A 55022-nucleotide genomic window follows, 5' to 3' on the forward strand; every position below is an offset into this window, starting at 1 on the left:
ACCATCGAGCCGCGCAAGGGCTTCGACCTGCTGGTGCGGGCGACCGAGCGGCTCAGTGGGACGCATTTCGGGATCGATCAAGACCGCTTGGGCGATCGACAGCGTGTCTCATCGATCACAGAGCGGGTGCGCCTGCTGGGTCACCTCCGACGTGCGGGACTAGCATTTCCGGGTCATGGTCGGAAAGAACTGTTTGCCGACCACCACCACTGACGTTGGAGGCCGCGGCGCATGACCAGCGCAGGCGCACCCGAGCGGTCGGGCACCACCCGAGGGGGTGGGACGCTCTACCGCGGTGATCTGGGCATGTGGTCCTGGGTCGCCCACCGGATCACCGGTGTCCTCACGTTCTTCTTCCTCTTCACCCACGTGCTCGACACCGCGCTCGTGCGCGTGTCGCCGAACGCGTACGACTCGGTGATCGAGACCTACAAGAACCCGGTCGTCAACCTCTTCGAGGTCGGCCTCGTCGGCGCGGTGCTCTACCACGCGCTCAACGGCATCCGGGTCATGCTGGTCGACTTCTGGGAGAAGGGCGCCAAGTACCAGCGGGTCATGCTCTGGACCGTGCTGGCCGTCTGGGTCGTCGTGATGATCCCCGGCTTCTACTTCATGATGGAGCGCACGATCTCCGACCTGGTTGGGGGTCACTGACCATGTCTCTCGCACTCGACAAGCCCCGCCAGCCGCGCCGCCCCGCGGCCCGCCGCAGCAACGGCGAGCTCTACAGCTGGCTGTTCATGCGCCTTTCCGGCCTGCTGCTCGTGGTCCTGGTCCTGGGCCACCTGTTCATCATGAACATCCTCGACGGCGGCGTGCACAAGATCAACTTTGGCTTCGTGGCCGGCCGCTGGGCGTCCCCGTTCTGGCAGTTCTGGGACCTCGCGATGCTCTGGCTCGCGCAGATCCACGGCGGCAACGGCGTGCGGACGGTCATCAACGACTACGCCCGCAAGGACTCCACCCGGTTCTGGTTGAAGATGCTGCTCTACGTCTCGATGGTGCTGATCGTCTCGCTCGGCACGTTCGTGATCTTCACCTTCGACCCGAACATCTCGAACTGACCCGCGCGGGGAGCCCACCACAATGCAGTTCCACAAGTACGACGTAATCATCATCGGTGCTGGTGGTGCCGGAATGCGCGCGGCGATCGAGTCCGGCCAGCGCGCCCGCACCGCGGTGCTCACCAAGCTCTACCCCACGCGTTCGCACACCGGCGCGGCACAGGGCGGCATGTGCGCCGCCCTCGCCAACGTCGAGGAGGACAACTGGGAGTGGCACACCTTCGACACGATCAAGGGCGGCGACTACCTGGTCGACCAGGACGCCGCCGAGATCATGGCGAAGGAGGCCATCGACGCCGTTCTCGACCTGGAGAAGATGGGCCTGCCGTTCAACCGGACGCCCGAGGGCAAGATCGACCAGCGCCGGTTCGGCGGCCACACGCGAAACCACGGTGAAGCCGCCGTGCGCCGCGCCTGTTACGCCGCGGACCGCACCGGTCACATGATCCTGCAGACGCTGTACCAGAACTGCGTCAAGCACGGCATCGAGTTCTTCAACGAGTTCTACGTCCTCGACATCTGCCTGACCGAGACGGAGAACGGCCCGGTCTGCACCGGCGCCGTCGCCTACGAGCTCGCGACCGGCGAGATCCACGTCTTCCAGGCCAAGTCCGTCGTGTTCGCGACCGGTGGTTTCGGCAAGGTCTTCAAGACCACGTCGAACGCCCACACGCTGACCGGCGACGGCATGGGCATCGTCTTCCGCAAGGGCCTGCCCCTGGAGGACATGGAGTTCTACCAGTTCCACCCGACCGGCCTCGCCGGTCTCGGCATCCTGCTGACCGAGGGTGCCCGCGGCGAGGGCGCGATCCTGCGCAACGCCTCGGGTGAGCGGTTCATGGAGCGCTACGCCCCGACCATCAAGGACCTGGCGCCACGCGACATCGTGGCCCGTTCGATGGCCCTGGAGGTGCTGGAAGGCCGTGGCGCCGGCCCGAACAAGGACTACGTGCTGCTCGACTGCACGCACCTCGGCGCCGAGGTCCTCGAGACCAAGCTGCCGGACATCACCGAGTTCGCCCGCACGTACCTCGCGGTCGACCCGGTCGTCGAGCCCGTCCCGGTGTACCCGACCGCGCACTACGCGATGGGCGGCATCCCGACGAACATCCACGGCGAAGTGCTGCGGGACAACGACAACGTCGTTCCGGGCCTGTACGCCGCGGGTGAGTGCGCCTGCGTGTCCGTGCACGGCGCGAACCGCCTGGGCACCAACTCGCTGCTGGACATCAACGTGTTCGGCCGCCGCGCCGGCATCGCGGCCGCGGAGTACGCGCTGTCGCGTGACTCGCACGTCGAGCTGCCGGAGAACCCGGCCGCCGCCGTCGAGGCCCAGGTCGCGCTGGTGCTCTCGGAGCACGGCCAGGAGCGCGTCGCGGACATCCGCACCGAGCTGCAGGCCACGATGGACGCCAACGCGTCCGTCTACCGCACCGAGGACACGCTGAAGCAGGCGCTGCACGACGTCCAGGCCCTGAAGGAGCGCTACGCGCACATCCAGGTGCAGGACAAGGGCAAGCGCTTCAACACGGACCTGCTGGAGGCCGTCGAGCTCGGCTTCCTGCTGGAGCTGGCCGAGGTCCTCGTGCACGGTGCGCTCGCGCGCAAGGAATCCCGCGGCGGTCACGCCCGCGAGGACTACCCGAACCGCGACGACACGAACTTCATGCGCCACAGCATGTTCTACAAGCAGGGCGACGGTCTGACCGCGGACATCCGCATGGACTACAAGCCCGTCACCTTTACCCGGTACAAGCCGATGGAGCGCAAGTACTGATGACCGCCACCGCTGAAACCTCTGCTGGCTCGCGCGGCTCCCAGCCGCCGGTTCCGGACGGCGCCGTCACAGTCACCGTCAAGATCCGCCGGTTCAACCCGGAGTTCGACGACGAGCCGCGCTGGGACTCGTTCGACATTCCCGCGCTGCCGTCGGACCGCGTGCTGAACCTGCTCCACTACGTCAAGTGGTACGTGGACGGCACGCTGACCTTCCGCCGTTCCTGCGCCCACGGCATCTGCGGCTCCGACGCGATGCGCATCAACGGCGTCAACCGCCTGGCGTGCAAGGTCCTGCTGAAGGACCTGCTGCAGAAGGGCGACAAGCACACCACGATCACCATCGAGCCCATCAAGGGCCTGCCGGTGAACAAGGACCTGCTCGTCGACATGGAGCCCTTCTTCGAGGCGTTCCGCGCGGTCAAGCCGTACCTCGTGACGTACGGCAACGAGCCGACGCGCGAGCGGATCCAGTCGGCCGCCGACCGCGAGCGGTTCGACGACACCACGAAGTGCATCCTGTGCGCCTGCTGCACCACGTCGTGCCCGGTGTACTGGTCCGAGGGCTCGTACTTCGGCCCCGCCGCGATCGTGAACGCGCACCGGTTCATCTTCGACTCGCGCGACGAGGGCGCTGAGGAGCGGCTCGACATCCTCAACGACATCGACGGCGTGTGGCGGTGCCGGACCACGTTCAACTGCACCGACGCGTGCCCGCGTGGCATCCAGGTCACGAAGGCGATCCAGGAAGTGAAGCGCGCGCTGCTGTTCAAGCGCGTCTGATCGTTTGCGTCGAGGCGCCGCGTTCCCGTTGGGAGCGCGGCGCTTTCGCGTTCTAGGCCGCCCGTTTCACGGTGTGGATCACGGGTGCGGTCTCCATCCGCTCGATGCCGTCGATCGTGGCGACTCGCTCAGTCAGGTACTCGTAGAGCGCGTCGATGTCGCGGCAGACGACCTTGGCGAGCACGTTCGCCGGGCCGGTCGTGATCGCCGCCAGCGCCACTTCCGGTTGCTGGGCAAGGGCTTCCGCAACTTTGACGAGTCGTTTTGGCTGCACTGACATCCACAGGACCGCCATGGCCGTGAAGCCGAGTGCGTGCGAGTCCACGTCGACGTCGAAGTAGAGGACTCCGGCCGCGCGCAGACCGTTGACGCGGCGGCGCACCGTCGGCTCGGACCACCCGGTGGCCTTGGCCAGGTCGGCGAACGTGGCGCGGCCGTCCTGGTGCAGCGCGGTGGTGAGCCGTTCGTCCACTTCGGGCTCGGGGTGCTCGAAGGCCGGGGTGAGCTCGGCTGTTTGTGCCGCGGTGAGCACGTCCGCGCGGCCCGCCCAGCCGACCGGGCCACCGACGAACGAGCGCAGCAGGCAGTGCGCGGACACCGACACGACCTTCGGGGTCTTCGGAAGCTGTTGCAGCAGCAGGGCTTCCGGTGCGTTGGCCGCCCGGATGACGCAGGAGATCTCGGTGCCGCCCGAGGTGAGCTGCACCCACGACGTGTCCGGCCGCTTCGCCAGTGCTCGGGCCACCTGCAACGCAGCGTCCGGGGTGCAGCCCAGTCGCAGGAACCACTCGACCTGGCCGGCCTTGCGGGCGTCGATCATGCCGACGACTCGCAGCGCGCCGGTCTCCTTGAGCTTGCGGTAGCGCCTGGCGACGGTCTGCGGTGACGTGCCGAGAACTGCCGCGACGTGGTTGAACTGGACGCGGCCGTCGATGTGCAGGGCGTGGAGGACGGCTCGATCGAGATCGTCGAGGCTCATGCTTGGCATTATCAGTCAGCCTGGCTCGCTTTTGCGGATGTTCTGGTCATGAACACCTAGCTTCGCGGACATGACACAGACCTACCGCTGGCGCTGGCTCGCGTTGTCCGCGCTGCTGCTAGCCGAGGCGATGAACCTGTTCGACAGCACCGTGATGCCGATCGCGGCACCCGCGGTCCGTGCCTCGCTCTCAATGAGCGACACCGCGTTGCAGTGGCTCACCAACGGCTACACGCTGCCGTTCGGGCTGTTGCTGATCGCGGGTGCCCGGCTCGGGGATGTGTTGGGGCGGCGGCGGGTGTTCGTGATCGGCATGGTCGTCTTCGTGCTGTGCTCAGTATTGTGCGCGTGGGCGCCGCACGTGGCGGTGCTGCTTACTGCGCGTGCGGTGCAAGGAGCTTCCGCCGCGTTGATCATCCCGCAGACGTTCGGGCTGATCCGCGCGATGTTCGCCGGGGACGAGATGGCCAAGGCGCTCGGCACGATCGGGCCGGTGATGGCGCTGTCCGCGTTGTGCGGTCCGGTTGTGGGCGGACTGCTGACCGAGGCGTTCGGCTGGCAGTCGGTGTTCCTGGTCAACGTGCCGCTCGGCCTGGCCGTGCTGGCGGTCGCCCCGTTGATCCGCGAGGACAGAGCTGCGGGCCGACCACAGTTGGGCGGGCTGTTGCGCGGCAAGGTGTTTCCCGCGTCGCTCGCCGGTTCGCTGCTGTTCTTCGCGGTGATGAACGGGCTGGTGTTCGTACTGGTGCTGTTCCTGCAGCTGCGGGAGGGCAGGACGCCGGCAGGTGCCGCGCTCACGCTGTTGCCGTGGTCGGCGGGGCTCGCGATCGGATCGTGGGTCACCGGGTCCGTGCTCGTGCCTCGGTTCGGGCCTCGCGTGATGCGGGCGGGCCTCGTGCTCGTGCTGGTCGGGCTGGCGGGAATCGCCGTGTCGTTCACGGCGGCGCCGTTGCTCGTGACCGGAATCGGTCTCGGCATGTTCACCGTGCCGTTCTTCGGCAACGCGTTGACGGTGGCGGCGCCGGACGAGACCGGGTGGGCGTCCGGGCTGCTGAACGCGGTGCAGCAGCTCGGCGCGACCGTCGGCGTTGCGTTGCTGAGCGCGGTGTTCTTCCGGTTCGGCACGTCGGCCGCGGTGGTGACCTCGATGGCGTTGATCATCGCTGTGCTGGCGTTGACGGTCGTGATGGTCCCGGAACGCGAACGAGCCTCCAGCGCGAACGCTGGAGGCTCGTAGTCACGTGGGTCAGACGCCCTGTGGCGCCTGCGCGGCCTGGCGGCGTGCCCTGGCCGCCTTGGCCCGCTTGTTGCGGATGTAGAGGAACACCGCGGCGAGCAGGCCGATGCCCGCGATGGCCGTGATCGGGAGGCCGACGGTGCCGAACGCGGTGGGCGTCGGGCGGCCCGCGTCGCCGGGGTCGGCGGCGGCCACGTCCGAGTTGGTGTCGTTGCCCTGGGTCGGGACGACGTTCGCCTTGGGCTGCGGTGCGCCGTCGACGAGCTTGCCGACGCCGCCGGGGCCCATGCCGAAGCCGTAGTCGAGCAGCTTGGCGGCCTGGTTCGTGATGTGCGTGGGCTGTTGCTGGCCGCGCAGCAGCACGACGACGAGACGGCGGCCGTTGCGTTCGGCGGCGCCCACGTAGGTGTGCTGCGCGTCGTCGGTGAAGCCCGTCTTGCCGCCGATGGCGCCTTCGTAGTTCGCCATCAGGCGGTTGTCGTTGGTCAGCATGATCGTGCCGCCGTTGCGGCCCGGGAACTGCGCCTGCGGGAGCTTGACGGCCTGGGCGAACTCGTCGTACTTCATGGCGCCGCGGAAGATCAGAGCGACGTCGTAGGCCGACGTGCTGGTGCCGGGGGCGTCGAGGCCGGACGGGGTCTGGGCGCGGGTGTCGAGGGCGCCGAGCTCCTTCGCCATGGCGTTCATCTTGCGCAGGGCGTTCGGGACGCCGCCGAGCTGGCGGGCCAGCGTGTGCGCCACGTCGTTGCCCGACGTCAGCAGCAGGCCCTGCAGCAGCTGGCGAACCGTGTACTGGCCGCCGTCCTTGAGGCCGACGCAGGTGCACTCCTGCTGCGTGTCCTCGGCGGACGCGGTGACGACGACGTCGCCGCGCAGCTCCTTGGCGACGACCATCGCGAGCAGCACCTTGATGACGCTCGCGGGGCGCTGACGGCCGTGCGGGTCGTACGCGGCGATGACGGCGCCGCTGTCCATGTCCGCGAGCATCCACGACGCGGCCGTGATGCCGCTCGGGGGCTGGGCCTGGTTCGGCGGCAGGATCAGGCCGCACTCGCCCAGCCGGTCGCCACCGATCGGCTTCTCCGGCACGTCGAGCGCGGGCGGGGCCTTCACGCCGGGCGCAGGCTGCTCGGACGTGTCCACCGGGGGCGGCGGGGTCTCGCGGTTGGCGCACTGAGCCGAGCCGGCGGCCTGCTGTGCGGTGCCGGTCGGTGCGGCGAACGCGGCTGTGGCCGTTGCTAGGACCAGGGCGACGATGAGCCGTTTGGTGAAGGGCACGCCCCCCAGGCTATCCACCCCCGTTTAGCGGCTTGCACGCACCACGTCCGATACTGGTGAACGTGAAGCTCTCGCGCCCGATGTCACTCTTCCTGGTGGCATTCGGGATCTGGTCGTGGGTGATCTGGCCCACGTTCCTGAAGAACATCTGGAAAGACCCGCGTTCGTTCAGCGACGGACCTACCGCTTTCTTCACGGTGCACCTGGTGCTCGTGATCGCCTCGCTCGTGTTCGGCACCGTCATCGGAGTGCTGGGCGTGCGCGGGTTCCTGGCCACTCGACGTCGATAGGAAAACGCTGTGGAGTTCGTACGCCTGCTGCTGGTGTTCCTGCACCTGCTGGGCATGGGCATGCTCGTCGCGATGATCATGTTGCAGGCCAGGGCCGGCAAGGACGCGCCGGTCAACAAGGGCTGGCTGCACGGCGCGGCTCTGCAGCTGCTGACGGGTGTCGCGCTGGTCGGCATCGACCCGCTGGTCGACTCGGTCTCCTACAACCACATCAAGATCGGCGTGAAGCTGCTGGTCGTCGTGGCCATCGCCGCCGTCGTGGCGATCAACGTCAGCAAACCCAAGGCGCCGTCCTGGCTGCTGCCGACCGCCGCGTCGCTCGTTGTGCTCAACGTGGGCATCGCGGTCTTCTGGACCTGATCGAGGGATATCGGGTGCACGCGTGGGTGACGTCCGCCCACTGCGCGTGCGGTGCTCCGTTCGTGGGCGAACCATCGGTACATGTCCCGTATCGCCTACATCGGTGTGCTCGTAGCAGCCGCGGTGCTGACGGTCGTCGCTCTGCAAGGTGCGGGTCCGGAGGCCGAGGCCTCCGGTGACCACCGCGTCTGTGTGAAGGCGTGGTGCCCGAAAGACCGTCCAGGTCGCGGCGCGCCGGTTCCGAGAGGTGACGACACCTCGACGACCACGACCACGTCCACCACCACGACGACTCCGTGCACCACGACCAGCACCACCACGAGCACGACCGGCACGACCACGTCCACGACGACGTCTTCCTCGACGACGACCTCGTCCACCACGACGACCACGCCGCCGACCTCGACGTCGACGACCACCACAACTCCGGTGACGACGACTCCGCCGGTCACCACGACGACCAAGCCGCCGGTCACGACCCCACCGGTCACGACGCCGCCCCGCCACGAGGACAACCGCCTCGCGAACACGGGCTCCAGCATCGGCTGGCTGCTGCTCATGGGCGTCCTGCTCGGCGTAGCGGGCGTACTCCTGCTCCTGCTCGACCGCAGGAGGCCGGCGGCCCGCCGCTGACTGTCGGTGGTGTTCGTCACACTGGCTTCGTGCTCATCGAACACCTGCGCGAACGCAGCGAACTAGGCGTCATCACCGCCTCCACGTTGAAAACGCTGGGGGTCGCGAACCCCTGGCGCCGCTGCGAGCCGGGCGGGCCGTGGCAGCGCATGCACCCAGGCGTGGTGCTGCTGCACAACGGCCCGCCCACGCGCGACCAACAGGTCACCGCCGCTCTGCTGCGCGCAGGCCCAGGCGCCGTCCTGACCGGCGCCGAAGCCTGCCGCAGGCACGGCCTGCCCGCCTCCGGCACCGAGATCCACGTCCTGGTGCCAGGCCGCACCGCGGGCTCCGGCGCACTGATCACCGAACGAGCCTCGCCGATGCCTTCTTCTTCGGAGGTGGGCGGCTTCCCAGCCGTGTCCGCGTCCCGAGCCGTGGTCGACGCGTGCCGCCGGTTGCGTTCCACCGACGCCGTCACGGCTTTGGTGGCCGCGGCGATCCAGCGGGGCCGCTGCACGCCGGAGAGCCTCGCCGCGGAGGCCCGCACCAACCGCTACGGCACGAAGCTGGTCCGCACGGTCCTGAAGGAACTGGGCCGCGCCGAGTCGGTGGCCGAGCGGGATGCGCGCCGCCTCTCCCGGCGGATCCGGCTGACCACGCCGCACTGGAACGTCACGATCGCCGATGCCGACGGCCTGATCATCGCCAGGCCGGACGCTTGGTTCGACGACGTGGGCCTCGCCTGGGAGATCGACTCGAAGGCGTTCCACTACGGGGTGCGCGACTACGAAAGAACCCTCGCGCGGAACAGCAGGTACGCCGCTGCGGGAGTTCTTGTCGTTCAGACGCTGCCGACCCGGTTGCGGGACAAGCCGGACGCGGTGGCGCGGGAGCTGAAGAGGGCGCACGCGGCAGCCGCTGCCCGGCCGAGACCGCCGGTGAAAATCGTGGAACCGACCTGATGAGCGGACATCTAGCGCTTCTTCCACCGAAGGCCGAGCAGCGCCCCGACCAGGGCCCCGGCCCCCAGCATCAACGACGGCGAAGGTCCACTCCGCACCGACACCACCGGAGAGATCACCGCAGGTGGCGGCGCCGGAACCACTTCAGGCTCCCGGTTCTCCCGAGCAGTAGCGGTCCACGCCGTGATGAACAGCAAGAACTGCGCCACCAGGTTCGCGAACACCAGAACACCGATCACCGACCCGAAAGCCGCGGAAGTGGGCGAGCGGGTCACGAACGACAGGAAGATCGTCGCGGCCTGCTTCAACACCTCGAACCCGATGGCCGCGGCGAAAGCCCCGCGCAACGCACTGCGCCAGCCCACCGGTTTGCGCGGCAACCGGGCGAGCACCCAGAGGAACACCATCCAGTTCGCCAGCAGCGACAGGATGATCGCGACGATCTTCACGAGGACGAGCGCCCAGCCGGCCTTCTCGAGGCCCAGCCAGTCCAGGACGTTCTCGGCGAACCCGGTGCCGACGACGGTGATGCCGATCGACAGCACGATCGCGAGCCCCAGACCGATCAGCGCGAGCAGATCCCGCCACAACGTCCCGAGGAACGGCAGGTTCTCCTTGTTGTGCCCCCACTGCGCCGTCAGGGCGTCGCGGAGGTTGCCCATCCACCCCAGGCCGGAGTAGGCGGCACCGAGCAGGCCGATGATGCCGACCGTGCCCTTGGAGTCCAGCGCGGTGTCCACGGCCTGGTTGATCTGCTCGACCAGGTTCTTGTCCGGGATGGCCTCGGCGATCGCGGAACGCAGCTGGTCCAGCAGGTCCGGCTGCGACTGCAGCACGAAGCCGGCCACCGCGAAGCCGATCATCAGGATCGGCACCAGCGACAGCACGCTGAAGTACGTCACGGCAGCCGCGTAGTGGGTGCCGTAGCGCTCCGTGAAGCGCTCGTAGGCCAGCATGATGTGGTCCAGCCACGCGTACTTCCGCCGCCACTTGTCCACGACAGGAACGCTAGTGCAAGTGCACTACTCGGGCAGAACGAACCCGATCTTGTCGTACGTACGGCGCAACGTGCCGGCCGCGACCTCGCGGGCCCGCTCGGCACCACGGGCCAGGATCTTGTCCAGCGAGGCCACGTCGTCGAGGTACATGCGGACGCGTTCCTGCACCGGCGTGACCCACTCGGTGAAGACCTCGCCGAGGTCCTTCTTCAGGTCGCCGTAGCCCTTGCCGTCGTAGTCCGCCACCAGCGACTCGACGGAACGGCCGGTCAGGGCGGAGTAGATCGTCAGCAGGTTCGAGACGCCCGGCTTGTTCTCGACGTCGAAGATGATCTCGCGGCCGGTGTCGGTGACGGCCGAGCGGATCTTCTTGGCCGAGCGCTTCGGGTCCTCCAGCAGCTCGACGACGCCGCCGGGGACCGACTTGCTCATCTTCGCCGTCGGGTCCTGCAGGTCGAAGATCTTGGCCGTGTCCTTGACGATGTACGCCTCCGGCAGCCGGAAGGTCTTGCCGTAGCGCGAGTTGAAGCGGGTCGCCAGGTCGCGGGTCAGCTCCAGGTGCTGGCGCTGGTCCTCGCCGACCGGGACGTAGTGCGCCTGGTACAGCAGGATGTCCGCGGCCTGCAGGATCGGGTAGGTGAACAGGCCCACGCCGACCGCGGCCTCTGAGCGCGAGGACTTGTCCTTGAACTGCGTCATCCGCGACGCCTCGCCGAAGCCGGTGAGGCACTGCATCACCCAGCCGAGCTGGGCGTGCTCCGGGACGTGCGACTGCACGAACAGGGTCGCCCGATCCGGGTCGATGCCCAGCGCGAGGAGCTGAGCGGCCGAGACGCGCGTGTTCTGGCGCAGTTCCTTCGGGTTCTGCTCCACGGTGATCGCGTGCAGGTCGACGACGCAGTAGAACGCGTCGTGGGCCTCCTGCAGCGCCACCCACTGCCGCACCGCACCCAGGTAGTTGCCGAGGTGGAACGACCCGGCCGTCGGCTGGATGCCGGACAGGACACGAGGGCGCTTTACGGGCTCTGCGGGCGCGTTCTCCGTGGACACGAACGAAATCTTCTCAGACCAGGCGAATCAGTTCTGCGCGGTGTCCTGCGGAACCAGGTCGATGCGCTGGTTCGCCGCGACGACCGGAGCCGGCTTGCGCCGCTTCACCAGGCCGTACACCAGGCCGCCGACGCCCGCCGTGACCGCGATCAGGCCCACGGGACCAGCTGCACTCGTGCCGGTCATGCTGCTCTCGACCGCAGCGCTCAGTACCAGACTCATGCCGTGCACTTGCCGAGCCTCCCCAAGGCACAGACCCACCCCGGAACGGGTGAACCTTGCTGACTGATTGGCGGCCAAGCTACCGAACACCGGTAGCGTCCATGCGCCAAGTCAGACTATCGGTCACCGGAGATCGGTTCGCACTCGGCCATATGTCGTAGTCCGCTGACAGGCGTTACGCCCTGCTAGTGAAGCCAGGGTCTCAAGCTCACTCACAGTGCGCGCCGACCCGTGTTCGGACCCGGCCATGCGGCTGATGGTCTCCTCCATCAACGTGCCGCCGATGTCGTTCGCGCCGCCGTTGAGGATCTCCGCGGTGCCCTCGTCGCCGAGCTTGACCCACGAGCACTGGATGTTGTCGACGCGCCCGTGCAACGCCAGCCGCGCGAACGCGTGCACGGCGCGGTTGTCGCGGCGGGTGGGGCCCGGGCGAGCGACTCCGGCCAGGTAGATCGGGGCATTGCGGTGCACGAACGGCAGCGCGACGAACTCCGTCAAGCCACCGGTCCGGTCCTGCAGGTTCGCCAGCACACGAAGGTGCGTGAGCCAGTGGCCGGGGTGGTCCACGTGGCCGTACATCATCGTGCTGGACGAACGAATGCCCAGCTCATGGGCCGTGCCGACGACCTCCAGCCAGGTCGCTGTCGGCAGCTTGCCCTTGGTCAGCACCCAGCGGACGTCGTCGTCGAGGATCTCGGCCGCGGTACCGGGAATCGTGTCGAGCCCGGCCTCTTTCAGCTCGCTCAGCCACTCGCGGACGCTCACGCCGGCCTTCGCGGCGGCCGACACGATCTCCATCGGGCTGAACGCGTGCACGTGCATCTCGGGGATGCGCTTCTTGATCGCGCGCACTACGTCGGCGTAGTAGGTCACCGGCAGCTTGGGGTCGATGCCACCCTGCATGCAGACCTCGGTGGCACCGTCGTCCCACGCCTCCTGCGCGCGGTCGGCGACCTCCTCGGTCGAGAGCCGGAACGCGTCCGCGTCCCGTTCACGTTGCGCGAAGGCGCAGAAGCGGCAGCCGACGTAGCAGACGTTCGAGAAGTTGATGTTGCGGTTGACCACGTACGTGACGTCGTCGCCCACCACCTCTCGACGCAGGTCGTCGGCCAGTTTCACCATCTCTTCCAACGCCTGGCCGTCGGCGGTGAGCAGGGCCATCGCGGCGTCGGTGTCGTCGAGCAGCGCGGCCGGGTCGTTCGCGGCGATCTTCAGTCCACGTTGGACGTCTTCGGAAAGTCGTTGGGGCGCAACGGGAACCTTCAGCTCGTCCCAGTCACCGTAGACCTCGTCGAAGTCGCCGCGGCGGTCGCTCGTGCGGCCCTCGGTGTCGATCGAGGTGTTCAGATCAGCGCGACCGTAGGTGTCGAGCCCGCCGTCCGGCTCCTGCCACTCGCGGCCGGCCACCTCGGCGTCCGGGTTCGCGAGCCCGCTTTCCAGCGCCAGCGCGGAAACGTGCGCGGTGAGCCGGGTGTCGATCCACTGCCCCGCCGCCGCGCGGACGTAGCGCGGGTAGACGTTCAGCCTTTCCTGCAACGAGAAACCGGCTTCGCGGGTGATGTCGACGAGCTTGTCGACCTGCGGCCACGGCTTCTCGGGGTTCACGTGGTCGGGCGTGATCGGTGAAACGCCGCCCCAGTCGTCGACGCCCGCACGCAGCATGAGGCCGAACTCCCCACCGACCAGGTTCGGCGGCGCCTGCACGCTCACGGTCGACGGCATCACCAGGCGCGCAACGGCAATCGTCGCGGCGAGCTCGGTCAGGTCGGCGTCGGGCATGCCGCGCATCGCCGTGTCCGGCTTGGCGCGGAAGTTCTGGATGATCACTTCCTGGATGTGCCCGTACTGCTTGGCGATCTGGCGCATCGCGAGCAACGACTCGGCGCGCTCGGTCAGGTTCTCACCGATGCCGATCAGGATCCCGGTGGTGAACGGCACGTTCACGCGTCCGGCGTCGGTCAGCACCCGCAGGCGGACGGCGGGGTCCTTGTCCGGGCTGCCGTAGTGCGGCCCGCCCTTCTCACTCCACAGCCGCTCAGCGGTGGTTTCGAGCATCATGCCCATGCTGGACGCCACGGGACGCAGCCGCTGCAGCTCCTCCCAGCTCAGCACGCCGGGGTTGAGGTGCGGCAGCAGGCCGGTCTCCTCCAGCACCGCGATGGCACTGGCCCGCACGTAGTCCAAAGTGGACTCGAAACCGCGCGCCTCCAGCCACTCCTTCGCCTGGGGCCAGCGGTCCTCCGGCCGGTCGCCGAGCGTGAACAGAGCTTCCTTGCACCCCTGCTCGGCGCCGGCACGGGCGATCGCCAGCACCTCGTCCCGTTCGAGGAACGCGGCGGGCAGCTTGTGCGGCACGGTCGCGAACGTGCAGTAGTGACACCTGTCGCGGCACAGCCTGGTCAGCGGGATGAACACCGACCGGCTGTACGTGACGACCCCGGGACGCCCCTCGGCGAGCAGATGCGCGTCACGCACCTTGCCGGCTGCCGCTAACAGCGCATCGAGGTCCTCCCCGCGCGCATGCAGCAGCACGGCCGCCTCGGTCGCGTCGAGCACAGCACCGTCAGCCGCCCGCCGCAGCGCACGCCTCATGGCCGCCGCGCTCGGACGGGGCTGCGGTGGGGTTAGCGAGATGTCCACTGCCACGTCAACGACCTTAGGCCGCCGAAATTCCTGATCACCGCGATCAGGGTGTGGCAAGGATCTCCTCAGCGCACGCTGACCAGCAGTTCCGTGTTCCGGTCCAGCGGTGTGCCCAGCGGGTTCGTCCGCGCGTGGATGTCGTTGTAGGTGAACTCCCGGCACAGGCTCGCCAGCCCCGTGTCGGACCTGTCGTCGTAGTCCACCTGATACGGCGCGTCGGCTTCCAACAGCGTCGTGAACAGCGACAACGTGCCGTCCCCGTTGTCCGCGACCTCGATGACGCGGGCGTGCTGCGGGTAGTCGACGTGCGCGGCGGTGTTGATCTCCCAGAAGCTGCGGGACGCCGTGTCGTGCCGGTGCGGCGTGATCTCGTTGCGGTGCGTGTGGCCGTTGACCCACGCCAGCACGTTCGGGAACCGGTGCAGCAGATTGACGAGCGCGTCGCCGTTCATGCGCGGGTCGAGCGGCCTGCGGCGGTCCGGCAGCACGTTGCCCATCGTCCTGGACGTGTGGTGGCTGAACAGGACGAACAGCTCGTCGGTGACGTTTTGCCTGGTCGCCCGGCCGAGCCAGTCGTAGTAGAGCGAGCTGTTGCGCTTGAGGATCTTCTCGATCCAGTTGAGCTGGTGCAGGCCGATCGAGCCCTCGGAGAAGCCGGCGAGGTTCGTGGTGTCCATGCTGATGCCGGTCACGCCGGGTGCCATCCGGAACGTGTAGAAGACGTCGGTGCCGTCCGCGTTGGCGTCCGTGTAGCCGTGGCCACCCGTCGGCAAGTGCTTGCGCACGAACTCGCTGGTGTCGAACAGCCTGCGCCGCGCGTCCGGCGTGACGGTGCGGACGACGCCGCTCCCGCTCGCGAGGATGGCGAGTGCCTCGGGGATCGCCTTCGGGTCGTTGAAGGCCTGCGCGACCTTGGCGTTCTGCACCGGGTCGCCGAAGCCGACGATCTTCTTGCGGCCGGTGTACCAGCTGTCGAGCAGCCCGTCCGGCAGCGCGCCGACCACGCTGTCGTCGTGGTTGCCGATCGTGCAGAACCACGGAATGGTCAGGCCGGGGCTGGTGAACTCGCGCACCGCCGCGTCGAGCAACCCGTTGAGCTGCGGGAAGCCTGCCTTCTTGTAGTCGTCCTGGCCGGTGAGATCCGGCTGCCAGAACGTGCTGATGCCCGCGTTCTGCACGCCCTCGTACCGCGCGTCGCCGGTGTTGGGCGCGATGCGGCCGCCGTTGAGGATCGTGAGGAACCAGTCGAGCTCGATGTTCTCGTGGTTGTCGGTGTTGTCGCCGGTCGTCATGAGGAAGTCGAAAGGCCGGTTGGTGAGCGGGCCCCTCTTGACGGCGTTGACGCGTTTGACGAGCGAGGTCGAGCCTTGCGCGGTGAGCGCTTCCTGCGGCCGGTGTGCGCTCGACCCCATGATCGGGTGCAGGTACTCGAACCGGAGCGGGCTCTGGGCGTCGCAGATGTGCATGTCGCTGAACTGCACGAAGCTGGTCAGCGCGTTTCGCCGGGCTTCGCGGCCCGACTTGGCCTGGATCAGGTCGTTGCGCACGACCGTGGGCCACCCCGGACCTGCTGCGAGCCTGCGGTAGCCACTGGTGCCGATCGGCGCGGCAGTGGTGTCGAGCGTGGTGCCGGCCGTGAACGCAAACGCTTGGCTGTCGAGCAGTGGCACGCCTGCCACGCCCACGCCCATGGCTGTCAGGAAGGTGCGCCGGTTGAACCCCGTCATGAGCCGCCCCCGAATCTCATCGATGGTGAATCATGTTCAGATTCGGGGAGCTGGCAGGTGAAATCGAGCCGTCAGGTGGGGGACAAGAGCGATAAAGGCTGGTCGGGCTGGGTCAGTCGGCGTACAGCGCCTACTGACCTTTGACCGTGTAACCGGCGCTCGGGAACTGCGTGCCCAGCACCGGGCACCGAACCTCGCCGCGCAACATGCCGCCGAGGAAGCTCAGCATCCCGCCGTCGTGCGTGTACCAATCGTCGCGGTCGGTCACGACCACCGGCCACTCGTCGGGCTCTCCGACGGTCAGCCAGAGGAGCTCGTCGGCGTTGTCCGTACAGCCCCAGGACAGGAGTCCACCCGGCTCGGGGAACAGCGGGTGCGGGAACAGCTCCGGGAAGTCCTCCCGATGGCTGCGCATCCTCCCGAGCGTGACCTCGTTCTGGTCGCGCAGACTCCAGTCGGCCGCCGGGTGGAACACGTGCAGGAAGCTGTCGATGCAGAGCGTCGGATAGTTGTCTGCGAGCACCCGGTAGTCCGTCGGCAGCGCCGTGCCGAGCCCGGCCTCCACCGCCGCCCAGTCGACCGCTGGTGCTGGCACGGCAACCTCGCCGAGGACGGCGCGCCACTGGTCCAGCATCAGTCTCCGTACACAACGGTCACCGGGGCGTGGTCCGACCAGCGCTCCGCGTACGTGGCCGCCCGCTCCACCACAGCGGACTGAGCCCGCGCTGCCAGCCCGTCCGTCGCCACCTGGTAGTCGATGCGCCAGCCCGAGTCGTTGTCGAAGGCCTTGCCGCGGTAGGACCACCACGAGTACGGGCCGACCGCGTCCGGGTGCAGCGAGCGCATCACGTCGGTGTAGCCGGAGGAGAACACCGAGGACATCCACTCGCGCTCGTAGGGCAGGAAGCCGGACGACTTCTGGTTCGTCTTCCAGGCCTTCAGGTCTTCGGCTCGGTGCGCGATGTTCCAGTCGCCGCACACGAGCACCTCACGGCCCGACACGGCCGCCTTTTCCCGCAGCGACACCAGATACGGCAGGAAGGCCGCCATGAAGCGGTCCTTCTCGTCCTGCTTCTCGGTGCCGACGTCGCCGGAGGGCAGGTACAGGGACGCCACGACGACGTCCGGCAGTTCGATCTCCACGTAGCGGCCCGAGGACTCGAACTCCGCGGTGCCGAAGCCGATGCGCACCGACGTCGGCTCCACGCGCGACATGATCCCGACGCCCGCGCGGCCCTTCAGCGACGACGGGGCGTAGACGCCGTGCCAGCCAAGAGGTGAGTGGACCTCAGCGGGCAGCTCGTCCGGTTCCGCGCGGACTTCCTGCAGACACACCACATCCGCGGCAGAAGAGGCGAGCCACGAGAGGTAGCCCTTCTTGGCGGCGGCGCGCAGACCGTTGACGTTGATCGTGGAGACCGTGAGCACGACCGAACAGCCTACTGGGACGCCAGTCCCCACGGCTTCGGGTACTCCGCGCCGCAGCCCGCGCAGTGCGCCGTCAGGTCCAGGTAGCCGACGATCGTGGCCATCTCGTCGCGGGGCAGCGCGAGCTGGCGCTGGCCGTCGATCTCGGTGTAGAGGCCCCGCCACTCGGGCTCGCAGGAGCACGGGACGAGGTCCTTGCCCCGGCCCCACCGAAACATGTTCCGCAACATGGCCCCAAGTTTGCCATACGCCACCGAAGTCGTTGCCCAATGCAAACCGGCACTTCGGTGCGAACGAACAGTTCGAACACACCTCTTGAGCGTGCGGATCATCATGCGTCAGATTTCGAACGGGCCCAGGAAATCTCCCCAAAGCAGCAAAGCATCAAGGAGAAACAATGAACGCGATCAAGGGTGTTCTCGTCGGTCTCGCCGCCACCGCCGTGCTCTTCGGCGGCGCCGCCCAGGCCATCGCCGCGCCGGCCACCAGCCAGTCGACCGAGGCGTCGGCGACCGTGACCGGCGAGGTCGTCGCGATCGTCAAGGGCAAGTCCATCAAGGTGAAGGTCGACGCCTCCACGACGGTGGACGTGGACTACGACGTCAAGAAGACGCTCATCTCCGGCGAGCTCAAGGTCGGCGGCTCGGTGAACGTCAACGGCAAGAAGGTCGACGGCAAGATCGTCGCGTCGGGCATCATCGTCATCAAGTAAGGCCTGCGGGAAAAGGCCGGCGTCGCCCTCACGCGCCGGCCTTTTCCAATGCCGCGGCCAGATCGCGGCGGCCGGAAATTCCCAGTTTCCGATAGGCACGCGTCAGGTGAAGTTCGACGGCACGGGGCGTGACGAACAGTTCGGCCGCGATTTGCCGGTTCGTCAGGCCGAGCACGGCACGGCGCACGACGTGTTCCTCCTGCGCGGTCAGCACCGAGCCCGACGGCGTGCGGGCCGGACGTCCTCCCGCCGCGCGCAGCTCCCGTGCCGCCACTCCCATCAACGGGATCGCGCCGCACCTCTTCGCCACGTCGTGCCCCTGCCGCAACGCCGCCAGCGCCTCCGGGCCACGGCCGGACGTCCGCAGAGCCACGCCCCAGTCGATCAGCGCCCGCGCGAGCTCCAGGCGTGCCGACGAATCCCGCAGTGTCGACACGGCCTCCTCCAGCAGAGCCACACTCCCTGACACGACACCGGAAACTCGCAAAGCGACCCCGATCGGCACGGCAAGTCCCCAGTCACGCGCCAGTTCCAGCTCCTGCGCCACCAACCTCAAAGCCTGGTCCAGCTCCCCCAACGCCAAGTGCGCCAACGCCGCGTGCGAGCGCCACGGCTGCAAGGCCGGGTTGCGCGCGCCACGGCGTTCCAACCGACGGCCGCAGTCGAGGTGGTCGCGCAACGCCGAAACCGGATCGCCGAGAGCCATGTGCAGACGGCCGCGCTGGTGCAGAAGCGCTTGGTAGTGCGCGTATTCCGGCAGATCGCCGGACAGCTCGCGTTCGCGCACCAAGCGAACCGCCGACGCCGTGGCACCCGTGTCGACCCACGCGCCGACCAGCCCGGCAACGGCGATCACCACGTTGCCGTCCTGGTTGACCCCCAACGCATCCAGCTTCTCCAACGCGGTCATGCCGTGCTGTTCCGCAGCAGGCAACGCCCCGAGCCGCCGTGCCACATGACACCGCAGCCCCTGCACCAAAGCCGCGCACACGGCCAGATCCCGCTCGGCCGTCACCCGCAACGCCTCGTCGCACTGCCGGTCGGCCAGCTCGTACTCGTCGATGCCGATCAACGCCACGATCAGGTGCGCGAACGAGAACTGGTCGATCAGGTCTCGACCGATGTGCAACGGCAACGACGCCTGCACCCGCCGCCGCGTCTCCCCAGGAGAAACACCGATCGTCGCACCCCGGTACGCCAGCAACGTGTGGAGAAACCGCTCGTTGCGCGCCGAAGTCATCCGCGAGCCACTCAGCCGCGCGATCCGCGTCTCGACCTCGCTGGAGAAGTACGACTCCTCCAGCCCCAAGGACAACGCGTACAAGTCCAGCCGCTGAGCCAGATCCGCGTCGACACCGGACACCCTGGCGATCACCGACTCGACCTTCGCGACGGCGTCCCGGTACATCCGCCGCCCGGCCAGGTCGTAGGCGAGCAGCAGCGCCATCCGCCCCTCCGCCAGCACGTCCATCGACGCCGACGCCGCCTTGTTCAGCGACGCCAGGGCAGCGCCTGGATCGACCAGCGACTGCGCCTCGCTCAGCTCGACCAGCACCTCACCGCGCAGGTCGTCGGGCAGCGGTTCGCGCAAAAGCCTGCGCAGACAGGCGATCGCTCTGTCCGAAGTGGACCGGCGGGCGGCGATCCGCAACACGTCACGCACCCAGTCCTCACCGATCGGCGCGGCCTCCAGCAGATGCGCCGCCACGTCGTCGACCGGCGCCTGGTCGTCGTGCCGGAACCGCGCCGCACGAGCGTGGATCAGAGCCTTGTCGAGCGCGGTCGTGCTCGCAGCCAACGTCGTCAGCACCATCGGCACACCCGCGAAACCCAAGCCGCTCAACGCTCGCGAGGCGGCCACGGCCTCCTCGGCACCGAGACCGGCCGCCGCACCCGCCAGCGCCAGATCCGCCTCACCGAGCACCGCGAACGCCCGTGCCAGCGCCACCACCTGCGGCCCGGCGGAAGCAAGCCGGGCGACCAGCTCACCGGACCGTTCGCCGAGGTCGCGTGGGCGCAGACCGAGGAGATACGGGTTGCCGCAGGTCGCCACCCGCCACTCGGCGACGACCTCGTCCGTGACACCGCTCGGAAAAACCGCCCGCAGGAACCGGCCGCACGCCGCATGGTCGAGACCGGCCAGCCGGACCCGGACAGCGTCGCCGACCACCTCGCGCAGCAACGGCGTCGCGTCCACAGCGAGCCCGCGCGTCACCACCACCGCGACGGGCAGCTCGCCCAACCGTCTTCGCAGGTAGGACAGGAAGTTCAACGACTGCGCGTCGGCCTGCTCGAGATCGTCCACCGCCAGCAGCACCGGCGACCCAGCGGACACGTCGCGCACCAACCGGTGCAGGCGGTGCAGCACGGCCTGATCAGCGTCCCCGTCGAGGATCTCGTCGGCCTCGCTCTCGAAGAGCTGCGCGACCACGCCGAACCGGAAGCGCGACTCCGACACCGAACACTGCGCGCGGAACACCTCGAACCCAAGCGAACGAGCCATCCGCACGGTCTCGGCCAGCACCGAGGTCTTGCCCATGCCCACGCGGCCCTCGACGCACACGACCGAAGGCACGCCCGAGGCCGCCTCCTCAAGCACACGCCTCAGAACTGTGAGCTCGCGCTTGCGGTCAGACGCCGTGCTGGAAGACGACGGGAAACTCGCGACCGCCACCTGGATACGCCCCTTCGCCGCAACGCAGTTCGAACACGTGGCGGCGCGTTCTGGGCCGTCCTGCCTAGTCCGCCCGGAACCATCCTAGGAACGCCCACCCGAGCTGGAAAGGCCTTTCCAGACCGGGAATCACCTGGAATTTCGGAGCGTCCCTCATGTGCAGGTCGAGTCGCTGGTCAGTGCGACGAACTGCGTGCTCACCCAGCGCCGGTCGCTCAGCATCCGGTAGCCGCTCTCGACGCGCGGCTGGGCGTCGGCCACCGCGTCGCGCTGCATCGTCGAGACGATCGGCTGCATGTCACCGGGCCCGGACCGGACGTTGAGGATGTCCGCGGTCACCGTGATCTTGCAGGGCCCCGACGCCTTGTCGCTGCCGATCGGCTTGCCGCCGTTGACCAGGAACATCACCCCGGCGACGCCGAGCACACCAATCACGATCAGACCCCTGACCGGAACACCCAACATCGCCGCCTCCGAGAACCGCACTGCCTGGACCTGCAGATATAGCGGCTCAAGAGCCCAAAAAGAGGTGTCGGCGCGGCAACCACCCGCAAGAGGAACCGGTCGGGTGACACACAACGCGAAAGGCCACCCCGGCGTGACCGGGGTGGCCTTCGGACGTACTCGAATCAGGCGAACGTCAGAACGACGCCATCTTCTTCTTGAGGTTCTCGTCGAGCGCACCGAGGAAGTCCTCGGTGGTCAGCCACGCCTGGTCCGGGCCGACGAGCAGGGCGAGGTCCTTGGTCATCTGACCGGCCTCGACCGTCTCGATCACGACCTCCTCCAGCGCCTCGGCGAAGCGGATCACCTCGGGGGTGTTGTCCAGCTTGCCGCGGTGCATGAGGCCACGGGTCCACGCGAAGATCGACGCGATGGGGTTCGTGGAGGTCGGCTTGCCGGCCTGGTGCTGGCGGAAGTGACGCGTCACGGTGCCGTGCGCGGCCTCGGCCTCGACCGTCTTGCCGTCCGGCGTCATCAGGACCGACGTCATCAGGCCGAGCGAGCCGAAGCCCTGCGCGACCGTGTCGGACTGGACGTCACCGTCGTAGTTCTTGCACGCCCAGACGTAGCCGCCCTCCCACTTCATGGCCGCGGCGACCATGTCGTCGATGAGGCGGTGCTCGTAGGTGAGGCCCTTGGCGTCGAACTCCGCCTTGAACTCCTCGTCGAACACGCGCTGGAAGATGTCCTTGAAGGCGCCGTCGTAGGCCTTCAGGATCGTGTTCTTCGTCGACATGTAGACGGGGTAGCCCCGCTGCAGGCCGTAGGAGAACGAGGCGCGGGCGAAGTCCTCGATGGACTTGTTGTAGTTGTACATGCCCATCGCCACACCGCCCTCCGCCGGGAACTCGGTGACGACGTGCTCGATCGGCTCCGAGCCGTCTTCCGGCTGGAACGTGATCGTGAGCTTGCCGGCGCCGGGCACCTTGAAGTTGGTGGCCTTGTACTGGTCACCGTGCGCGTGACGGCCGATGATGATCGGCTTGGTCCAGCCGGGGACGAGGCGCGGGACGTTCGAGATGATGATCGGCTCGCGGAAGACGACACCGCCGAGGATGTTGCGGATCGTGCCGTTCGGCGAGACCCACATCTTCTTCAGGCCGAACTCCTCGACGCGGGCCTCGTCGGGGGTGATGGTCGCGCACTTGACGCCGACGCCGTGCTTCTTGATGGCGTTGGCGGCGTCGATCGTGACCTGGTCGTCCGTGGCGTCCCGGTGCTCGATGCCCAGGTCGTAGTACTCAAGGGTGACGTCCAGGTACGGGTGGATCAGCTTGTCCTTGATGAACTGCCAGATGATCCGGGTCATCTCGTCGCCGTCGAGCTCGACGACGGTGCCCTGAACCTTGATCTTGCCCATAACTCCGGGCGCTCCTCTCGCGACGATGCAAGCAAGACAAGCGTACTGGTAAACCGCCGAGGTGTGCCTGCGACCCTGGTTACACCGATTCAGGCGTCTTCAAGATCGAAGTCCGTCGAGCGGCTCACGTGCTCCCACTTGTCGATTTCAGCGTTTCGTGCCTGGTCCGCCATGCGCACCATGTCCACCGCGTCGCCACCCAGCAACAGGCTCAGCGGAGGTTCGTCCATGGCTACCACGTCGAGCATGACCCGTGCCGCCCTGGCCGGATCACCAGGCATGTTGCCGTGCGCGCCACGGATCATGTCGAGGAGGGCCCCGACAGACGGAACGTAGTCCTCTCCCGGCTCGGTCACCACCAGAGAGGGGCCGGTCCAGTCCGTCTGGAAGCCGCCGCACTCGACGATCGTCGCCCTGACCCCGAACGGCGCGCACTCGGCGGCCAGCGACTCGGTGAAGCCGCGCAGCGCGAACTTGGCCATCACGTACGGCGCGAGCCCGCCGCCGAGCGCCGTGTGGCCCGCGGTCGAGCCGATCTGCAGGAAGTGGCCGGACCGCTGGGCGCGCAGAACCGGCAGCGCGGCCTTGGTGACGTTGACGACGCCCATGAGGTTGATCTCCAGCTGGTCGCGGAAGTCGGCCTCGGAGCACTCCTCGATCGACGTGATCCGGCCGGCGCCCGCGTTGTTCACGACGACGTCGAGCCGGCCGAACTCGTCGACCGCAGTCGCCACGGCGTGTCTCGCCTGGGACGCGTCACGCACGTCGAGTGCAACAGATCTGACCCGGTCGCCGTGTTGAGAGACGAGGTCGTCGAGATCGCGCGGGTTGCGTGCGGTCGCGACGAGCTGGTGCCCGGCGGCGAGCACAGCTTCCGCGGTCTTGCGTCCGATACCGCGGGAACTGCCGGTGATGAGCCAAACCTGCGCCATGTCCGTGCTCCATTCGTCAGGGATCAGTTGTCCGGACATATGGAGTTTCGACTCAGGCGCCTGATACCTACGGCTACTGTTCAAACCATCGGGTGATCATCAGAAGGGACGTAAGTGTCAACTGGACCAACACATGCGATGAGCGGGCTGCTCGCCTGGAGCGCCGTCACCGCACTCGCTTCGAGTCACCCGATCGGCCACCTTTCGCCGCAGAGCTGGGCCGTTGGGGCCGTTCTCGCCACTGGAGCGGCACTTCTGCCCGACCTCGACCACCCCGGATCGACCATCTCGCGCACGTTCGGAGCACTGAGCGGCGGGCTGTCGGCCGGCATCAACGTGGTGAGCAGCTTCGTTTATCGGACAACACGTCTGAAGAAGGATGCCAACCGAGACGGCGGACATCGCGGTCTCACGCACACGCTCGTCTTCGCGTTGCTCGCCGCCGTCTTCACCACCGCCGTCGTGCAGAACAGCCAGAAGTGGGCGCTGCCGGTGCTGATGTTCGTGTTCGCCGGCCTCGCGGTGCGCGGGATCCTGAACGACTGGAACCCCAAGCAGGACGCGTTGATGATCACCGTGGTGTCCGCGGGGATCACCTGGGCGATGATCGCGTGGACCTCGCAGACGAACGCATCGGCCGCGGCGTGCGGAATCGCGGTCGGCGTCGGGTGTTTCGCGCACTACGTCGGCGACGCGATCACCGAGCAGGGCTGCCCGATGCTGTGGCCGATCCCGATCATGGGCAAGACGTGGTTCCCGGTGGCGCCGCCGAAGATCCTGCGGATGAAGACCGGCGGCGTGGTCGAACTGGCGATCGTCGGACCCGTCGTCACGATCCTGTCGGTGTGGCTGGGTCTCGCCGCGTTGCAGGCCACGGGCGCGTTGCCGTTCCTGGACTGGGTCGACCTGCTGCCGATTTGATGTTCTTCCGCCAGCCATTCAGCGGCTACCTGCGTCTCACCCGATCGGTCTAGCCTCCACGAACCCCGACCAGTCGTGTGGAGGATCAGCCGTGTCCGAAGTAGCCCGCAGACGTTTCTTGCAGGGCGCGAGTGCGCTGGGTGCGGCGGGGGTGCTGGGCACGGGGCGAGCCTCCGCGCACGGCTCGTCCTCTGGCCGGTACCACTGGCTTTCCGGCGACCACCACACGCACACGCAGTACTCGTACGACGGCATGTACACGATCGAGCAGCAGATCCGCGGTGCGTTGCGGCACGGCACGGACTGGCTCGTGATCACCGACCACGGCCACGCGTCGCACGAGGCGCACTCGGTCGAGGCGACGGCCGCGGACATCAAGCGGGCGCAACGGAAGTTCCCGCAACTCCTGCTGTGGCACGGCATGGAGTGGAACGTGCCCGGCGCCGAGCACGCGACCCTCTTCCTGGAGGACTGCCACGACGAGGCCGGTGTGCTGCGCGACTTCGAGCGGCAGTTCGACTGGCGGCTGAACGGTCAGGAAGCCTCGAACCCCGCCAACGAGAAGAAGGCGCTGGACGCGATCCGGTTCCTCCAGACGAAGATCCGCAACGGCACGATGAAGTCCGCGCTGGTGTTCGTGAACCACCCGATGCGCAACGGCCGCGTGGCTCCTCACGAGCTGCGGAACATGCGCGACCTGGCTCCGGACATCGTTGTCGGCATGGAGGGCGCGCCCGGTGCGCAGGGCGACGGCGACCCGTTGCGCGGTCCCGGCGGCCACCGCGGTGGCTACGCGAACAGCCCCGGCTCGAACTCGTACCCGGCTTATCCGGTCGAGGCATACAAGACCTACGGCGGCTTCGACTGGATGACGGCGAAGGTCGGCGGTGTCTGGGACTCGCTGCTCGCCGAGGGCCTCGGCTGGTGGATCACGTCGAACTCCGACTCGCACTTCAACTCGCGTGACACGGTCGTCCGCGTGCCGGAGCCGGGCAACCAGTTCGATCTCACCGGCAAGCACCTCGACCCGCTCGACGTCGGCCCGCCGCAGGTGCTGCCGCCGTACGTCGACTTCTACCCGTGCGAATTTTCGCGCACAGTCGTGGGCACTTCGCGACGGACGCGCGGCGCCGTGATGGAGGGTCTGCGAGCCGGTCGGGCCTGGGTTTCGCACGGTGGACTGGTCGACGATCTGCAGTTCGACGTTTACGCATCCGGCGGAACCGCGACGCTCGGTGAGAGGCTCCGCGTGAGGCGCGGATCTGAGGTGACCGTGCTGGTCAAGGCACGTTTGGCGACCCGTCCGAACAGCGCCGGGTTCATCCCCCGGTTGCGCCGTCTGGACCTCATCAAGGGTGCGGTAACCGGTCGAACATCATCCGAAACGTTGTCCACGCCACATGTGAAGGTCGAGCGCTCCTACGAGCCGCGCTGGCACTATGCGGTCTTCACGCACACGTTCCGCAACGTCCGGGAGCCTTTTTACCTCCGGTTGCGCGGAACCGACGGCAACCGCGGCGCGTTCGAACCGCAGGCGGACACTCCGGGAGCCGCGAACCCGTGGGAGGACCTGTGGTGCTACACCAACCCGATCTTCGTGGAGGTCAGGTGACCAGCACCTTCATCGGCGTCGACGCCGGCTACGAAAACCGCTGGGAAGCGGAGAAGATCGCACTGGAGCTGCACGACACGTTGCTGACCACGGCGCGAACCGTCGTGGTGCACGAGGTCGAGCAGCACTACGCGATGTCCTTCCTGGTGCCGGTCCCCCCGTCGGACGCAGTGGTGAACTCACTGGTCCAGCAGGGTTTCGGAGTCGCGGTGCGCGGTGCGTCATCAGGGCGTTTGGTAGGACCGGAGGCGCTACGAGTCGGCGCCTCCGTTGCTGCTGAGGCCCATCAATACCGCCGTGAGGGGCGCGCTCTGCGGTACCAGGGCCAACGGGCGTTGCGCGGCCGTCACGGCGTGTCGGACATCCTCGCGTTCACGGCCATAGAGGCCGTTCTGCCGCGTGGCACGCACACGGTCGACACGCGCGGGAACCTCACCCCGTTCTTCCAGGACGGGAAGCTGGTCCTGCTGGTCGAGTAGGTTTCGGGTGTGCGTGACATCGCTGTCTTCAGTGGTTCTGCCCACCCGTCTCTTGCCGCCGAGATCTGTGGTCATCTCGGAGTCGACCTCTCCCCCAGCCGCCTGACCCGGTTCGCCAACGACTGCCTCGAGGTGCAGCTGCAGGCGAACTGCCGGGAACGGGACGTGTTCCTGATCCAGCCACTGGTGCCGCCGGTGCAGGAGCACCTCGTCGAACTGCTGCTGATGCTGGACGCTGCCCGTGGCGCCTCGGCCGCGCGCACGACCGTTGTGCTGCCGCACTACGCGTATGCCCGCTCGGACAAGAAGGACGCGCCGCGGATCTCGATCGGCGGGCGGCTGGTCGCCGACCTGATGGTGGCGGCGGGGGCCTCGCGGGTGCTGGCGATGACGTTGCACTCGCCACAGGTGCACGGGTTCTTCTCGGTGCCCGTTGATCACCTGCACGCTCTGCGCGAGTTGGCGGCGCACTTCTCCGCCTACGACCTGTCGAACACCGTGGTGGTGTCGCCGGATCTGGGGAACGCCAAGGAGGCCGCGCACTTCGCGCGGATCCTGGGCCTGCCCGTTGCCGCTGGGGCGAAGCAGCGGTTCGCGGACGACAAGGTCCAGATCTCCACGGTGATCGGTGAGGTGGCCGGGCGCGACGTGATCGTGCTGGACGACGAGATCGCCAAGGGGTCGACGGTGATCGAGCTGCTGGACAAGCTGCGGGAGCGCGGGGCCGGGTCGATCCGGGTCGCTTGCACGCACGGGTTGTTCTCCGCCGGCGCCTTGGAGCGGCTCCAAGCTTTCGACGACGTGCTGGAGATCGTCGCCACCAACACCGTGCCGATCCCGGCCGAGAAGGTCGTCCCGAAGTTGAAGGTGCTGTCGATCGCGCCGGCGATGGCCGAGGCGATGCGGCGGATCAACGTCGGGGAGTCGGTGTCAACGCTGTTCGAGGCTCCCTAACGCTTCAGGTGTGCCAGCGCGGTGATCAGCCGTTCCGCCACGTCGGACGGGCCTGGCATCTTGCGCACCACAGCCCGTTGGTGCGCAAGGCCGTGCAGTCCCAGCCACAACGCCACCGCGTCGCCGTAGAGGTCGTCACTGCCGTGCGCGATTCCGGCGTCCACGCATGCTTTGAGCACGTCGGCGAGCAGGGTGAGGGCCTCGGCGCCCAGTGAGTCCAGGTCGGCGTCGGTGATCGAGGAGTCGACGGCGGGCGTCCACAGGCCGCCGAACATGATCCGGTAGCGCTGCGGGTGTTCCTGGGCGAGGTTCAGATAGGCGTGGCAAACCGCGAACAGCCTCGTCCGCGCGTCCGGTCCCTCGTTCGCTTCGCGCAGGGCGGCGGCCAGGCGGTCCATCTCCTGCTGGACGACCGCCAGCATGATCGACGGCTGGTCCGCGAAGTGCGCGTAGATCGACGGCGCGGCGATTCCGGCCTTGCGGGCGACCGAGCGCAGCGTGACCGCGCGTTCGTCGCCGCCCTCGTCCAGCAGGGCCACGGCCGCGGCGATGATCTCTTCCCGCAGTTTGCCACCTTCGCCCCGGCGGTTGCGCTTGCGCGGTTCGGTGCTCGTCACACGCGTAACCATACACCTGAAAGTTTATCGGTGTTAGGTCTTGTGCTTCTAGACTTACAGGCGTTAGCTTACGTCTGTCAGCACGTCGAAGACCTGAGGAGCTCGCAGATGAACGCCACCATCGCCACCACCACCGAGATCGTCCTGCCGGGCATCGTCGAGCCCGACGGCCTGCAGGTGCAGGTCAGGGAGCTGCCCGCGCCGGGTGAGGGCCAGGTCGTCCTGCGGATGGACGCGACCGGGGTCTCGTTCGCCGAGCAGCAGATGCGCCTGGGCAAGTACTTCGACCAGCCGCCGTTCCCGTTCGTGCCCGGCTACGACGTGGTGGGCACGGTCGTCGCCACTGGCCCTGGGGTCGACGCGGGGCTGAAGCTGCACCGGTTCGCCGCGGTGACCAAGGTCGGCGGGTGGGCGAGCCACCTGATCGTCGAGGCGGCCGACCTGGTGCCGGTGCCGGACGGCGTGGACGCGGCCGCGGCGGAAACCGTTGTGGTCAACGGAGTCACGGCGTGGCAGATGATGTACCGGACCGCGAAGGTCAAGCGCGGCGACACGATCGTCGTGCTGGGCGCGAACGGTGGCGTGGGCTCGACGTTGGTGCAGCTGGCCCGCCACGCCGGCATCAAGGTGATCGGCACGGCCTCGAAGCGTCACCACGACGCCGTGCGCGAGCTGGGCGCGATTCCCGTCGACTACCGCGATCCGCAGCTGTACTCCAAGATCCGTGAGATCGCGCCCGACGGTGTGGACGCGGTGTTCGACCACGTCGGCGGTCCCGCCCTGCACGACTCCTGGAGGTTGCTGCGCCGCGGTGGCGCGCTGGTCAACTACGGTTCGGCCGCGACGAAGGACGAGCCGGGCAACGCGATGCTGCCGGTGCTCAAGCTCTTCGGTCAGCTGATGCTGTGGAACCTGCTGCCCAACGGCAAGCGCGCGGGCTTCTACAACTTCTGGGCCGGCAAGCGCTTCCGCCCCGCCGCGTTCCGCGCACGGCTGCGTGACGACCTCTCCGCCGTGCTGCGGCTGGTCGGCGACGGTGTGCTGACGCCGCAGATCGCCGCGCGGATCCCGTTGTCCGAGGCCGCTTCCGCACTGGCACTGGCCGAGTCGCGCACCGTTCTCGGCAAGGTCGTCATCGTCCCGGAGCCGTGAGGCAGCTCATCGTCACGGCGGCGACCGCGCTGGTCGACCGGAACCACGCCGTGACGCTGCGGGCGGTGTCCCGCGAGGCGGATCTCCCCACCTCGTCGGTCTACCAGCACTTCCCCGACGCACCGGCGATCCTGCTGGCCATGTGCCGCAACGCTTTCGCCGAACTCTCCGCCGTTGTCCTCGCTGCTCCCGACATTCGTGCGGCCGGCCTCGCCTACCTGGACTTCGCGGTGCGCCACCCCCGCCGCTACCGCGTGATGTTCGGTGCGGCGGACCTCGCCGAACCGGCGGTCCGGTTGTTCGAGGGCAACACCGCGCTCTGGCTCGGCCTGCACGGCCTCGCCCACCAGTGGGCTGCCAGCCGCCGCACAGCTCAGCTCGCCGCGGTCACCACACGCCTGCTCACATCTCTGGAGGTCTCGCCATGATCGCCGCCTACCTCGGTTTCGCGTTCGCCTACGTCTTCGGCCACGGTGCCGCGCTGCTGTCCAGGTCCGGTGCCCTGGTCATGCCTTCGTGGCTGCCGATCGGACTCCTCGGTGGCGGGCTCGTCGTCGGCACGATCCTGGCCACGAGGGTGTCGTTGCACGTCCAACGCACGGCTTCGCCAGATCGGCGCCGTGCCGAGAAACTCGTCGGTACCGCCTGGGTGACCGGGTTCGTGGCGCTGGGGCTGGCGATCACCGGGCTGAGCACCGTGTTCGACGAACCCGAGCTGCAGACCGTGCTCTGGCCGGCGGGGTCGACGATCGTGGTCGGCCTGATCTACATCGCCGAAGGAGCCGTGCGCCGCAACGCGTTGCACTACAACCTGGGGACGTTCCTGGCGTTGGTCGCGGCGGCTTCGCTCTTCGTGCCCGCGCCGGGACTGTTCGGCGTGCTGGCGGTGCTGGGCGGCGGCGCCTACCTGGTGGCGGCGATGCTGGAACGTCGCCGCCTTGCCACGTAAGGGTTTCTACAACTGCACTCGCACCGTGACGCGGCCTTTGTCGTCACGGTGCGATGTCGCGTGCCCGGTCTGTTGCGCGCCATCGAGATCGAGGGTGAGCGGCCCGCCCTCGCCGTTGAAGTTGCGCCACCACGTCTTGTCGTCCGGCATCATCACCTGGATGCTCACGACGTCGCCTTTCCGTTGGTAGCCAACGGGTGTGGAGAACGTGCGGCCCGACTTCCGCCCCGTGTACGACACGACGGTGATCCCCTTGCGCACGAACTTGCCGACCAGCGGCGCGTTGCGCAGTCCGAGGATCGCCTTGTTCATGTTGCGGGCGAACGGTCCCTTGAAGTTCATGACGTCCAACGTAGCCTGCTAAGTGGAGACCCCCGTCCACTTGCCGCGAAGTGAGATGAAATGAACGCCTCGCAGTCTCAGTTGCGCACCGACGCGGCGGAAAACCGTGCGCGCGTGCTGGCCGTCGCACGGGAGTTGTTCGCCGAACGCGGCCTGGACGTGCCGATGGCCGCGATCGCCCGTCGGGCAGGTGTCGGCGTGGCGACGTTGTACCGGCGCTTCCCCACCAAGGAGGCGCTGGTGGCGGAGGCGTTCACCGAGCAGTTCGCGGTGTGCCAGGCCGTGATCGAGGACGCGCTGGCGGATCCGGACCCGTGGCGCGGCTTCCGCACGGTGATCGAGAAGGTGTGCCTGCTGCAGGCGACCGACCGCGGGTTCACGGCCGCGTTCGTCGCGACGTTCCCCGAGATGCGCTCCAAGGTGCGGGAACACACGTGGCACTGCTTCGGCGAGCTGGTGGACCGGGCGAAGGCCGGCGGGCAGCTGCGCGCCGACTTCTCGCCGCACGACCTGACGCTGGTGCTCGTGGCCAACGGCGGTCTCGCGGGCGTGCCGGTGGAGGTGGCGGTGGCCGCGTCGCAGCGCCTGGTCGCCTACCTGCTGGAGTCGTTCCGGACCGGCACGGACGAACTGCCGCCGCCCGTGCCGCTCAGCCTGGACCTCGTGCTGAGTCAGGGCCGCTTGGGCACGCATTTCCCGATGAAGGCGTAGTGGTGCTCCAACGCACGCTGACCGGCCCGTTCCGACCTCAACGCCGCTGCCACCGCGGCAGCCCCGAGTGAAAGTGTTCCCACCCCGAGCGCACCGCCCAGCATCGCGACCTCGGACAGCACGTTCGCCTGCCCCACCACCGGAAGAACCGACGCCGCACCGATTCCGCCGACCGAGAACGAGGCGATGTTGCGGCGGAGCTTGCCCATCGCGCTGCTCGCGCCAACCGTCTGCCTGATGCCGGCGAGTCTCTCCTGCATGATGGATCTGAGTTCTTCGACGCCTTCGCCCGCGAGGCTGCCGACGCTGTCCACCACGATCATGCGGCGAAGTGCGGTTCGAAGATCCTTTCTCCACAGCTCGAACGAGTCATCGGCCCGGATCGCGACGACCTCGTTCAGGTCGAGATCGGTCGCGTCGGGCACGAGCGCGTCGAGCATGGCGGAAAGGTGCACGTCCTCTGAACGATCCGCCAGCGCATGACGGCCATCACCGACAAGAGTGCTTCTGAGCTGTTCGAACTCACCATCGCCATTGGTGAACACATCGACCGCACAGCCAGAACCCAGCGCGAGGTCCAGGCTGTCCACCGTCCGGAGGTCGAGGCGGTCGAGCACCTCCTCGCCGAACTTCTCCCGAACCAGACGACTGGCGAGACCGTGGCTGTACGTGGCCTTCGAGCCGATCACCACGACGATCCCGGCCTCGATGAGAGGCTTCAGCGAATTGAGCAGGTGCAAAGACCGCAGCAGCAAACTCGTGCAGTAGTCGAGCGGCTTGCCCCTCATGGCCGCGGACGACAACATCATGATGGGGCTGTTGGCCACGATTCGATGAACGTATAGGAGGGCGGTGAGCCCTCCCTCGTACGCAGCAGCCATCTGATGGGAACAGGTGTCGGCCCGCCAGCCGGTCTCAGGCACGAAGTACGAAAGCTCACCGCTCTGACGCGGCGGAATCTCGTCGCGGTGAGCGTTCGGTACCACGCCTCCACCAACGCCCTGATCACCGATCTGGAGTTCCGCACCGCCGAGTCGATCAGGTCCGGCGAAAGATCATCGCCGAGTACGTCGCGCACAATCGCAAGGTCGTCGCTCACCCCACACCTCCACGGCGGACATCCAGTTGTTCCGCCGTGGTGTTACTCGGCTTCTCCGCAGTGAGCGATCAGCCCGGATGGGCACCGACGGTGTCGCGGATCTGCGCGCCCAGGTCGGTGGACGCCGAGCGTGCGCAGTGAGCGCAGCAGAAGAAGCGGCCCTCCACCTCCACGCCGTGCCCGATCACGCGGCAGTCGCAGTGCTCGCAGCGCGGGGCGAGGCGCTGGATCGCGCACTCGAAGCTGTCGAACGTGTGCACGCCGCCGCCGACGGTGCGCACCTCGAAGGCCATCCAGTACTCGTTGCCACAGACGTCACAGGTCGCCATGCGCGGAAGACTGCGGCAGGTCAGCCGGGTCGGCAACTCGATCGTCGAGTTGCGCGACCAGCGTCTTCGGGGCAATCACCCGATAGGCGTCCTCGACGAGGTCACTGATGACGTCCCAGTCGAGCTCGACGTCCAGGTACACGCCGAGCCAGCCGCGGTGGCCGACGTAGGGCGGGCGGAAGTAGCAGTCCGGGGCCTGGGCGACGAGCGTCTGCTGGACGTCCGGGCCGGCCGCGCACCAGAACGCTCTGCGGTCGTCGTGGTGGTGATCGGCGAACGTCACGAACGTCTTCTTGCCGCGGACGAACCACGTCGGCTCGCCGTGGCTCAGGCGTTCGGTCACTTCGGGAAGCGCCAGGCAGAGCCCGCGCAGGTGTTCGAGTACGTCCACGGCGCGACCCTTTGCGTGTCGTCAAATGCTTCGGGCGGTCCGAGAATCCTGACCTACAGTGCGCCGATGGGGAACAAGCTGCTCACCAGAACCGCCGCCGCCATCGGGCTCTCCGTCGCGATGATCGGCGGGTTCGCCACGGCCGCGAGTGCCGTCACCTGCAGTGGAGCCGGCTGCGACCGACAGGACCCGTACGACACCGGTTGCGGTGCGAGCCGGGTCGTGTCGGGCACCAAGACGAGCGCGAAGGGCACCTTCCGCCTCTACTACTCGACCACCTGCAAGACGAACTGGATCGAGGTCGCGAACTACGCGGGCGGCAGCACCGCGACGGACGGCAAACTGTCGCTGACGGCGTGGGATCGGGCACGGAACGAGTTCGCCTTCTTCCACACGTCGCCCACCCCGGGCCGGCACTACGGCAACATGATCTATTCGCCACGAGACAGCTGCGGGATCGGTTACGCCTTCTGGGCCCCGGACCCCTACACCCCGGAGGTCAGGATCGCGTCGAGCGGCTGCTGAGCGGGCGTGCCGGGCCCGGTGACGCCGGACCCGGCACGACCGGCATCAGCCGATACCGCCGCGGATCGCGCTCACCAGCTCGCCGTTGGACGTGTCACCGGAGAGCTCCCAGAAGAACACACCGCCCAGGTTCTGCCCGCTCGCCCACGAGATCTTGCTGCGGATCGTGGCCGGGGTGTCGTAGCTCCACCACTGGCTGCCGCACTTGGCGTACGCGGTGCCGGCGACCGTGCCGTTGGCCGGGCAACGGCCCTTCAGGACCTTGTAGTCCTCGATGCCGGCCTCGTAAGTACCAGGCGCCGCACCGGTTGCCGTGCCGCCGGGTGCCGCCTGGGTGACGCCGGTCCAGCCTCGGCCGTAGAAACCCAGGCCCAGCAGCATCTTGTTGGCCGGGACGCCCTTGCTCTTGAGCTTCTGGATCGCCGCGTCGGTCCAGAAACCCTGCTGCGGAATGCCGGTGTAGGACGTGAGCGGCGAGTGCGGGGCGGTCGGGCCCTGCGCGGCCCAGGCGCCGAAGAAGTCGTACGTCATCGGGTTGTACCAGTTCACGTACTGCGCGGCGCCGGCGTAGTCCGCTTTGTCGATCTTGCCACCGGTCGAGGCGTCCGCGGTGATCGCGGCGGTGACGAGGTTTCCGCTGCCGAACCGGGAGCGGACGGCGGACATCAGGTTCTTGAACGCGTTGGGCCCGCTGGTGTCACAGCTCAGACCGCACGCGTTGGGGTACTCCCAGTCGATGTCGATGCCGTCGAACACGTCGGCCCAGCGCGGGTCCTCGACGAGCTTGTAGCAGGAGTCGGCGAACGCGGCCGGGTTCGCCGCGGCCTGGGTGAAGCCGCCCGACCAGGTCCAGCCGCCGAAGGAGAACAGGACCTTGAGGCCCGGGTTCAGCTTCTTGAGCTTGCGCAGCTGGTTGAAGTTGCCGCGCAACGCACCCGCGTCCCACGTGTCGCTCGTACCGTCCACAGAGGACGCGGCGTCGTAGAACTTGTCGTAGTCCGCGTAAGTGTCGCCGAGGACGCAGCGGCCGCCGGAGACGTTGCCGAACGCGTAGTTGATGTGCGTCAGCTTGCTGGCCGAGCCGGACGTGCGGATGTTCTTGACGTGGTAGTTGCGTGCGTAGACGCCCCACTGCACGAAGTAGCCGACGACGCGGTTGGTGATGGCCTGGGCGCCGATGTCGGTCTGTGGAGCGGCTTGTGAGGCTGGCGCCGCGAGGGTGGCTGCCGTTAAGAGTGCTGTCGCGGCCGCGATTATTCTGCGCCTGAACATGCGGTCTCCTCTGGGGGGTGACGGCGCGGCGGCGCTGCTCTCAAGCTAGGTGGACTAGACCACTGCCGTCAATGGTTGAACCGGGAACGCGGCCGGGCCGTGGAGGAGGAATGGCGGGAGCCGGAGAAGGTGCTGCTCGCGGGACCGGCCGGATTCGAACCGGCGTGTTCCCTCTCATCTGGGAGGGCGCGACAACCACTGCGCTACAGGCCCCTTCACACTGCGTAGGAACACACTAGACCGCGTACGGCGGGCCGTATGCCCTGCGAAAGTGTTGGACCCAATAAGGTTCATGCACCAACCTCGGACTGGACGGTGTCGTGCCAGGGATCGACTACTACGAGTTGCTCGGTGTCAGCCGGGGCGCCAGTGCCTCGGAGATCAAGTCGGCCTACCGGTCGCTCGCCAAGGTCATGCACCCCGACGCGGGTGGGACGTCTGGCGGCTTCCGCCTGCTCCAGGAGGCCTACGAGACGCTGAAGGACCCGGTCCGCCGCGCCGACTACGACCGCCCCGCGGTCGTAGTGCCGCCGGTCGTGCGTCCACAGGCACGCCCGCGACCTCGTCGAACAGGCCGCGCGGGCAGGCTGCGCGACTTCGGCGACGACCCGAACTACATGGCGCCGCGCCCCCGCGTCGACCTCGGCTCGATGGACTGGTGGCACCGCATCGACCTGGGCGCGCGGGTCCGCTACGTCCCCGCCGCGGGCCTCGGCCACGCCCCCGCGGCGGCCGCGATCGGTGGCTGGTTCGTCCTGCTGATCCCGTTGACGCTGCCGTTGTCCCCGCTGCTGATCGCCGTCTGGCTGCCTCTCGTGGCGGCCGCCGGTTACGGCGCGTTCCGACTGGCACGCCGGTATCTCGCCGTCGCGAGGGCCGAACGGGCGTTCGCCGGTGAGTACGACGGGAACACCATTTTCGGCCGTCCGGGTGAAAACAGACGCGAACGGCTGACCGCCGGACTGCTGACCGAGTACCTGACGCAGCTACCGGGCGTGCGCATCTTCCACGGCCTCGCCTGGCCCGGTTCCGTCTTCACCGACGTCGACCACGCGCTGCTGTGCGGCAGACGGCTGGTGTTGATCGAGTCGAAGTCGTGGCTGCCCGGCCACTACTACTGCGACGAGGACGGCGAGCTCTGGCGCAACGGCCACCCGTTCCGCGGCGGCGGCTCCCAGCTGCTCGACGGTGTCGAACGCTTCACCGAGCTCCTGCCGTGGCTGGAGATCCGCGGCGCCCTGATCATCTACCCGAGCCGGGCCGGCGAGGTCACCTGCGACGACGACCTCGACTTCGAGATCCCGCCGATGACCCCGGAACAGTTCGTGCGCGAGATCGGCGACTGGCTCGCCGACGACCCGGCGACCGTCGACCGCGAGGCACTCCGCGTGCTGGTGCGCCAAGTGGTCTCCGAGGTCCGGGTCGCCGGAGCCTAGTCACCCGCGGCAGGCCGGTTTCGCCGCGTTCACCTGCCGCGTGCCACTGCACAGGTTCGTGTCGGCCTTCGCGTCCGACGAGTCACCGGTGGCGTAGATCAGGTAGTCCCGGCCCACGGACAGGTCGACGCCGCCCGAGCGAGCAACTGCTCCTCGGTGGCGGGCGCACAACCGCAGGCGTGCGCGGTGCCCGCCGCCACGGTGGTCAGCCCCTTACGGTGCCGAGGAGACGGACCCCGCGCCGGACGGGGTTGCACCCCGTTCCGCTGAGCGGCACAGCAAGAACCCCGCGATGGCACCGGCCAGAATCGCAGGCCCGTGGATGTCCGTGAACACGCACAACACCACCGCGCCCACGAGCACGATCCACGCCGCGACGAAGTGCTTCTTGATTCGCGCGACCAACACGTAGGCCGCCACCGCGCCAACCGGCCCGCAGAACGCGACGGACACGCCACCGGAATAGGGCTGCCACCACTCGCCGATGATGTGCCCGGCCAGACCACCCGCCAGAAGCATCACCACAAAACGACCGGTGCCGAACGTCCGCTCGGTGTGAAATCCCAGCAGCGCCGCACACACCCCCAGCACGACCACCGCGAACACCGAGTCCGGCTGCACCAGCACCGGCGAGATCACCCGCCAGACCTGCCCTGATGCCAGCGCTTCCGGGTCCCGGCGCACCGCGAGGAACAGCCTCTCGGCACCGAGGTGGTACAGCGCGGTGCAAATCGCCCAGGAAGCGAGAAGGACAATCGTGGCGATCGGCACGCGAGTCCGGACACCGGGCAACGGCGGAAGAACAGCGGGCTTTTCCGGCATGCCCCGATCATAAAAACGTGCGCTGACGTATCGCTGGCTTTACCAGAAGTCGTGCCATAGCGCCGGTCATGTCAGGATTGCCGCCATGACCCGCACGCTTTGCCTCGCGCAGAACCCCGACGCGGACGCCCTCCTGGCCGAGGACCGCTTCGCTCTGCTCTTGGGAATGTTGCTGGACCAGCAGATTCCGATGGAGAAGGCGTTCTCCGGCCCCAAGGTGCTCGCCGACCGCATGGGCGGCCTGGACGTCCACCGCATCGCCGAGGCGGATCCCGAGTCGTTCGCGACGATCATGGCCACCCCGCCCGCCGTGCACCGCTTCCCCGGCTCCATGGCCAAGCGGGTGCAGGCACTCAGCCGGTTCGTGGTCGAGCACTACGACGGCGACGTCACCAGGATCTGGAGTGACGGTGACGGAGCCGCGGTGTTCAAGCGGCTCAAGGCGTTGCCCGGGTTCGGCGAGCAGAAGGCCAAGATCTTCCTCGCCCTTTTGGGCAAACAGTTCGGCATCACCCCGGACGGCTGGCGCGAGGCCGCCGGGCACTACGGCGAGGACGGAAGTCGGCGCAGTGTCGCGGATGTGACCGATCAGAAGTCGTTGCTGGAGGTCCGCGACTTCAAGAAGGCCGCCAAGGCAGCGGCGAAAGCGAAGTAGCGTCTGCTGTTCATCGTCTGGTCCACTGGATGAACGCCGCCAGCCCGAACGAGGTGCGATCTTGACCACCTCGTGCGAGAAGGGGCGGTTGCGTTGCGCATCAAGGCGATTGGCGTTTTCACGGTCCTCGCGCTGAGCCTGGCGATCACGCCGGCTCAGGCTGCCACGGCTTGGCCTGGCGATTCGGCCACCAGGACGGCTGACGGGACGAGCGTCTTCGGCAAGAACCTCAGCGGGCTCTCGTTCGAGAGCGCGAACGTCGTGTGGGCGGTGAAGAACAGCCCCTCGACGCTCTACCGGCTCGTGCCGAACGGGGCGCTGTGGAAGGTCGACCAGACCAGGTCGCTGAGCTTCAAGGACGGGCAGGGCGATCCTGACGCCGAGGGTGTGGTCTCCACGCCGGACGGGCTGTTCGTCGTCAGTGAGCGGGACAACGACGACGACAACACAAGCGCGCCGACGATTCTCAAGTACGGCACTGGAAGCGCGGCCACCGGCGAGTGGGCACTGCCCGGGATGCCGGACGTCGATCCCAACGCCGGGCCCGAGGGCATCGCGTGGGTGCCGGACAGCTACCTGACGCAGAACGGGTTCAAGGACGACACGGGCAAGACTTACAACCCCGCCGACTACTCCGGTCACGGCAGCGGGTTGTTCGCGGTCGGGCTCGAGGCGACCGGGCAGGTGTACGTGTACGCGTTGCAGACCACGGGCGCCAAGTTGCTGGCGAAGTTCGCGAGCGGGCAGAAGCAGGTGATGGAGCTGGAGTTCGACGGCTCGCGGCTGTGGACCACCTGCGACGACCACTGCAACGGGCGGGCCACGACGTTCACCATCAGCAGCGGCAAGTTCAAGCTGAAGGCGACGTACGACCCGCCAGCCAAGCTGTCCGGCCTCAACCTCGAAGGGTTCGCGATCTCGCCGAACTGCGTGGGTGGCAAGAAGGTCGTGCTGTGGTCGGACGACGACAACACGAGCAGCCACGCGTTGCGCAGCGGTTCGCTGAACTGCACGGTCTGACCGAGGAACTGTCGGGGTGCGGAACTAAGCTCCCGCGCGTGACCGCACCCCGCATTCCCGGCCTGACCGACCTGAGACCGTTGGGCGCAGGCGGATTCGCCACCGTCTACCGCGCCCACCAGGCACAGTTGGGCCGCGATGTCGCGGTCAAGATCGACAACCGGGTGCTCGTCGACGAGCGGGACAAAAGGCGATTCCTGAGGGAAGCGCACGCGGCGGCCAGGCTTTCCGGGCACCCGCACGTTGTCGGTGTGCACGACGCGAACATCACCGCGCAAGGCACGCCGTACATGGTCATGGAGCTGTGCACGGGCGGGTCGCTCGCCGACCAGCTCGATCAACAAGGCCCGTTGCACCACGAACGAGTCCGCGACCTCGGCATCAAGCTCGCCGACGCACTCGCCGCGGCGCACGCGGAAGGCGTGCTGCACCGCGACATCAAGCCGGGCAACATCCTCGTCGACCGCTACGGCACGCCGAAGCTCGCCGACTTCGGGCTCGCGGCGCTGCTGGACGCGCAGGGCGGCAGCACGGTCACGCGGGACGCCCTGAGCCCCAGCTACGCGCCGCCGGAAGCGTTCGCGATGGCGGAACCCACGCCGCAGGCCGACGTCTACTCGCTCGCCGCGACGCTCTACACGTTGCTGGCGGGCAAGCCGCCGCGTCCGGTGCCGTGGCCGATCAGCAGCTTCGACCAGCTCGGCGAGATCCTGCGCAGGCCCATCACGGCGGTTGGCGGGGTGCCGCCGGCCTTGCACGACACCCTCGCCCGCGCCCTGCACCCGGACGCGAACCTGCGCACGCCGAGTGCGGCACAGCTGCGCGACGAGCTGCTGGACCCGCTGCGGCAGCCCACCGTGCCGGTTCACGCGCCGCAGAAGCGCAAGGTGTGGCCGTTGGTCGCCGCGGCCGGGCTCGTCGTGGCGATCGGCGTCGGGGTGCTCGCGTGGAACCTCCTCGACAACGAAAAAGCAGGTGCCCAAGGCCCTGGACCGACCACGACGCAGCCGGGCGGCGCGGAGGACATCCCGCCGTTCCTCAAGAAGTGCGGTGACAAGTTCTGCATCGACAAGTCGACCTGTTACTACGGGATCAACAGCATCGGCGGGCAGGCGGCGACGGCCCGGCGGGTGGGCAGTTGCTCCGAGGAGCATTACTGGGAGGCTTTCGCGGGCGGCTGGCTCTCCGGCGACATCCCGAAAGTCGACAACGACGACCTGGTGAAGGCGCCGGAAGTCGCCCAGGTCTGCACGAACGAGATGATGCAGGCGAACAAGAAGCCCAACGTGAACATCACGGGCTGGGACTTCACCGCGATCGGCTACAAGGACGGCGAGCGCTCTTACTTCATGTGCCTCGCGGCGCCCGAAGAAGGCGGCGAACTGGTCATGAGTGCGTTCGGCAGCTGAACAGGATCCCCTCGACAAACATCCTGGGGGATCACGAAGAAGCTTCGCGCACTCGTCGCATGCCTTGCCGTCGCGGGATCGCTGGACGTCAGCGCCCCGGCGGTTGTCACCAGTCCGGGGCGAAGGCGGGCTGCGGACGACCTACGCCTGCAGGCGGCAGCTGGTTCGTCTGTCAGCGCAAGTGGGTCGTCAAGCTGGAGTACGGCCGGTACCGGGCCTCGGCACGTGCCCCGGCGGCTTCGGGGAGACCACGAACTACCCGGGCGACCAGCCGAGGGGCGACTCACGCTTCGACCTCCCGGGCCTGACCACGAGTCCCAGGTCTCGATCAACTAGAAAATCCACTTGCGACGGTCGGTAACGTGGATCGATGTGCGTGTTCACGCCGATTTGATCATTGCTGGATTTCGAAGGTACTCGACCTACCGACAAGCGATGCTGGCCGGAATGACTGCGAACGTGGTCTTCGGCCTGCTGCGGGTCGCCGTCATCATCGCCGCTCTCAAGGCGGCGAACGGCGAGATCGCGGAGTACGACGTCGCTGCTGCCAACACGTACGTCTGGATCGGGCAGGGGCTGCTCGGGTTCATCCTCTTGTGGGGGAACAACGAGCTCGCCGAGCGCGTGCGATCCGGTGACGTCGTCGTCGATCTGTACCGGCCGTGGAACCTGCAGGCCGCGCTGCTCGCGGAGGACCTCGGCCGCGGCGGGTACGCGTTCCTGGCGAGGCTCGCGCCGCCGATGCTGATCGGCATGCTGCTGTTCCCGTTCCGGTTCCCCGAGCACGGCTACCAGTGGCCGCTCTTCCTGGTCAGCGCGGTCGTCGCGCTGGTCATCTGCTTCGGCTGCCGGTTCCTGATCGAGGTCAGCGCGTTCTGGCTGCTCGACAACCGCGGGCTCTTCGGGTTCTGGAACGTCACCTCCGGCCTGCTGTGCGGGCTGACGGTGCCCATCGCGTTCTTCCCGCAGTGGGCTCGGGAGGTGCTGTGGATGACGCCGTTCCCGGCGTTGCTGCAGGCACCGGTCGACGTGTTCCTCGGGCACGGGAACGCCGGGAAACTCCTGCTCTACCAAGCGTTCTGGGCCGTGGTGATCCTCGCGCTGGGCCACATCGCGTTGCACCGCGCGGTGCGCAAGGTGGTGGTCCAGGGTGGCTGACGTCGTCTACCCCAGGCTCATCGGCGCGCGGCTGCGCAGCCAGATGGCGTACCGCACCTCGTTCGCGCTGGACTTCGTCACCCAGATCCTGGCGCAGTGGATCGAGCTGGTGGTCATCCTGGTGCTGTTCGGCCAGGTCAGTGCGCTCGGCGGGTTCACGAAGAACGAAGTGCTGCTGATGTACGCCGTAGCGGGTGCCGGGTTCGGTGTGGCGGACCTGTTCGCCGGGCAGCTCGACAACCTGCCGACCTACATCCGCACCGGCAGCTTCGACGTGCTGCTGTTGCGGCCGCTCCGCACGTTGCCGCAGATCATGGTGTCCGACATCCGGTTGCGCCGGGTCGGGCGCATCGTCGGCGCGCTCGCCGTGATGATCTACGCGCTCGCTCACGTGCCCGTCGAGTGGAGTCCGGCGAAGGTCGCGCTGACCGTCGCCGCGCCGATCGCGGCGGCGGTCATCTTCAGCTCGGTCTGGGTCGTGGCGTGCTCGGTGTGCTTCTGGATCATCGACGGCCGTGAGTTCTCCAACTCGGTGACCTACGGCAGCAACGCCTTCACGTCGTACCCGATCAACGTCTACTCCCGGCCGCTGCGCTGGCTGATGGCGTACGTCGTGCCGGGTGCGTTCGTCGCGTACTACCCGAGCCTCGCGCTGCTCGGGAAGCAGGATCCGCTCGGGTTGCCGGGCTGGGTCGGTTGGACATCACCGCTCGTCGCGGCACTGGCGGCAGGAGTCGCCGGGCTCGTGTGGCGGTTCGCGGTCAGGCACTACCGGGGAACGGGATCATGATCGAGGTCAGGGAGCTCCGCAGGGAGTTCAAGGTCGCCACGTCGAAAGGCCTGCGACGCAACTACAAGACGGTCACCGCCGTCGACGACGTCACCTTCGGCGTCGAAGCCGGTGAAGCCGTCGGGTACGTCGGGCCGAACGGGGCCGGCAAGTCCACGACGATCAAGATGCTGACCGGGATCCTGGTGCCGACCAGCGGGCACATCCGGGTGGGCGGCGTGGACCCGTCGAAGCAGCGCCGCGATCTCGCCAAGCGCATCGGCGTCGTGTTCGGCCAGCGCAGCCAGCTGTGGTGGGACCTGCCGCTCAAGGACAGCTTCGACCTGCTGAAGTCGATCTACCGGGTGAACCGGCCGGACTACCGGACCAGGCTCGACGAGTGCGTCGAACTCCTTGGCCTGCAGGAGTTCCTGGTCACCCCGGTGCGTCAGCTCTCGCTGGGCCAGCGGATGCGCGGCGAGATCACCGCCGCTCTCCTGCACGCGCCCGAACTGCTGGTGCTCGACGAACCCACGATCGGCCTGGACCTGGAGTCCAAGGAACGCCTCCGGGAGTTCCTCCAGGACATCAACACCCGCCGCGGCACGACACTCCTGCTCACCACGCACGATCTGGACGACATCGAACGCCTCTGCCCGCGGCTGATGGTGATCGACCACGGCAGGGTGCTCGCCGACGGACCGCTGGACGAGCTGCGCGCCGAGGTCACCCCGGAACGCGTGCTGGTCATCGACCTCCGGGAACCCGGGCCCGCACCGGACGTCCCTGGAGTGACGGCGGTGCGCAGCGAGGCGGGAGGGCTGCGGCACCACCTCACGTTCAGGAGAGCGGAGACGACGGCGGCTGCGTTGATCACCCAGGTGGTGCGGCAGGTGGAGGTCCACGACCTCGCCGTCGTGGAGCCGGAAATCGACGACGTCATCCGCAAGCTCTACCAACGCCAGGTCTCGCAAGACGCCGATCGGTAGAGTCATAAGCAACGCAACCGGACACATCGGGCAAGAGGGAGAGCGAATGCGCCTAGTTGGAACGCTGGCAGCAGCCGTCATCGCGTTGGGCAGCCTGACGGCCTGCGACACGATCCAGGGAGTCAGCGACACCGCGGACAAGGTGAAGCTGTGCGCCGACGCGATCCAGCTGGTGGGCTTCTCACCGGACCTGAGCGACCCGCAGAAGGCGCTGGAGGACACCCAGGCCAAGGCGAAGGAGCTCGAGAACCTCGCCAACTCCTCGCCGGACGAGCAGGTGAAGAAGGCGCTGACGGAGGCGGCCAACGGCATGCAGAACGTCGGCTCCGCGGCCGACTGGGTGCAGCAGAAGGCCGACCTCGTCGCGAAGGTCTCCTCAGCCTGCGGTGGATGAGCAATAGAGCCCTGTTGCGCACCTCCGGTGTCGGCCTAGGCTTTGACGCGTTCAGCGCGCCATGCCTCACGCCGCACACCGGAGGTGTCGCAGCATCATGCAAGCAACCGTTGGTGACAGGCTCCACGTCCACAGCCGCTCCGTAGGACTCGAGGAGCGCCTGGGCGAGATCCTCGAAGTGCGCGGGACCGACGGCCAGCCGCCGTACCTGGTCCGCTTCAACGACGGCCACGAGGGCTTGGTCTTCCCCGGACCCGACTGCATCGTCGAGCCGCGCGGCGAGATCTAACCCAGGACGGTCTTGATCAACTCCTCGGCCAGCTGAGGAGTCGCTGCCGCCACCCCTGACCACCGGTGGGTCAGGTCGGGTTCGAACGTGAACGGCCGGCCTTTCAGGTCGACCAGCACGCCACCCGCGGCGGGCACGGTGACCAGCGCCGTCGCGAGGTCCATGATCCGGTGCGTGTCGCTGCCAGGGTCGATGAACGCGTCGACGGTGCCCTCCGCGACCAGCATGGTCTCCAGGCAGGTCGTGCACAGCACCCGGATGCGGTCGGCGCGGTTCGCGATGCGCAGCCACGCGTCCTGCGTGCCGGTCTTGGGGCGCATCATGCAGACGGAAGCGCCGTCCAACGACGTGCGCCCGGTCGTGCGGAACGACGTCGGCACTCCTGCGCGCGCATGCCACGCACGGCCCGTGTCGAACCACGTCGTAAGAGCTTCTTTGGCCGTGCCGTCCTCAACGAGTGCACCGGCGAAGCAAGAGAGAGGAACGCCGAACGCGGCGTTCGCGGACCCGTCTACCGGGTCGATGACGAGGGTGATCGAGGAGCCGTTGTCGACGAACCCGGCTTCCTCGGAAAGCAGGTTCACGCGACTGCGGTGGATGGATTCCAGGATCGCGTCTTCAACGATGCGATCGACGCGCATCGTCGGTGTTCCGTCGGCGCCGTCCGCCACTTCTTCGCGGAGTTCGAGGCGCGTGTGCAGAGATCGGGCGCGTCCATACGCCGCCGACGCCGCACGGGCGGCGTCAGCGAGCGCAGGATGCACGTCATCGGAAAGCTGTGGCTGGGGCACGTCCCATGGAATGCGCACGTGCCCCACACTGCCACGGAAAACTCAGATCAGGCCCAGGCCCTTGACCGCGTCGCGCTCCTCGACCAGCTCGGCCACGGAGGCGTCGATCCGGCCACGGGAGAACTCGTCGATCTCCAGGCCCTGGATGATCTCGTACGAACCGCCCGAGCACTTGACCGGGAACGACGAGATGATGCCCTCGGGCACGCCGTACGAACCGTCCGACGGGATGGCCATCGAGGTCCACTCGGTGCCGTTGACCCAGTCGTAGATGTGGTCGATGGCGGCGTTGGCGGCCGAAGCGGCCGACGAGGCGCCACGGGCCTCGATGATCGCCGCACCGCGCTTGGCGACGGTCGGGATGAAGTCGTTCTCCAGCCACGCCTGGTCGTTCACGGCCTCGGCGGCGGTCTTGTCGCCCACCTTGGCGTGGAACAGGTCCGGGTACTGGGTGGCCGAGTGGTTGCCCCAGATCGTCATGTTCTGGATGTCCGTGACCGCGACGCCCAGCTTCTTGGCGAGCTGCGACAGGGCGCGGTTGTGGTCCAGGCGCGTCATCGCGGTGAAGCGCTCGCGCGGGACGTCCGGCGCGTGCTGCTGGGCGATGAGGGCGTTGGTGTTGGCCGGGTTGCCGACCACGAGGACCTTCACGTCGTCAGCGGCGCCGGCGTTGATCGCCTCGCCCTGCGGCTTGAAGATGCCGCCGTTGGCCTCGAGCAGGTCGCCGCGCTCCATGCCCTTGGTGCGGGGGCGGGCGCCGACGAGCAGGGCCACGTTCACGCCGTCGAACGCGGTCTTCGCGTCGTCGGTGATCGTGATGCCCTTGAGCAGCGGGAAGGCGCAGTCGTCGAGCTCCATCGCGGTGCCCTCGGCGGCCTTCAGCGCGGGGGTGATCTCCAGCAGCCGCAGGTTGACCGGGGTGTCCGGGCCCAGCAGGTGGCCGGAGGCGATGCGGAAGAGAAGTGCGTAGCCGATCTGGCCGGCTGCACCGGTGACGGTGACGTTCACGGGCGTGCGGGTCATGAGCCTTCCCGAATGACGGTCCTCGTTGACGTCGGGCAGGTCGCCCGGCGACCCGCACGTTACCAACACGTGGCCAATGGCAGAGTGTGAGAGTGGACAACCTGGTCGAAGAGGTTGGCGAAGATTACTCCGACGCCAACATGCCAAGTCAGCACTGGGAGAAGCGGTCTTTCACCGACTGCGATTTCACCGAAGCCGATCTCCGCGAGCTCGTCACGACGGGGTGCACGTTCACCCGGTGCGACTTCACCCGGACGGATCTCGGTGAGTCGAAGCACCACGCGACGGCGTTCCGGCAGTGCACCTTCGACCGCACGGTGCTGACCCGGTCGTCGTTCAACTCGTGCAGCCTCATGGGCTCGAACTTCGTCGACTGCGTGCTGCGGCCGATCACCTTCACCGAGGTGGACTTCACGCTGGCTTCGTTCGTGAAGGCACCGCTGTACGACCTGAAACTTCAAGGCCAGCGGTTCCGCGAGACGAACCTCAGCGAAGCCGATCTGCGCAACACCGACCTGAGCCAGGCGGACCTGATGGGCGCGCGACTGCTGGACGCCAAGCTCGACGGCGCCGACCTGCGCGGGGCGAAGATCGACGCGAACGGGCTCCGGCAGGCCAAGCTCGCCGGAGCCCTGATCGACATCGACACGGCGATCGCTTTCGCGGCCGCCTACGGACTAGTTGTCAGCTGAGATCTCCACCAGGACGCCGTCGGCGACCATCTCCTCGACCGCCTTCGGCAGCAGGTAGGCGGTTCCGCCGCCGGGCTGCTCGAACCACGGCACCGCGACACCCGTCAGCACCTCGAGCGGGCGGCGCAACCGGTACACGCGGTACGGGCGGTTGATCCACGACGGCACGAGGCTGCGTTCCGGGAACGGGGTGCCCGCCACGTAGACGAGGTTGCCGCTCTGGTCGCCGTAGCGGTCGACCTCGGTGCCCGCCGGCAGCTCGAACATCTGCTTGTGGCGGAACAACGTCAGCGGCGGCTCGCCCGCGAGCGGCGAGATCGGGAACTTCCGCTTCGACGGCTCCTCCTGGGCCACGGCGGCGGCGACCGGCGAGGGTGCCGGAGCCGGTGCCGGGACCTGAGCCGGCGGCGGGGGCGGAGGTGCCTGCTGCGCCTGCGGTTGCGGCATCGGCGGGCGCTGCGGCGGAACCGGGCGGCGCGGCTCCTCGCGGAAACCGTTGCTCATCGGCCGCTGCGGTGGTGGCGGGGGCTGGGGTGCCCGCGGGATCGTGCGGAAGTTGCCCAGCACCAGCTTGCCGACCAGGTACGCCGACGCGTCCTCGACCTTGTCGAACCGCACCGGGCTCTTCGGGCCGTGGTCGAACCAGCACACCTCCCAGCTGTCGCCGTCGAGGCGCAGCGTCCAGGTGCGGTCGGCCGGTTCGCCGATCCGGAACACGCCGTGCGGCACGTTCAGGTCGTCGAGCGCGCGGCGGGTGCCCGCCAGTTCGCGGTCTTCCTCCGGCGTGACGGTGCGCGGCGGCTTCACCGGCTCCGGCTCGGGTTCCGGTTCGGGCTCCGGCTCGTTGAACAGCGCCGCGTCGAACTGGGTCGTCTCTTCGACGGGAGCGGGCGCGGGGACCGGCACCGGCACGACCGGCACCACAGCAGGCGGCAGCGGCGAGACCTCGGCCACGGGCTCCGGTTCGAAGTGGGCGTCGAGCTGGGACTCGAACGGCTGCTGCTCGAACGACTGCTCGAAGGCCTGGGGTTCGAACGAGGTGGTGGACTCGATCTCGTCCTCGGCCAGGTCCGGCTCGTCCTCGGCGACCGCGACGACCGGGTGCTCCTCGGTCACCTCGGCCGGGCTCTCCAGCGGCTCGTCGAGGACCGGGCTCCACGCCATCGTGTCCTGCATGGCGTCGCGCGGGCGTTCCTCGGTCTCCGCTTCGATGTTGTCCGTGAGCTCCGCCTCGCGGTGGTGCGTGAGGAGCTCGGGCTCGTCCGGACCGGCGGTCGGGATCTCGGGTTCGTCGACGGCGTCCACGACATCTTGTTCGTCTTCGTGGGCGAGATCGGTTTCGACCGGTTCCACGGCGACCGGCTCGGGGTCGGGAACCGCCTTGACGACGGGCTCCGGTTCCTCGACGTCGCTCGGGTGCGGGGCGAAGAGGTCCATGCCCGCGCCGTACGTGTCGCGCAGGCGCCGCTCGTCGAGGTCGGGCACGCCGTCGGAGTCGAAGACCACCCGGTAGGGCGGCCCGTCCGCGGTCGGCAGCGGCACGGGCACGGCGACCGTCGCGCCGATGTCGTCGGACTCGGGCAGGGGCTCCGGATCGGCCACGACCTGCGGCTGCTCGGTCGTGACCTCGGCCGCCTGCGGCTCGGGGTACATCGGCTCGAAGTCGTACTCCTCCGGCTCCTGCTCGGCCTCGAACTTCGGCGCCTGCACGAACTGCGTGGCGTCGGCCTGAGGTTCGGGTTCGGGCTCGGGCGCCGGCTCCGGTTCGAGCAGCTGGGTCCCGGGAGGCGCGGCGGGCGCGCCGAGGTTCGCGGCGGCGGCGAGCCTCGACTCCTCGGACACCTCGGGCAGGCTGAAACCGGCGGCACGCGCCCGTTCGACCAGCTCGGGTTCCGGCGGCACGCCGTACTTGCGCAGGTAGTAGGAGACTCCCGCGGGCCAGATCCACACGCCGTCGGTCTGGAACCCGGACGGCACGACCTGCGGCGCGTCCGGTGCCAGCACGTCCGCGTCGAAGCCACGCCCGGCCACGGCGACCGGGGCGTTCGACAGGTAGGTGAGCAGCGGCGCGACCTCGGGCTCCGGCACCGGCGGGCGGTTGACCGACGGACGACCGTTCGGCCCGGCCCCGTCGAACACCCGGACCGTGCGGAACACCGGCGTCGGCGGGTTCAGCCTGCGGCGCAGCCAGTCCGGCAGGTTCTCGTCGGCACGCGGGAAGAACCGCACCTCGTCGAAGTACGCCTGCTGCGGAGGAGGCGTCTGCCAGCTCGGTTCGGCTCGGTCGAAGTCGAGGTTGTAGCTCGACGGGTGGTCGAGCTGGTAGCGGGCGTTCGTCCAGCTGCCCCTGCCCTCGCGGTGCATGCCCGCCCGCAACCGGGCGAACAGGGACGCGACGTCCTGCGGCGGCGCCCAGGAGTGCGAGGAGCCGTCCTGCAGCCGCATCTCGGCTTCCAGCTCGAAGTACCGGCCGGTGGCTCGGTACTGCGCGATCACACTGCGCCAGTCCTCTGGAGCGGCCCGCATTAGAGTCAGGCCGATCTGCTTAACCAGAGCGTCCTGCTCGGTAGGGTTCAACGGCTTCGGCTCGGACACGCCAACATCTTCCCCTGCAAATCGCCGGATCGCACACGTCCCCCGCCGCTGCGCCGAACGGTGGAGGCCCGACCATAACGCGGTGCACCCACCGGGTTAAAGCTGATCAAGAACACGTCCGTCCCCGCTGGAGGAGCCGTTGTCCCGGTCCGCGCAGGTGACCGGCGGTGTGCTGGCCACGATCGGCGGAATGGCGCTCGCGGTCCAGGGACGGGTCAACGGGTCGCTCGCCGAGTCGTTGCAGAACGGTTTCCTCGCCGCACTCATCTCATTTGGCAGCGGGTGGGTGCTGCTGGTGGTGGCGGTCCTGTCGCGACAGTCCGGCCGGGACGGGCTGCGCCGGCTGCGGGACGCGCTGGCGCAGCGGCGGATCCGGTGGTGGGAGTGCGTCGGCGGGCTCGCGGGCGCGTTCCTGGTGGCGTCGCAGGGCATCGCGATCGCGACGATCGGGGTGGCGGTGTTCACGGTCGCGGTGGTCGTCGGGCAGGTGGTGAGCAGCCTGGTCGTGGACCGGCGCGGCATCGGGCCGGGTGAGCCGAAGCCGTTGACGGTGACGCGAGGGCTCGGCGCGGCGGTCGGTGTCGTCGCGGTGGTGGTCGCGGTGTCGGCTCAGTTCACGTCGCCGGACACGTTGTGGCTCGCGGTGCTGCCGTTGCTCGCCGGGTTGCTGATCGGCTGGCAGCAGGCGGTGAACGGGCTGGTGCGCGACGCGGCCGGGCACGCGGTGGCGACGATCTTGGTGAACTTCACCACCGGAACCGTCGCGTTGCTGCTCGTGAACCTGGTGGCGGCCCGCGGGGCGGCCTCGTTCCCGACTCAGTGGTGGCTCTACCTCGGCGGCTTGCTCGGCATCGTCGGCGTGGGCGGCGCGATCGTGTCGGTGCGGTACATCGGCGTGTTGATGCTCGGGCTGTGCGGCGTGTGCGGGCAGCTCATCGGGGCTGTGCTGCTGGACGGGCTGAGCGGGCACCTGGCGTTGCCGACGGTCGTCGGCGTGGTGCTGACGCTGGTGTCGGTGGGCGTCGCCGCGCTGCCCAGTGGGAGGATGAAGACGTGACTGCGACGCTGCTCAACGGCAACGAAACCCGGAACGCGCTGTTCGAGGACCTGAAGGCGCGGGTAGCCGCGCTGCCCGGCTCCGTGGGCCTGGCCACCGTGCTGGTCGGCGACGACCCCGGCTCGCACTCGTACGTCAAGGGCAAGCACAAGGCGTGCGAGAAGGTCGGCATCAAGTCGATCCGGCGCGACCTGCCCGAGTCGATCACTCAGCAGGAGCTGGAAGCCGTCATCGACGAGCTGAACGCGAACCCCGAGGTCACCGCGTACATCGTCCAGCTGCCGCTGCCCAAGCACCTCAACGCGAACGCGATCCTGGAGCGCATCGACCCGGCCAAGGACGGCGACGGCCTGCACCCGGTCAACCTCGGCAAGCTGGTGCTCGGCGAACAGGCCGCGCTGCCCGCGACCCCGCGCGGCATCGTGGAGCTGCTGCGCCGCTACGACGTGCCGATCGCGGGCGCGAACGTCACCGTCGTCGGCCGCGGCGTCACCGTCGGCCGCCCGATCGGCCTGCTGCTGACCCGCCGTTCCGAGAACGCCACCGTGACGCTGTGCCACACCGGCACCAAGGACCTGGCCGCGGAGGTGCGCCGCGCGGACATCGTGATCGCCGGTGCCGGCAGCCCTGGCCTGATCACCGCGGACATGGTCAAGCCGGGCGCGGCCGTGGTCGACGTCGGCATCACCCGCACCGAGGCCGGCCTCGTCGGCGACGTGGCCCCCGAGGTCCGCGAGGTGGCCGGCTGGCTCGCCCCGATCCCCGGTGGCGCCGGCCCGATGACCGTCGCGATGCTGCTGACCAACACCGTCGAAGCCGCCGAGCGCGCCCATGCGACGGTCTGACGCGGAAGCGCTCATGCCGGAACAGCGCTGGCGCTCGGGCCCCGGGAAGCACCTGCCGTTCGCGCTGGTGCTCGGGGTCGGTGTGCTCGGGCTGGTGCGGATCTTCCAGTACCACTGGCGGCAGGGCGCGGTGCTGCTCGGCGTGTCGCTGCTGGTGGCGGCCGTGCTGCGGATCCTGGTGACCGACGAGCAGGCCGGTCTGATCAAGATCCGCGGGCGTGGCATGGACGCTTTTCTCTACTCCACCTTGGGCATCGTGGTGATCGCCGTGTCGCTGACGATCACGGGCGGACCTCTCAGCCGATAGCGCGGTCGACCAGGACCTCGATCAGGTGGTCGAGGTCCAACGGCTCGACGATGCCGGGCAGCGTCAGCCGTTCGTAGATCAACCCGGTCATCGCGAAGTACAGCGAGATGACGGTCATCCGGTCGCCGGGCAGCTTCGAGTCCTCGTTGAACGAGATGTTGAACTCGAGGTTGTCGGCGACCGTCTTCGTGAGCGCGGTCCGCAGGTCGGGCCTTCTCGTGGCCTCCAGCCGCAGCTCCATCATCGCCAGGTAGCAGGCCTTGTCGGCGTCCGCGCGCTTGACGATGTCGTGCATGAACTTGAGCGTGAGTTTTCGGTCGCGCGGCATGGCGAGCGACTCCGCGATCGACTCGTCGGACGGCATGAGCCGCTGGTTGACCCTGATCGCCACCTCCGACATGAGGTCGTCGCGGTTGGCGAAGTAGTTGGACGCCGTACCCGCGGGCACTCCCGCCTTGGCGTCGATCGCGCGGTAGGTCAGGCCTCGCGCACCCTCCTCCGCCAGGACGTCTATCGCCGCGTCCAGCAGTGCCGTTCGCCTTGCTTCGTTCTTGACCACGAATCCTCCTTGACAACCACTACAGCCATAGTACTACAGTTGTCGTGGTTGAAGCGAGATCAAGGGGGATTTGCATGCGAAAGCTCGTCTACTACGTGGCAGTGACGCTGGACGGGTTCATCGCGGCCGAGGACGGGACCTTCGACGGGTTCATCTTCGAAGGCGACCACATGGCCGGCATCAACGCCGAGTACCCGGACACGCTGCCCACCGAGTACCGCAAGGCGGCGGAGTGGGAGGACGTGCCGAACCCGAATTTCGACACGGTGCTGATGGGCCGCAACACCTACCAGGTGCCGGGCGGCCTCCCGTCGCCCTACGCGCACCTGCGGCAGTTCGTCGTGTCGTCATCGTTGATCGACACCCCGCCAGACGTCGCGGTGATCCGCCAGGACGTCGTCGGCCGCGTGCGTGAGCTGAAGGAAGAGGACGGCCTCGACATCTGGCTGTGCGGCGGCGGCAAGCTGGCCGCCGAGCTGCTGCCGTTGATCGACACGTTGTTGTTGAAGATCCACCCGGTGGTGTTCGGGCGCGGGATCCCGTTGTTCGACGGAAAAGCCGACATCACCACGTTCGCGCGGACCAACGCGCAGCTGTTCGAGAGCGGGGTTTCGTTCATGACTTACGAACGTTCCCGATAAATGATTGACGCCCGGCGGGTCCGCCCGCAATACTTGGCCCACACCGAACCGAAGGGGAACCGCCATGACGAGCCAGCCGCAGCGCCGACGCTTTAGCAGCGTCAGCTTCGCGCGACCGTCATCGCGACCGTTTTCGCAGGTGAGCTCCTTGTAGTGGCGTAGACGTCACACACAGGGAGCCGCCCCTCGGGAGACCGAGCAGGGCGGCTCTCTTTATTTCGCGATTTCAATTTCGCCCTTGTAGCTCAATGGAGAGAGTGCGGCGCTACGAACGCCGAGATTCAGGTTCGACTCCTGGCAGGGGTACTTCCGGGTGCGAGGGAGACGGCTAACCCGCCTCATTTGGGATGAGGACATACCGCGTTCGACTCGCGGGCATCCGACTTTGCAAGGCGCTCTTCTGGAGCGCGCAAGGCTCTTTGGCTCAACTGGTAGAGCACCGGGGTGAAGACCCGGCTGTCAGGGTTCGACTCCCTGGGGAGCCACGCAGGACGGGGAGGGCTGGCCGAGTGGAAAGGCACCGGATTGCTACTCCGTGGTCCGGGCATCACGCCCGGCGCGCGTTCGACCCGCGCGCCCTCCGCGTCCTGAGGAGGATTGGCCGAGCCCGGTAAGGCAGCTGTCTCGAAAACAGTGGTCGGCGCGCGAGCGCCGCGCAGGTTCGAATCCTGCATCCTCCGCCACCAGCCGCTACGGCTGGATCGCGTCGTAGAGCTGCCTCGTCACGTCGCGGGCAAGCCCGCGGCACTCCTCACTGCGCGGGTCCAGCTTCTTGCCGGCGTTGTTGTACCTCGTCATCACCACTGCGTTCTCGTCGAGGACGTTCAGCCGGCAACTGGGCCCGACACCAGGATCCATCCACCGGGCCTCGGACCCCAGGTGCACACTCGGGTCCGTCTTCTCCCCCACCGGAGTGGCGTTGAACCCCGACTTGGCACGTTCCGCACCAGACAAGTCGCGCTGGTTCTCGTACAGCTCGACATCCAGGGTGATCATCGGAATGTCGTCGTTCTCCGACGTCGTGAACGTGCACGTCAGCGAGAACCGGTCGTCGCCCCGAAGCGGCTCGGAGGCAAGCGGGGGCGGCAGGCCTGGAACCTTGCGCTGGATCTCCGGACAGGTCTTGAAGGTCGCGAAGGCGTACTTGACCGGGCCTGGGGCGGGGATGGTGGTCGGCGTCGGTGCGCTGCTGTAGGTGGCGGTGGGAACGGGAGTGACGGTGCAGCCGCCGGCCAGCGTCATCGCGGCGATGGTGACGCCGATCGGGCGTGCCCTCATCCGGTCACTGCCTGCGGCCAGGTTCCCTTGTTGAACTTGGGATCGGACATCTGGCTCAGGAGATCCCGCACCTTGCCGAGCGCCTCCATGAACCGGTTGGCGATGGCCACCAGGGTCCCCAGGTACTTGCCGACCAGGTCCCCGATGGCGCCGGCGAGCGCGTCCACGGCGAAGGGGATCTCGACGACGGTCGCCGCCTCGACAGCGGCTCCGACGAACGCACCCAGGAAGTCAGTCGCCAGCTGGGCGAGGTTGACCATGTACTCGACGTTGTACCTGGCGATGTCCATGAGCCACTTGCTGACCATGTCGGCCTTGGTCCCGACCGCGGTGATCGCGTCGTTCTGCACGGAGACCTTGTCCTGGTAGGCGGTACTGGCCGCGCCCTCCCACTCGTAGGCCAGGTGGGTCTTGGCGTGGACGAGGTTGTTCACCGGCTGCTGCACCTCGCTGAGCCAGTTGAAGGACTGCTTGATCAGTGCGAGCACCGGGATCTGGTGTTCCACAGCCGTCCTGATCAGCTTGAACACCTTGTCCATGTATTCGCGGAGCTTCTCGAGCGCGGGACGGATGACGATCATCGCCGGACCGAGAAGGTACCGCCAGTCGTTGATGTGGTGCACGGCCTTGTTGAAGCTGTCTGCGCAGCCACGAGCCTTGTCCTCGAGGCCGTCGAAGCACGTCCTCAGGTCTTCTTCCCTGGCTGGGGTGGTCATGCGGCTGGTCAACTCCTACACGTGGTACGTCTTGTCGAGATCGAGCTTGTTGACGCTCTCGGTCCGGTCGTACTCGTCCGCGATCTTGCGCAGCGTCGCGTCGATCTGCCCGAACTCGACGGCCGCGCCCTGCAGCAGCTTCTCGATGTACTCGCGAAACTCGTTGTACTGGCGGGCTTCCGCATCGGCGTTGATCATCCCCACGCCCAGAGTCACGAGGTCGCCCACGAAGAACGCCGTGGGCGCGAGCCACGTGCGTTGCACCGCCGACACGATCGGTGCGGTGTCGTCCACTCGCCGCTGCCAGATCTTGGCCTCGTCGCGGATCTTCTGGGTGACGACCCTGAAGTCATCGTTGCCCATCCTGGTCCCTCCCCCTCAACACGTTGAAGTCCGAGAAGTACGCGTCGTCGTCCTCGTCGCTGCCGCCACGGCCGTGCGGCCGGGCAGGAGGCCGTTCGCCGGGGTCGATCCCGAGGCCCGCCCTGACGAACAGCTGCAGGGCCTCCTCGGACAGCACCGTGTCCGACGGGTTGTCCAGCGCCTGGGGGTCGCCGTGAATCGCGACCGGTCCCCCTGCCCGCACCTGCAGAGTGAGGTAGCCGAGCGGACTGCGGATGTCCGTGACCT

Annotated in this window: 63 protein-coding genes, 4 tRNA genes and 1 pseudogene (1 of these 68 running past the window's edge); 37 read left to right on the top strand and 31 right to left on the bottom strand. The window is 68.0% G+C overall.

Translation table 11 applies throughout. The features are described 5' to 3' along the window. The 5 genes from ABZX92_RS16070 to ABZX92_RS16090 form a co-directional block, all read left to right on the top strand. A partial coding sequence (locus ABZX92_RS16070) for a hypothetical protein (protein ID WP_355559178.1) occupies window positions 1-213 on the top strand: 213 nt, incomplete at its 5' end. Window positions 214-231: 18 nt separating this feature from the next. Further along, a complete protein-coding gene (gene sdhC, locus ABZX92_RS16075) occupies window positions 232-654 on the top strand; it encodes a succinate dehydrogenase, cytochrome b556 subunit (protein WP_355559181.1) in 423 nt (140 codons plus the stop codon). Continuing rightward, on the top strand, window positions 651-1064 hold the full coding sequence (locus tag ABZX92_RS16080) for a succinate dehydrogenase hydrophobic membrane anchor subunit (protein ID WP_156213255.1): 414 nt from the start codon (window positions 651-653) through the stop codon (window positions 1062-1064). The genes sdhC and ABZX92_RS16080 overlap by 4 nt, the downstream gene beginning before the upstream one ends. A 22-nt stretch (window positions 1065-1086) precedes the next feature. Beyond that, window positions 1087-2841, top strand: coding sequence for a succinate dehydrogenase flavoprotein subunit (gene sdhA, locus ABZX92_RS16085; RefSeq protein WP_355559184.1), 1755 nt, complete (start codon window positions 1087-1089; stop codon window positions 2839-2841). Next, on the top strand, window positions 2841-3623 hold the full coding sequence (locus tag ABZX92_RS16090) for a succinate dehydrogenase iron-sulfur subunit (RefSeq protein ID WP_355559186.1): 783 nt from the start codon (window positions 2841-2843) through the stop codon (window positions 3621-3623). The genes sdhA and ABZX92_RS16090 overlap by 1 nt, the downstream gene beginning before the upstream one ends. Before the next feature lie 52 nt (window positions 3624-3675). Here ABZX92_RS16090 and ABZX92_RS16095 read toward each other — a convergent pair whose 3' ends face one another. Next, window positions 3676-4602, bottom strand: coding sequence for an Lrp/AsnC family transcriptional regulator (locus ABZX92_RS16095; RefSeq protein ID WP_355559188.1), 927 nt, complete (start codon window positions 4600-4602; stop codon window positions 3676-3678). A gap of 70 nt (window positions 4603-4672) precedes the next feature. Between ABZX92_RS16095 and ABZX92_RS16100 the strand changes: the two genes are divergently transcribed. After that, window positions 4673-5839, top strand: coding sequence for an MFS transporter (locus tag ABZX92_RS16100; RefSeq protein ID WP_355559191.1), 1167 nt, complete (start codon window positions 4673-4675; stop codon window positions 5837-5839). Window positions 5840-5848: 9 nt separating this feature from the next. On the opposite strand, the gene ABZX92_RS16105 is transcribed toward ABZX92_RS16100, so the two are convergent. Beyond that, window positions 5849-7117 carry a D-alanyl-D-alanine carboxypeptidase family protein gene (locus ABZX92_RS16105; RefSeq protein ID WP_355559194.1) on the bottom strand — a complete coding sequence of 423 codons (1269 nt, stop codon included), beginning with the start codon at window positions 7115-7117 and terminating at the stop codon, window positions 5849-5851. Between the two features lie 62 nt (window positions 7118-7179). On the opposite strand from ABZX92_RS16105, the gene ABZX92_RS16110 reads away from it, so the two are divergent. Both ABZX92_RS16110 and ABZX92_RS16115 read left to right on the top strand, forming a co-directional pair. Beyond that, window positions 7180-7407, top strand: coding sequence for a hypothetical protein (locus ABZX92_RS16110; RefSeq protein ID WP_355559197.1), 228 nt, complete (start codon window positions 7180-7182; stop codon window positions 7405-7407). Between the two features lie 9 nt (window positions 7408-7416). Then, window positions 7417-7767, top strand: coding sequence for a hypothetical protein (locus ABZX92_RS16115; RefSeq protein ID WP_355559198.1), 351 nt, complete (start codon window positions 7417-7419; stop codon window positions 7765-7767). Between the two features lie 95 nt (window positions 7768-7862). Here ABZX92_RS16115 and ABZX92_RS16120 read toward each other — a convergent pair whose 3' ends face one another. Beyond that, window positions 7863-8327 carry a hypothetical protein gene (locus tag ABZX92_RS16120; RefSeq protein ID WP_355559200.1) on the bottom strand — a complete coding sequence of 155 codons (465 nt, stop codon included), beginning with the start codon at window positions 8325-8327 and terminating at the stop codon, window positions 7863-7865. 102 nt (window positions 8328-8429) lie between these two features. Here ABZX92_RS16120 and ABZX92_RS16125 point away from each other — a divergent pair, with 102 nt between their 5' ends. Beyond that, complete coding sequence (locus ABZX92_RS16125) at window positions 8430-9344, top strand: hypothetical protein (RefSeq protein WP_355559202.1); 915 nt, start codon at window positions 8430-8432, stop codon at window positions 9342-9344. An 11-nt stretch (window positions 9345-9355) separates the two neighbouring features. Here the strand turns inward: ABZX92_RS16125 and yhjD are convergent, their stop codons facing one another. The 8 genes from yhjD to ABZX92_RS16165 form a co-directional block, all read right to left on the bottom strand. Beyond that, window positions 9356-10342, bottom strand: coding sequence for an inner membrane protein YhjD (yhjD, locus tag ABZX92_RS16130; protein WP_355559205.1), 987 nt, complete (start codon window positions 10340-10342; stop codon window positions 9356-9358). 24 nt (window positions 10343-10366) lie between these two features. Beyond that, a complete protein-coding gene (gene trpS, locus ABZX92_RS16135; RefSeq protein WP_355559208.1) occupies window positions 10367-11392 on the bottom strand; it encodes a tryptophan--tRNA ligase in 1026 nt (341 codons plus the stop codon). Between the two features lie 27 nt (window positions 11393-11419). Beyond that, window positions 11420-11614, bottom strand: coding sequence for a hypothetical protein (locus tag ABZX92_RS16140; RefSeq protein WP_355559211.1), 195 nt, complete (start codon window positions 11612-11614; stop codon window positions 11420-11422). Window positions 11615-11737: 123 nt separating this feature from the next. After that, window positions 11738-14260: a bifunctional FO biosynthesis protein CofGH gene (locus ABZX92_RS16145; protein WP_355559213.1), complete on the bottom strand. Its 2523-nt coding sequence runs from the start codon at window positions 14258-14260 to the stop codon at window positions 11738-11740. 62 nt (window positions 14261-14322) lie between these two features. Then, a complete protein-coding gene (locus tag ABZX92_RS16150) occupies window positions 14323-15984 on the bottom strand; it encodes a TIGR03767 family metallophosphoesterase (RefSeq protein ID WP_355559216.1) in 1662 nt (553 codons plus the stop codon). A 130-nt stretch (window positions 15985-16114) separates the two neighbouring features. Continuing rightward, on the bottom strand, window positions 16115-16618 hold the full coding sequence (locus tag ABZX92_RS16155; protein ID WP_355559219.1) for a hypothetical protein: 504 nt from the start codon (window positions 16616-16618) through the stop codon (window positions 16115-16117). After that, a complete protein-coding gene (locus ABZX92_RS16160) occupies window positions 16618-17412 on the bottom strand; it encodes an exodeoxyribonuclease III (RefSeq protein ID WP_355559222.1) in 795 nt (264 codons plus the stop codon). The genes ABZX92_RS16155 and ABZX92_RS16160 overlap by 1 nt, the downstream gene beginning before the upstream one ends. Before the next feature lie 11 nt (window positions 17413-17423). Next, on the bottom strand, window positions 17424-17630 hold the full coding sequence (locus ABZX92_RS16165) for a hypothetical protein (protein WP_355559225.1): 207 nt from the start codon (window positions 17628-17630) through the stop codon (window positions 17424-17426). Window positions 17631-17809: 179 nt separating this feature from the next. On the opposite strand from ABZX92_RS16165, the gene ABZX92_RS16170 reads away from it, so the two are divergent. After that, window positions 17810-18124 (top strand): hypothetical protein, encoded by a 315-nt coding sequence (locus ABZX92_RS16170; RefSeq protein ID WP_355559228.1) that lies wholly within the window; start codon window positions 17810-17812, stop codon window positions 18122-18124. 28 nt (window positions 18125-18152) lie between these two features. Here the strand turns inward: ABZX92_RS16170 and ABZX92_RS16175 are convergent, their stop codons facing one another. The 4 genes from ABZX92_RS16175 to ABZX92_RS16190 form a co-directional block, all read right to left on the bottom strand. After that, complete coding sequence (locus tag ABZX92_RS16175; protein WP_355559230.1) at window positions 18153-20798, bottom strand: LuxR family transcriptional regulator; 2646 nt, start codon at window positions 20796-20798, stop codon at window positions 18153-18155. A gap of 153 nt (window positions 20799-20951) precedes the next feature. Next, window positions 20952-21284, bottom strand: a complete 333-nt coding sequence (locus tag ABZX92_RS16180; protein WP_355559233.1) for an SH3 domain-containing protein — start codon at window positions 21282-21284, stop codon at window positions 20952-20954. 154 nt (window positions 21285-21438) lie between these two features. Further along, complete coding sequence (locus ABZX92_RS16185) at window positions 21439-22662, bottom strand: NADP-dependent isocitrate dehydrogenase (RefSeq protein WP_355559236.1); 1224 nt, start codon at window positions 22660-22662, stop codon at window positions 21439-21441. Between the two features lie 89 nt (window positions 22663-22751). After that, the gene (locus ABZX92_RS16190; protein ID WP_355559238.1) at window positions 22752-23594 is read right to left on the bottom strand and encodes an SDR family NAD(P)-dependent oxidoreductase; all 843 of its coding nucleotides are present in this window, start codon (window positions 23592-23594) and stop codon (window positions 22752-22754) included. A 114-nt stretch (window positions 23595-23708) separates the two neighbouring features. On the opposite strand from ABZX92_RS16190, the gene ABZX92_RS16195 reads away from it, so the two are divergent. From ABZX92_RS16195 to ABZX92_RS16210, 4 genes are all read left to right on the top strand, one after another. Beyond that, window positions 23709-24515 carry a metal-dependent hydrolase gene (locus ABZX92_RS16195; protein WP_355559241.1) on the top strand — a complete coding sequence of 269 codons (807 nt, stop codon included), beginning with the start codon at window positions 23709-23711 and terminating at the stop codon, window positions 24513-24515. A gap of 91 nt (window positions 24516-24606) precedes the next feature. After that, window positions 24607-26127, top strand: a complete 1521-nt coding sequence (locus ABZX92_RS16200; RefSeq protein ID WP_355559244.1) for a PHP domain-containing protein — start codon at window positions 24607-24609, stop codon at window positions 26125-26127. Continuing rightward, window positions 26124-26606, top strand: coding sequence for a hypothetical protein (locus tag ABZX92_RS16205; RefSeq protein WP_355559246.1), 483 nt, complete (start codon window positions 26124-26126; stop codon window positions 26604-26606). Before ABZX92_RS16200 ends, ABZX92_RS16205 begins: the two co-directional genes overlap by 4 nt. Before the next feature lie 9 nt (window positions 26607-26615). Next, window positions 26616-27560 carry a ribose-phosphate pyrophosphokinase gene (locus ABZX92_RS16210; RefSeq protein WP_355559249.1) on the top strand — a complete coding sequence of 315 codons (945 nt, stop codon included), beginning with the start codon at window positions 26616-26618 and terminating at the stop codon, window positions 27558-27560. On the opposite strand, the gene ABZX92_RS16215 is transcribed toward ABZX92_RS16210, so the two are convergent. Next, the gene (locus ABZX92_RS16215; protein WP_355559252.1) at window positions 27557-28177 is read right to left on the bottom strand and encodes a TetR/AcrR family transcriptional regulator; all 621 of its coding nucleotides are present in this window, start codon (window positions 28175-28177) and stop codon (window positions 27557-27559) included. The genes ABZX92_RS16210 and ABZX92_RS16215 overlap by 4 nt on opposite strands. A gap of 108 nt (window positions 28178-28285) precedes the next feature. Between ABZX92_RS16215 and ABZX92_RS16220 the strand changes: the two genes are divergently transcribed. From ABZX92_RS16220 to ABZX92_RS16230, 3 genes are read left to right on the top strand one after another with little or no spacing between them, the layout of a single operon-like run. Beyond that, window positions 28286-29329 (top strand): medium chain dehydrogenase/reductase family protein, encoded by a 1044-nt coding sequence (locus tag ABZX92_RS16220; RefSeq protein WP_355559255.1) that lies wholly within the window; start codon window positions 28286-28288, stop codon window positions 29327-29329. Continuing rightward, the gene (locus ABZX92_RS16225) at window positions 29326-29757 is read left to right on the top strand and encodes a TetR-like C-terminal domain-containing protein (RefSeq protein WP_355559258.1); all 432 of its coding nucleotides are present in this window, start codon (window positions 29326-29328) and stop codon (window positions 29755-29757) included. The genes ABZX92_RS16220 and ABZX92_RS16225 overlap by 4 nt, the downstream gene beginning before the upstream one ends. After that, window positions 29754-30278, top strand: coding sequence for an ABC transporter permease (locus tag ABZX92_RS16230; protein ID WP_355559261.1), 525 nt, complete (start codon window positions 29754-29756; stop codon window positions 30276-30278). Before ABZX92_RS16225 ends, ABZX92_RS16230 begins: the two co-directional genes overlap by 4 nt. A 6-nt stretch (window positions 30279-30284) precedes the next feature. On the opposite strand, the gene ABZX92_RS16235 is transcribed toward ABZX92_RS16230, so the two are convergent. After that, complete coding sequence (locus ABZX92_RS16235) at window positions 30285-30620, bottom strand: hypothetical protein (RefSeq protein ID WP_355559264.1); 336 nt, start codon at window positions 30618-30620, stop codon at window positions 30285-30287. Window positions 30621-30680: 60 nt separating this feature from the next. Here ABZX92_RS16235 and ABZX92_RS16240 point away from each other — a divergent pair, with 60 nt between their 5' ends. Continuing rightward, the gene (locus ABZX92_RS16240; protein ID WP_355559267.1) at window positions 30681-31331 is read left to right on the top strand and encodes a helix-turn-helix domain-containing protein; all 651 of its coding nucleotides are present in this window, start codon (window positions 30681-30683) and stop codon (window positions 31329-31331) included. Here ABZX92_RS16240 and ABZX92_RS16245 read toward each other — a convergent pair. The 3 genes from ABZX92_RS16245 to ABZX92_RS16255 form a co-directional block, all read right to left on the bottom strand. Then, on the bottom strand, window positions 31292-32158 hold the full coding sequence (locus ABZX92_RS16245; protein ID WP_355559269.1) for a hypothetical protein: 867 nt from the start codon (window positions 32156-32158) through the stop codon (window positions 31292-31294). The genes ABZX92_RS16240 and ABZX92_RS16245 overlap by 40 nt on opposite strands. A 340-nt stretch (window positions 32159-32498) precedes the next feature. After that, window positions 32499-32759 (bottom strand): Prokaryotic metallothionein, encoded by a 261-nt coding sequence (locus ABZX92_RS16250; protein ID WP_189257788.1) that lies wholly within the window; start codon window positions 32757-32759, stop codon window positions 32499-32501. Continuing rightward, window positions 32746-33150, bottom strand: coding sequence for an MmcQ/YjbR family DNA-binding protein (locus tag ABZX92_RS16255; protein WP_355559272.1), 405 nt, complete (start codon window positions 33148-33150; stop codon window positions 32746-32748). The genes ABZX92_RS16250 and ABZX92_RS16255 overlap by 14 nt, the downstream gene beginning before the upstream one ends. Before the next feature lie 66 nt (window positions 33151-33216). Between ABZX92_RS16255 and ABZX92_RS16260 the strand changes: the two genes are divergently transcribed. Beyond that, window positions 33217-33675 carry a DUF2690 domain-containing protein gene (locus tag ABZX92_RS16260; RefSeq protein WP_355559275.1) on the top strand — a complete coding sequence of 153 codons (459 nt, stop codon included), beginning with the start codon at window positions 33217-33219 and terminating at the stop codon, window positions 33673-33675. Between the two features lie 45 nt (window positions 33676-33720). On the opposite strand, the gene ABZX92_RS16265 is transcribed toward ABZX92_RS16260, so the two are convergent. Beyond that, a complete protein-coding gene (locus tag ABZX92_RS16265; RefSeq protein WP_355559277.1) occupies window positions 33721-34947 on the bottom strand; it encodes a glycoside hydrolase family 18 protein in 1227 nt (408 codons plus the stop codon). Between the two features lie 139 nt (window positions 34948-35086). Further along, window positions 35087-35161: pseudogene (locus ABZX92_RS16270) on the bottom strand. Between the two features lie 106 nt (window positions 35162-35267). On the opposite strand from ABZX92_RS16270, the gene ABZX92_RS16275 reads away from it, so the two are divergent. Continuing rightward, entirely contained in the window at window positions 35268-36383 is a 1116-nt protein-coding gene (locus ABZX92_RS16275; RefSeq protein WP_355559280.1) for a DnaJ domain-containing protein, read from the top strand. A gap of 213 nt (window positions 36384-36596) precedes the next feature. Here ABZX92_RS16275 and ABZX92_RS16280 read toward each other — a convergent pair whose 3' ends face one another. Then, window positions 36597-37205: a rhomboid family intramembrane serine protease gene (locus ABZX92_RS16280; protein WP_355559282.1), complete on the bottom strand. Its 609-nt coding sequence runs from the start codon at window positions 37203-37205 to the stop codon at window positions 36597-36599. Window positions 37206-37290: 85 nt separating this feature from the next. On the opposite strand from ABZX92_RS16280, the gene ABZX92_RS16285 reads away from it, so the two are divergent. The 8 genes from ABZX92_RS16285 (at window position 37291) to ABZX92_RS16320 (ending at window position 43888) form a co-directional block, all read left to right on the top strand. Next, window positions 37291-37860: an HhH-GPD-type base excision DNA repair protein gene (locus tag ABZX92_RS16285; protein ID WP_355559285.1), complete on the top strand. Its 570-nt coding sequence runs from the start codon at window positions 37291-37293 to the stop codon at window positions 37858-37860. Window positions 37861-37953: 93 nt separating this feature from the next. Then, window positions 37954-38880 (top strand): esterase-like activity of phytase family protein, encoded by a 927-nt coding sequence (locus tag ABZX92_RS16290; protein ID WP_355559288.1) that lies wholly within the window; start codon window positions 37954-37956, stop codon window positions 38878-38880. 38 nt (window positions 38881-38918) lie between these two features. Further along, window positions 38919-40289: a serine/threonine-protein kinase gene (locus ABZX92_RS16295; protein ID WP_355559291.1), complete on the top strand. Its 1371-nt coding sequence runs from the start codon at window positions 38919-38921 to the stop codon at window positions 40287-40289. A 447-nt stretch (window positions 40290-40736) separates the two neighbouring features. Further along, window positions 40737-41447: an ABC-2 family transporter protein gene (locus tag ABZX92_RS16300; RefSeq protein ID WP_355559294.1), complete on the top strand. Its 711-nt coding sequence runs from the start codon at window positions 40737-40739 to the stop codon at window positions 41445-41447. Further along, window positions 41440-42237: an ABC-2 family transporter protein gene (locus ABZX92_RS16305; protein WP_355559296.1), complete on the top strand. Its 798-nt coding sequence runs from the start codon at window positions 41440-41442 to the stop codon at window positions 42235-42237. The genes ABZX92_RS16300 and ABZX92_RS16305 overlap by 8 nt, the downstream gene beginning before the upstream one ends. After that, window positions 42234-43205, top strand: a complete 972-nt coding sequence (locus tag ABZX92_RS16310) for an ATP-binding cassette domain-containing protein (protein WP_355559299.1) — start codon at window positions 42234-42236, stop codon at window positions 43203-43205. The genes ABZX92_RS16305 and ABZX92_RS16310 overlap by 4 nt, the downstream gene beginning before the upstream one ends. A 46-nt stretch (window positions 43206-43251) precedes the next feature. Further along, window positions 43252-43599 carry a hypothetical protein gene (locus ABZX92_RS16315; protein ID WP_355559302.1) on the top strand — a complete coding sequence of 116 codons (348 nt, stop codon included), beginning with the start codon at window positions 43252-43254 and terminating at the stop codon, window positions 43597-43599. Window positions 43600-43696: 97 nt separating this feature from the next. Continuing rightward, the gene (locus tag ABZX92_RS16320) at window positions 43697-43888 is read left to right on the top strand and encodes a DUF1918 domain-containing protein (RefSeq protein ID WP_030470815.1); all 192 of its coding nucleotides are present in this window, start codon (window positions 43697-43699) and stop codon (window positions 43886-43888) included. Here ABZX92_RS16320 and ABZX92_RS16325 read toward each other — a convergent pair. Then, on the bottom strand, window positions 43885-44697 hold the full coding sequence (locus ABZX92_RS16325) for an inositol monophosphatase family protein (protein WP_355559305.1): 813 nt from the start codon (window positions 44695-44697) through the stop codon (window positions 43885-43887). The two genes, ABZX92_RS16320 and ABZX92_RS16325, sit on opposite strands and share 4 nt — an antisense overlap. Window positions 44698-44721: 24 nt before the next feature. After that, window positions 44722-45702, bottom strand: a complete 981-nt coding sequence (locus ABZX92_RS16330) for a malate dehydrogenase (protein WP_045313228.1) — start codon at window positions 45700-45702, stop codon at window positions 44722-44724. A gap of 101 nt (window positions 45703-45803) precedes the next feature. Here ABZX92_RS16330 and ABZX92_RS16335 point away from each other — a divergent pair, with 101 nt between their 5' ends. Next, window positions 45804-46394 (top strand): pentapeptide repeat-containing protein, encoded by a 591-nt coding sequence (locus ABZX92_RS16335; RefSeq protein ID WP_355559352.1) that lies wholly within the window; start codon window positions 45804-45806, stop codon window positions 46392-46394. On the opposite strand, the gene ABZX92_RS16340 is transcribed toward ABZX92_RS16335, so the two are convergent. Then, complete coding sequence (locus ABZX92_RS16340) at window positions 46380-48920, bottom strand: glycohydrolase toxin TNT-related protein (protein WP_355559309.1); 2541 nt, start codon at window positions 48918-48920, stop codon at window positions 46380-46382. The genes ABZX92_RS16335 and ABZX92_RS16340 overlap by 15 nt on opposite strands. A gap of 208 nt (window positions 48921-49128) precedes the next feature. Here ABZX92_RS16340 and ABZX92_RS16345 point away from each other — a divergent pair, with 208 nt between their 5' ends. The 3 genes from ABZX92_RS16345 to ABZX92_RS16355 are packed head-to-tail and all read left to right on the top strand — an operon-like array spanning window position 49129 to window position 51198. Further along, window positions 49129-50046 (top strand): DMT family transporter, encoded by a 918-nt coding sequence (locus ABZX92_RS16345; protein WP_355559312.1) that lies wholly within the window; start codon window positions 49129-49131, stop codon window positions 50044-50046. Beyond that, window positions 50043-50891, top strand: a complete 849-nt coding sequence (locus ABZX92_RS16350) for a bifunctional methylenetetrahydrofolate dehydrogenase/methenyltetrahydrofolate cyclohydrolase (protein WP_355559314.1) — start codon at window positions 50043-50045, stop codon at window positions 50889-50891. The genes ABZX92_RS16345 and ABZX92_RS16350 overlap by 4 nt, the downstream gene beginning before the upstream one ends. Window positions 50892-50904: 13 nt before the next feature. Next, on the top strand, window positions 50905-51198 hold the full coding sequence (locus tag ABZX92_RS16355; RefSeq protein WP_355559355.1) for a DUF3017 domain-containing protein: 294 nt from the start codon (window positions 50905-50907) through the stop codon (window positions 51196-51198). On the opposite strand, the gene ABZX92_RS16360 is transcribed toward ABZX92_RS16355, so the two are convergent. Continuing rightward, window positions 51188-51757 carry a TetR family transcriptional regulator gene (locus ABZX92_RS16360; RefSeq protein ID WP_355559317.1) on the bottom strand — a complete coding sequence of 190 codons (570 nt, stop codon included), beginning with the start codon at window positions 51755-51757 and terminating at the stop codon, window positions 51188-51190. The genes ABZX92_RS16355 and ABZX92_RS16360 overlap by 11 nt on opposite strands. Window positions 51758-51831: 74 nt before the next feature. On the opposite strand from ABZX92_RS16360, the gene ABZX92_RS16365 reads away from it, so the two are divergent. The 5 genes from ABZX92_RS16365 (at window position 51832) to ABZX92_RS16385 (ending at window position 53081) form a co-directional block, all read left to right on the top strand. Then, complete coding sequence (locus tag ABZX92_RS16365) at window positions 51832-52398, top strand: dihydrofolate reductase family protein (protein ID WP_355559319.1); 567 nt, start codon at window positions 51832-51834, stop codon at window positions 52396-52398. Window positions 52399-52632: 234 nt separating this feature from the next. Then, window positions 52633-52704: transfer RNA gene (locus tag ABZX92_RS16370), tRNA-Arg, on the top strand. Window positions 52705-52811: 107 nt separating this feature from the next. Beyond that, window positions 52812-52883 (top strand) — tRNA-Phe (locus ABZX92_RS16375). A gap of 10 nt (window positions 52884-52893) precedes the next feature. Further along, window positions 52894-52981 (top strand) — tRNA-Ser (locus tag ABZX92_RS16380). An 8-nt stretch (window positions 52982-52989) separates the two neighbouring features. Continuing rightward, window positions 52990-53081 (top strand) — tRNA-Ser (locus ABZX92_RS16385). Between the two features lie 7 nt (window positions 53082-53088). On the opposite strand, the gene ABZX92_RS16390 is transcribed toward ABZX92_RS16385, so the two are convergent. The 4 genes in view from ABZX92_RS16390 to ABZX92_RS16405 are tightly spaced (at most 15 nt apart) and all read right to left on the bottom strand, a layout consistent with a single transcriptional unit that may run on beyond the window. Beyond that, complete coding sequence (locus ABZX92_RS16390; protein ID WP_355559322.1) at window positions 53089-53676, bottom strand: hypothetical protein; 588 nt, start codon at window positions 53674-53676, stop codon at window positions 53089-53091. Further along, window positions 53673-54392, bottom strand: a complete 720-nt coding sequence (locus tag ABZX92_RS16395) for a hypothetical protein (RefSeq protein ID WP_355559324.1) — start codon at window positions 54390-54392, stop codon at window positions 53673-53675. Before ABZX92_RS16395 ends, ABZX92_RS16390 begins: the two co-directional genes overlap by 4 nt. Window positions 54393-54407: 15 nt before the next feature. After that, window positions 54408-54755 (bottom strand): hypothetical protein, encoded by a 348-nt coding sequence (locus ABZX92_RS16400; RefSeq protein ID WP_355559327.1) that lies wholly within the window; start codon window positions 54753-54755, stop codon window positions 54408-54410. Further along, a protein-coding gene (locus ABZX92_RS16405; RefSeq protein ID WP_355559330.1) for a hypothetical protein crosses the window boundary here: on the bottom strand, window positions 54742-55022 show its final stretch. The gene runs 457 nt beyond the window's last position; 281 of the gene's 738 nt are visible here — the last part of the coding sequence; the start codon falls outside the window, past its right edge; the stop codon is at window positions 54742-54744. The genes ABZX92_RS16400 and ABZX92_RS16405 overlap by 14 nt, the downstream gene beginning before the upstream one ends.

This window comes from Lentzea sp. NPDC006480, from assembly GCF_040611995.1.
GTDB lineage: Bacteria > Actinomycetota > Actinomycetes > Mycobacteriales > Pseudonocardiaceae > Lentzea.

Coding starts and splice junctions, on each gene's coding strand:
- ABZX92_RS16090 (WP_355559186.1), top strand. CDS start 2,841: ATGACCGCCACCGCTGAAACCTCTGCTGGCTCGCGCGGCTCCCAGCCG.
- ABZX92_RS16165 (WP_355559225.1), bottom strand. CDS start 17,630: ATGTTTCGGTGGGGCCGGGGCAAGGACCTCGTCCCGTGCTCCTGCGAG.
- ABZX92_RS16400 (WP_355559327.1), bottom strand. CDS start 54,755: ATGGGCAACGATGACTTCAGGGTCGTCACCCAGAAGATCCGCGACGAG.
- ABZX92_RS16365 (WP_355559319.1), top strand. CDS start 51,832: ATGCGAAAGCTCGTCTACTACGTGGCAGTGACGCTGGACGGGTTCATC.
- ABZX92_RS16190 (WP_355559238.1), bottom strand. CDS start 23,594: ATGGCGCAGGTTTGGCTCATCACCGGCAGTTCCCGCGGTATCGGACGC.
- ABZX92_RS16185 (WP_355559236.1), bottom strand. CDS start 22,662: ATGGGCAAGATCAAGGTTCAGGGCACCGTCGTCGAGCTCGACGGCGAC.
- ABZX92_RS16390 (WP_355559322.1), bottom strand. CDS start 53,676: ATGAGGGCACGCCCGATCGGCGTCACCATCGCCGCGATGACGCTGGCC.
- ABZX92_RS16285 (WP_355559285.1), top strand. CDS start 37,291: ATGACCCGCACGCTTTGCCTCGCGCAGAACCCCGACGCGGACGCCCTC.
- ABZX92_RS16315 (WP_355559302.1), top strand. CDS start 43,252: ATGCGCCTAGTTGGAACGCTGGCAGCAGCCGTCATCGCGTTGGGCAGC.
- ABZX92_RS16155 (WP_355559219.1), bottom strand. CDS start 16,618: ATGCTGGACCAGTGGCGCGCCGTCCTCGGCGAGGTTGCCGTGCCAGCA.
- ABZX92_RS16100 (WP_355559191.1), top strand. CDS start 4,673: ATGACACAGACCTACCGCTGGCGCTGGCTCGCGTTGTCCGCGCTGCTG.
- ABZX92_RS16260 (WP_355559275.1), top strand. CDS start 33,217: ATGGGGAACAAGCTGCTCACCAGAACCGCCGCCGCCATCGGGCTCTCC.
- ABZX92_RS16310 (WP_355559299.1), top strand. CDS start 42,234: ATGATCGAGGTCAGGGAGCTCCGCAGGGAGTTCAAGGTCGCCACGTCG.
- ABZX92_RS16265 (WP_355559277.1), bottom strand. CDS start 34,947: ATGTTCAGGCGCAGAATAATCGCGGCCGCGACAGCACTCTTAACGGCA.
- ABZX92_RS16170 (WP_355559228.1), top strand. CDS start 17,810: ATGAACGCGATCAAGGGTGTTCTCGTCGGTCTCGCCGCCACCGCCGTG.
- sdhC (WP_355559181.1), top strand. CDS start 232: ATGACCAGCGCAGGCGCACCCGAGCGGTCGGGCACCACCCGAGGGGGT.
- ABZX92_RS16095 (WP_355559188.1), bottom strand. CDS start 4,602: ATGAGCCTCGACGATCTCGATCGAGCCGTCCTCCACGCCCTGCACATC.
- ABZX92_RS16340 (WP_355559309.1), bottom strand. CDS start 48,920: ATGCGGGCCGCTCCAGAGGACTGGCGCAGTGTGATCGCGCAGTACCGA.
- sdhA (WP_355559184.1), top strand. CDS start 1,087: ATGCAGTTCCACAAGTACGACGTAATCATCATCGGTGCTGGTGGTGCC.
- ABZX92_RS16230 (WP_355559261.1), top strand. CDS start 29,754: ATGATCGCCGCCTACCTCGGTTTCGCGTTCGCCTACGTCTTCGGCCAC.
- ABZX92_RS16300 (WP_355559294.1), top strand. CDS start 40,737: ATGACTGCGAACGTGGTCTTCGGCCTGCTGCGGGTCGCCGTCATCATC.
- ABZX92_RS16140 (WP_355559211.1), bottom strand. CDS start 11,614: ATGAGTCTGGTACTGAGCGCTGCGGTCGAGAGCAGCATGACCGGCACG.
- ABZX92_RS16320 (WP_030470815.1), top strand. CDS start 43,697: ATGCAAGCAACCGTTGGTGACAGGCTCCACGTCCACAGCCGCTCCGTA.
- ABZX92_RS16355 (WP_355559355.1), top strand. CDS start 50,905: ATGCCGGAACAGCGCTGGCGCTCGGGCCCCGGGAAGCACCTGCCGTTC.
- ABZX92_RS16235 (WP_355559264.1), bottom strand. CDS start 30,620: ATGAACTTCAAGGGACCGTTCGCCCGCAACATGAACAAGGCGATCCTC.
- ABZX92_RS16240 (WP_355559267.1), top strand. CDS start 30,681: ATGAACGCCTCGCAGTCTCAGTTGCGCACCGACGCGGCGGAAAACCGT.
- ABZX92_RS16120 (WP_355559200.1), bottom strand. CDS start 8,327: ATGAGCAGCAGCCAGCCGATGCTGGAGCCCGTGTTCGCGAGGCGGTTG.
- ABZX92_RS16250 (WP_189257788.1), bottom strand. CDS start 32,759: ATGGCGACCTGTGACGTCTGTGGCAACGAGTACTGGATGGCCTTCGAG.
- ABZX92_RS16330 (WP_045313228.1), bottom strand. CDS start 45,702: ATGACCCGCACGCCCGTGAACGTCACCGTCACCGGTGCAGCCGGCCAG.
- ABZX92_RS16280 (WP_355559282.1), bottom strand. CDS start 37,205: ATGCCGGAAAAGCCCGCTGTTCTTCCGCCGTTGCCCGGTGTCCGGACT.
- ABZX92_RS16220 (WP_355559255.1), top strand. CDS start 28,286: ATGAACGCCACCATCGCCACCACCACCGAGATCGTCCTGCCGGGCATC.
- ABZX92_RS16150 (WP_355559216.1), bottom strand. CDS start 15,984: ATGACGGGGTTCAACCGGCGCACCTTCCTGACAGCCATGGGCGTGGGC.
- ABZX92_RS16395 (WP_355559324.1), bottom strand. CDS start 54,392: ATGACCACCCCAGCCAGGGAAGAAGACCTGAGGACGTGCTTCGACGGC.